Genomic DNA, 56401 nt, shown 5'->3' with positions numbered 1-56401 from the left:
ATTGGTTTCCATCGTGTGGCACCCGGTGCAGAATTCTTCGGTATTGGTCATTTCCATCGACCAGTGAAAACCACCCCAGAACAGGATGCCGGCCAGAAAGCCAACAACCAGCGTAAAGCCGACGCTGAGCACGGCGGTGGGAGTCCAGAACCAGTTCCAGATACGGCGGATTAGGCCCGGGCGTGGTTCCTGTGAGTTTGATTGTGTCATTTTCGTTTTCCTCGCACAGGGATCACGCTGGATCAGTTTGATGCCTGAAAGTCATTTTCCACCAAAGCGGGTGTGTTGGCCTGTGGCACGTGGCACTGATTGCAGAACCAACGGGTGCCTGCGACGGTGTCCAGCTGATTGCCATCCCGGTCAAGATAGTGGGTCATCGACAGGGTCGGCGCACCACGGTCTCCGGCGTTGGACCAGTCGTGACAGGCCAGACATTGGTTGGCGTTCAGGTCAATCTGATAGCCGGTGATCTGGTGCGGCACCAGAGGGGGCTGTTGGCGGTAGTTGCGCACGAACCGTCGTTCTTCCTGACGGGCGTTGTTTTCCAGCGGAACATATTCATCAACCTGCGATCCCCGCAGGCTTTTGACATTGCCTGCCTGCTGGGCAACGGCAATGCCGCTGGTCGCTACAAGGGCCGCTACTGTCAGGGCACTGATGAGGCGTTGTTTTTTCATCTTGCTATCTCCATTGCTCGCTCAGGCGGCTTTGCCGACTTTTGGCGCAGGGTTGGATCGAGTCCGGACACGCCCCGGCGCGGGCGTCTCGTCGAAACGATGGGTGAAGTGGAAAACGTCAACCGCGCATACATCGATGCAACGGCCGCAGTTTGTGCAGTCCGGCGACAAGATCAGCGGGGTATCCGCGTCTTTGCCGCGCAGGGCGGGGGTGATGACGTGCATTTCGGGGCAGACGGCAAAGCAATCCATGCAATCGTCGCAAGCCTCGCGTTTGTCGGCCGTGACCCGCAGAACAGAAGTCTGACCCAACAGGCCATAAAAGGCACCGACCGGGCAAAGATGTCCACACCAGCCACGGCGGGCCAGCAGAAGGTCAAACAGAAAGACGCCAACGACAAAGGCCCAGGCAAAGCCCATGCCAAAGATCAAGCCGCGGTGCAGCATTGAGATCGGATTGACGACTTCCCATGCGATTGTGCCGGTCAGACCGGATACAACAAGCACCATGGCCAGCATGAAATAACGCGTGCCGCGCTTGGGTTGCCAGCCTTTGGGCAGGTCCAGTTTGCGGTGCAGCCAGCTGGCCGCGTCGGTCACAGGGTTGATTGGGCATACCCATGCGCAATAGACGCGTCCGCCAATCAGGGCATAAGCGACGCCGACAATCAACGCACCAATCAGGGCGGTCAGTTCGGGCCAGTGGCCAGCGGCCATAGATTGCAGGGCAATAAAGGGATCGGTCAGCGGCAGGATGTTGAACGTCATCGAGCCGGACAGGTTGCCTTTGACCCACCAGATGCCAAACCACGGACCCAGCAGGAACAGGGACAGGAAGGATAACTGGCTGACCCGACGCAGGATCAGAAAGCGGTTGGCCAGCCACCAGCCTTTGTCACGCACGGCTTCGGCGCCAACGGGGAGATGGGTTTTCACGCTCATTGGCTGACCCCTCCCTGTGGCAGTTTGAAAGTGGGTTCGAACCCGCCGGGCGCGACAAGGTTGTCGGTGCCGGGGCCAGGCAGGCGGTCGGGCAGGTCGATCAGTTCATCCACCAGCGGGTTGTTCTCTTCCCAGCCCAGTTTGTAATGCTCGGCGGCCTCGGCGCGGGCGGTGCGCATTGGCAGAACCTTGATCGCGCTTTCGCCCGGAAGCACACAGGATTTTTCACATTTGCCACAGCCAGTGCATTTGTCGGCATGCACCGTAGGCATAAAGATCGCGTGGTGGCCGGAGCGGGTGTTGGCGCTGCGTTCCAGCGTGATGGCTTCGTCGATGACGGGGCAGACGCGGTAACACACGTCGCACCGCAGACCGAGCGCATTCAGGCAGTTCTCCTGATCGATCAGCACGGCCACGCCCATGTCGGCGTCGTCGATATTGGTCAGGTTCTTGTCCAGCGCGCCTGTGGGGCAGGCCGCGACACAAGGGATGTCGTCACACATCTCGCAGGGAATATCGCGGGCAGTAAAAAACGGCGTTCCTGTGGCGGCGCCATCGGCACCAAGTTCGGCCAGCACCAGCGTGTCATAGGGGCAATCGCGGACACAAAGACCGCAGCGAATGCAGGCAGACAGGAAATCATCTTCGGGCAGCGCGCCCGGAGGACGGATGGCGCGTTCGGGCAGGGCGCGGGCGTCCTGCACAAGCCATGCCAATCCCATGCCCGCCACGGCACAGCCCGCCGCGCCGCGCGCTGCATCCTGAAGGAAGCGGCGGCGTTCGCGGTTTTTTGGCTGTGTCGACAGGGCGGACATGGCTTTATCTTTCGGCTGAAGGGTTGAGCGCGTTAAGCGCGCTCAATCTTGCATGCACATTTCTTGAAGTCGGTCTCTTTGGAGAGCGGGCAGGTCGCGTCCAAAGTCAGCTTGTTGGTCAGCTGGCTTTCGTCAAACCACGGCATGAACACGACCCCTTTGGGCATCTTGTTGCGACCGCGTGTTTCCACCCGGCTGACCACTTCGCCGCGACGGGTCGACAAGGTGATTTCCTGCCCCCGGCGCACGCCACGCTCTTTGGCGTCATCGGGGTGCATATAGACCACTGCCGACGGGAACGCGCGGTGCAGTTCGGGCACACGGCGGGTCATGGACCCGGAGTGCCAGTGCTCCAGCACACGACCTGTGACCAGCCAGAGATTGTAATCCTCATCCGGCTCTTCTGCGGCGGGCTCAAACGGAGCGAAGATGATGTTCGCCTTGCCGTCCGGTTTGCCGTAGAATTTCACGCCTTCGCCCTCTTTTACGTAGGGGTCATAGCCTTCGCGGAAGCGATAGAGCGTTTCCTTGCCATCCACCACGGGCCAGCGCAGGCCGCGCGCCTTGTGATAGACGTCAAAGTCAGCCAGATCGTGCGCATGACCGCGCCCAAACGAGGCGTATTCTTCGAACAGGCCTTTTTGAACGTAGAAGCCGTAATGTTCGGATTCCTGGTTGGCAAACCCTTCGGCGGTTTCGCTGAGCGGGTATTTATCAACCTGACCATTGGCAAACAGCACTTCGAACAGGGTTTTGCCTTTGAATTCCGGATTTGCGTCGAGAATATCAGCGGGCCAGACTTCGTCTGTGTTGAACCGCTTGGAGAACTCCATCAGCTGCCAGAGATCTGATTTGGCCTCGCCCGGCGCGTCGACTTGCTGACGCCAGAACTGAGTACGACGTTCCGCGTTGCCATAGGCGCCCTCTTTTTCGACCCACATTGCGGTGGGCAGGATCAGGTCGCCAGCCAAAGCTGTCACGGTTGGATAGGGATCGGACACGACGATAAAGTTGTCGGGGTTACGATAGCCCGGCCAGCCTTCTTCGTTGATGTTCGGCGCCGCCTGCATGTTGTTGTTACACTGCACCCAATAGGCGTTGATGATGCCGTCCTTGAGTTGGCGGTTCTGCAAGACAGCGTGCGCGCCAACTTTGCCGTTCAGAATGCCTTGTGGAATTTTCCACTTTTCTTCTGAAAAGGTGCGGTGCTCTTCCTTGGCGACGACCAGATCGGCAGGCAGGCGGTGGGCGAATGTGCCCACTTCGCGCGCTGTACCACAGGCCGAAGGCTGGCCAGTCAGCGAGAAAGGCGAGTTGCCGGGCTCGGAGATTTTGCCGGTCAGCAGGTGCACGTTGTACATCAGCGAGTTGACCCAGGAACCACGTGTGTGCTGGTTAAAGCCCATGGTCCAGAGCGACATAATCTTGCGGTTTGGATCGGCATATTGCTGAGCAAGGCGCAGCAGATTGGCTTCCGGGACGCCGGACATTTCGCTGACGCGTTCCAGCGTGTATTCGGACACGTATTCTTTGTAGGCCTCGAAATCGATCTTTTCGAGCTTGCCTGAGTTCGCGTTTTCAGCCGCCTGTTGCAGCGCGTGTTCGTCGCGCAGACCATAACCGATGTCAGTGGCGGTTTTGGTGAAGTTGACGTTCTTGTTCACGAAATCCCAGTTCACCGCGTCATTGTCGATGATGTATTTCGCGATGAAGTTCAGGATCGCCAGATCGGTTTGCGGTGTAAAGATCAGGCCGTTGTCAGCCAGTTCAAACGACCGGTGTTCAAAGGTCGACAGAACGTGCACTTCGCTGCCCGGTTTGGTCAGGCGGGTGTTGGTCAGGCGCGACCACAGGATCGGGTGCATCTCGGCCATGTTCGAGCCCCAGAGCACAAACGTATCTGCGTGCTCAAGATCGTCGTAGCAGCCCATGGGTTCATCGATGCCGAATGTGCGGATGAAGCCGACAACGGCCGATGCCATACAGTGGCGCGCGTTTGGATCGATGTTGTTGGACAGGAAGCCCGCCTTCATCAGTTTGGAAGCCGCGTAGCCCTCCCAGACGGTCCATTGGCCCGAACCGAACATGCCGATGCCTGTTGGGCCTTTTTCCTTGAGCGCGGCTTTGAATTTGACGGCCATGATGTCAAAGGCTTCTTCCCACGAAACGGGTTCGAATTCGCCTTCTTTGTCGTAAACGCCGTTGGTTTTACGCAGCAGCGGCTGGGTCAGGCGGTCCTTGCCGTACATGATCTTGGACAGGAAATAGCCCTTGATGCAATTCAGACCGCGGTTCACCGGCGCTTTGGGGTCACCCTGGGTGGCGACTACCCGCCCGTCTTTGGTGCCCACCAACACCGAACAGCCTGTACCGCAGAAGCGGCAGGCGGCTTTGTCCCAACGGATGTCGGGTGTGCCGACCTGAGCGGCAGCAGTTTGGGGCAGGGTAATTCCGGCGGCCGATGCGGTCGCCGCGGCTGCGGTGGCCTTTAGAAAGGAACGTCGGGAAGTTGGCAATGTCATGGCTGGGCCTCCTCAGAGCGTATGCGCGGCGGCGGCTTCCTGGCCGGGCGCTTCGAAATGGTGATAAGTGAGCGTGACGGTGATCACGCCGGGGATCTGATGCATGTCCATGATCTGATCCGAGGCGCGTTTGTCATCGGTGTCTTCAACGGTCACGACGATGCGGCCCTCTTCGTGGGCATGCACTTCGGCGCCGTCCATCGCATTGATCGCGGCAACGACCTTTTCGATCGTCTCCGGCATGGCGTGGACCAGGCATCCGCAGATATTCAGCATGGCTTATCCTCGCTTTGCTGTTGGGTTTCATGAAAGCTGATCGCACCGGCAGGACAGGCGGCAGCACAAGCGCCGCAGCCGATGCAGAGATCGCTGTCGAAGTTGGGTTCCGAGCGTCCGCCGGTCATCAGGCGAAAGCGGATGGCTTGGGAGTCACACTGGTCTTCGCATGTCCGGCATGTGACGCCTTGAAGAGAGATGCAGGACTGTGTCGGTTTTGCGCGCCAGTTCCAGTCGGAGGCTGGCAGGATGGCTTCGGGTTCGCACACTTGCGAACACACGCCGCAAAAGGTGCACGCACCTTTGGTCAGGTCGACGCGGGGAAAGCCTTCGTCATCGCGAATGATGATTGCCTCAGGGCAGGCGGTAACGCAGGCATCGCATTTCGTGCAGGCGTCAGCAAATTCTTCCGCTACCAGTGCACCGGGTGGGCGCATGGCATTAGGGCGTGTGAACTTGCCCCTTAAGAATGAACGTCTTGCCGGCTCGTGTGACATGGGTGTCCCCGAAAAATTCTGGCCAACAGATAGTGAGTATTCATTTGAAAAAATTTGATCTGTATCATGTGCCACATATTTTTTTCGCACAAGTCATTGCAAACATTCCAAAAAACGAATTTAGGAATTCTGCACTGCGGCAAAAGCGGCCTCAGGTGGAATAGGTGCGTCTTATGTGTATGTTTTACTGAGCTGCGAGAGATGTCCTTGCCATTTTGCACCGGTTCCACAGTTCGGAAAGCGCGTTCAGAAGCGCCTCAACGTCCGATTCGGAGTGCACTGGTGACGGAGTGATTCTCAGCCGCTCGGTGCCTTTGGGCACTGTCGGATAGTTGATCGGCTGGATATAAATCCCGAACTCTTCCATTAAAGTATCCGAGATGAATTTGCATTTGACCGGGTCGCCAACCATCACCGGGATGATGTGGCTGGGGTTGGGTTGGTGCGCGATTCCCATTTTGTCGAGCCCGGCGCGGACCTGAGCGACACGGTCGCGTTGACCCTGCCGTTCGACAGAGGATGCCTTGAGATGGCGCACCGATGCGGCGGCCCCGGCGGCAACGGCTGGTGGCAGCGCTGTGGTAAAGATGAACCCGCTGGCAAAGCTGCGTACAAAGTCACAAAGCTCGCCTGAGGCAGCAATATAGCCCCCGACAACGCCAAACGCTTTGCCCAAGGTGCCCTCAATCACGGTCAGGCGATCCATTAGCCCCTCTTGCTCGGCAATACCGCCGCCGCGAGGGCCATAGAGGCCAACAGCGTGCACTTCGTCGAGATAGGTCATGGCGCCGTATTTGTCGGCCAGATCACAAATCTCGGAAATTGGCGCGATGTCACCATCCATGGAATAGACGGATTCAAAAGCGATCATTTTGGGCGCGTTTGCTGGCGCTGCCGCCAGCCTGGCCTCAAGATCGACAAGGTCGTTATGTTTCCAGATGACCTTTTGCGCGCGCGAATGGCGGATGCCTTCGATCATCGAAGCGTGGTTGAGCGAATCTGAGAATACGATCATGCCGGGAATTTCGCTGGCAAGCGTGCCCAAGGCGGCCCAGTTGGACACATAACCCGAGGTGAACAGCAACGCGGCCTCTTTGCCGTGCAGATCGGCCAGTTCCCGTTCCAACAGAACGTGATCATGTGTGGTGCCGGAAATGTTGCGAGTGCCGCCTGCGCCTGCGCCGCATCGATCCAGCGCATCATGCATCGCATTCACAACGGTTGGATGTTGACCCATGCCCAGATAATCGTTCGAACACCAGATCGTCACATCCTGGCAATTGCCTTTTTCAGCCGTGTGTTCAGCGCGCGGAAACGCACCGCGATAACGGGCAAGATCGGCAAAGACACGATAGTTGCCTTCGTCGTGAAGGGTGGTCAGGCGAGACTGAAAATAGCTTTGGAAGTCCATGGCGTCCTCATTCACGAGTATTTACGTGCCAGAAACCATAATCGCGCGCCGAGTATCTTGACATTCGTCAAGGGATAGGGCCGTGGGTGTGCATAGACCCGCCGTTGTTGTTTTGATAGCTATGGGTTTGGGAAACAGCCGCTTAGCGGCCATTTGGACTAAAGGAAGACGCTTGTGCCGCACGAAATTCACAAGTCGATTGCGCGCAACGCCGTACTCATGAAGGCGCTGCCGGAACAGCATATCGAGACATTGCTGTCGCGGGCGCTCTGGCGTCATTATGACCGTGGCGAGACGTTGTTTCTTCAGGACGAAGAAGCAACGGCGATTCATATTGTTCTGGATGGGTGGGTCAAGCTGTACCGCGTGACACCAAACGGCAACGAGGCGGTAGTGAGTGTCTTTAAACGTGGCGAGAGCTTTGGCGAAGCCGTTGCGTTGAGAAATCTACCCTATCCCGTGTCGGCTGAGGCTGCGACCGGGTGTGAGGTGATGCACATTCCAACCAGCGCGCTGGTCGATCTGATCCGCCATGACAGTGAAGTTGGCCTGACCATTCTGTCGTCGACTTTTAGCCACCTGCAAGGATTGGTGGCACAGCTGGAGCAGTTAAAGGCGCAGACAGGGGCACAGCGGGTTGCAGAATTCCTGTTGGGCTTGTGTGACCGTGAAACCGGCCCCTGCGCGGTCAAGATGCCCTATGACAAAGTGCTGATTGCGGGCAGGTTGGGGATGAAACCCGAAAGCCTGTCACGGTCATTTGCGCGACTCAAGGCGGCCGGTGTCAAAATAGAAAAAGACGTGGCGCGGATTGCCGATGTCGAGACGCTGCGCGACTACGTCGAAGAAGAACACTAAGCCGCCAGATAGAGTCCCAGCAACGTCAGACAAAACAGGGTCAGCGTAAGGGTGAAGCCGCGTTGCCATGGTGGCGCGGATTTCAGGTCAAGATAATCTGACAGGATTATGCGCGCTTTGAGCAGAGCCAGCAGCAGTATTGCGGGCGCGGCCAGCCGGGTGGGCAGGCCCAGAGATACTGCGGCTGCGATCAGTGACAGAGCAACCAGTATGATCCACGCGCGGGTAAGGATATGGGTCGTCATAGTCATTACCCCAACAAGTAGATGACTGGAAACAGCAGAACCCAGACCAGATCAACCATGTGCCAGAACTGGGCACTTGCTTCGATATTATTTGGGTCGTCGCGCCATGCCACCAGCAACAGCAAAGCGATCCCGGCGACTACATGCGCGGCGTGAAATCCTGTCAGAAGGTAATAGAACGTAAAGAACGGGTGCGTATCCCAGGCGATGCCTTGTGCCGCTTTGTCCGCATATTCAGCGCCCTCGATGATCAGAAACACAATGCCCAGCGCGGCGGCGGCGATCAGGGCGAGCCGGGCTTTGGTGCGGGCAAGCGCTTTGCGCCAGATCAGCGCGCGGGCAGCAAGATATCCGCTGGTGACCAGAACGCCGGTGTTCAGTGCGGCACCGGTGCGATGCAGGTGGGATTGGGCCTCGGCAAAGCCTGACGGGTCGGTCAGGCGCACGCCCATAAAGGCCAGTAACCCGGCGCCAAACACCAGAAGCTCTGAGATGATGAGGACCCACATCATCAGCTCACCCGGCGGGGTGCCGGGTGGATTTAAGCTGTGTGTCTGGCTCATCCCGTGACCAGTTGTCGATAGATCTGTGGCAGCGCGTAGATGAGCTTGTCCGGGTCCGGAATGATCGAAAACGCGCCCTGACCAAACATGCGGGCAAACCAGCTTTTGCCGTCCCGGTCCACGGTGACACCATAGACCGAGTGCCCGGCCCGGCGGGCTTCGCGCACGGCCATGGCAGTGTCTTCGATACCGTGGCGGCCTTCGTAATGGTCCAGATCGTTGGGCTTGCCGTCCGTGATGACAAGCAACAGACGACGCTGGCGGGTTTGTTCGGACAAGTCTGCAGACACATGCCGGATGGCCGCGCCTAGACGGGTGTAGAACCCGGGACGCAGCGAGCCGATGCGCTGTTCGACAAGCTGGCTCATCGGTTCGTCAAAGCCTTTGCATTTCTGGATATAGACACGGTCGCGTTTCAGCGACGAAAACGCGTGGATCGCAAAGTCGTCACCACAGGCATTCAATCCCCAGGCGAGCGCATCCAGCGCTTCGCGTTCAATGTCGATCACCGCGCGCCCGCAAACGGCGCTTTCTGTGGATCGGCTGACATCCAACAGGATCGACACCGCCAGATCACGCGCTTCGGGCCGCGATTGCAGCCAGATCCGTTCCGAGCCTTCGCCATCAGCGATCCGGTCGACCTGAGATCGCACAGCCGCATCCATGTCGAGCGCGTCTCCGTCCAGATGCCCGCGTGTAGTAATGCGCCCGGGGCGCAATGCCTCGAACTGACGTTTGACGGCGCGAATACGGCGCGCGGCGACAGGGTCGCGGGCATAGGCGTCGTTTTCTTCCTTGGCCTCAGCGTCGCTGGTCAGGACGCAAACGTGATCCGCCAGATACTGGCCGGTTCGAACATCCCACTCAGGATACATGATCTTGCCTGACAACCGTTCCCGGTCGACATCTTCGGGTGCCAGATCAAGGTGCAGTTTCAGCTTGGTTGGCGGTGCCTTGGAAATCTGGCCAAGTCCGATTTCGTCCTGATCGTCGGCGGCCTTTTTGGCATTGTCAGGGTCATCGTCATCGACACGGCGATTGAGGTTCAGGAATTCCGCCCAGCTGAGGATCGCTTCGAACTTGTGCAGAATAAAGCTGTCATTGCGTTCCGCCTGATCTGATTTACGGCGGCGGGCGCGGTGGGTTTTTTCGTTCGAATCCGCCTCTTCCGGGGTGCCGTCTGTTTCACGGTTTTCAACCTCGTGGCCTTCGGAATACTGCACCGGGCGCAGTTCGGGCCATAGCGGGATTGGGCGGAATGTCTGATAGCCACGCGGGGCGGTGATGTTGTCCAGCGCCTCAGATTCGGTTGCTTGCCACAAGGGCTGCGCGCTTGCCGGGAGTGGGTCGCCCAACAGATGGCGGATAATGTCATCCACCGCGGCCTCGTCTGAGGGCAGGTCTGATTTCAGGCGGTAATGCAGGATGCCCTGACACAACGCTTCGTAAAGCGGGCGCATGCCGGGGGCGTTTTCCAGTGTATCAGAGACCATTTTGCGAGACGCGGCCAACGCGCGTAGGTCTGCGCGCAGCGGATCGGTCTCTTCGACACGGTCGGGGGCGTGTGCTGCCACAGCAGCCAGCCAGACATAAAGCGCGCCGTTGGCTTCGCGTGTTGGCAACACAGCAAGGCGGGACGGCAGGCGCAGGATCTCCCCGTCAAAGCTGGTGCGCGGCATTACCTCGACTTCGGTGCCAAGGCGGCGGCGCCAGCTTAGTCGGTGATGGGAGACTTCGTTAGAGACGGGGCGCAGCTCAACGCTTGGGCTGCCCCCCAATCCCCGGAATAGAACTGCCAGTCGCCCGCCAACCTCAGAAAGGTTAACGGCGGCCTCATCATGCGCCTGGGGCGCATCTAGGCGACTGGCAAAATTGTGCCAAAGTTTCCCGACAGTTTCTTCGGGTTCCCAAGGCTCAAACTCGATCTTAGCCATTACCGGCCTCACCCAAAGACAGCAGTGACAAGATCGAAGAGGCCGCGTTTGATGTCCTCGTCATCAGTCAGCGGTTCGACCATCGCCGCGCGCACGGCGCGATCCACGGTCATTCCCTGCGCGATCAGGGTGGCGGCATAGACCACGAGACGGGTAGAAACCCCCTCTTCGAGATCCTGCCCCTTGAGGGCGCGCAATTTGTTGGCCAGACGCACAAGCGGTTTCACCCGCTCAAGCTCCAGCCCGCTTTCCTCGGCCACGACCTTTTCCTCAAGATGAGGTGCAGGAAAGTCGAATTCGACCGAGATGAAACGCTGTCGCGTCGAAGGCTTCAGCGTCTTGAGGATATTCTGATAGCCCGGGTTGTAAGAGGCCACGAGCATAAAGCCGGGAGCGGCTTCGAGTTCTTCGCCGGTGCGGTCAATCGGCAGGATGCGCCGGTCATCGGTGAGCGGGTGCAGCACCACGGTCACGTCCTTGCGCGCTTCGACCACTTCGTCGAGATAACAGATCGCGCCTTCACGTACGGCACGGGTCAGCGGTCCGTCCACCCAGACGGTTTCGCCGCCTTTCAACAGGTAACGACCGATCAGGTCAGCCGCGGCCAGATCATCGTGGCAGGCGACTGTATAAAGAGGGCGGCCAAGTTTTGCGGCCATGTGGCTCACAAAGCGGGTTTTACCGCAGCCGGTCGGGCCTTTGAGAAGGACCGGCAGATTGTTGGAACTTGCAGCTTCGAACACGTCGCATTCGTCGCTTTGGGCGAGGTAGAAGGGGGCGTCAGCCGCCCCCTTCAGTTCGGGGTTCATTGAACCATCCATTTTCATCACTCCGCAGGTGTTTCAGCTGCACCGGTGTCGATGATTTCTTTGCGTGGAACTGCCATCGCGTAGATGAACAGAATAACGCCAAGAACCACAATCGCACCCGAGCCGAACCGCATCCAGTAGAAGATTTCTACCTGATCCTGAACGTCCATGAAGTATTCGCCCATGACGCGTTGCAGGTGGGTTTGGATCGTACCGGCAAATGTCAGAACGAAAGTCATAAAGACCATACCGCTCGACATGAGCCAGAAGGCTGCCATGTTGAGAACCTGGTTATAGGGGTCACGATTGCGCAGGATTGGCAGCGCGTAGCTGATAACTGCCAGGTTGATGCAAACGTAAGCGCCGTAAAAGGCCAGGTGACCGTGGGCTGCAGTGATCTGTGTACCGTGCGAGTAGTAGTTCACACCGTGCAGAGTATGCAGGAAGCCCCACACGCCTGCTCCGAAGAATGCCAACGTTGCACAGCCGAGCGACCACAGCAGAGCTGCTTTGTTCGGATGATCACGACGACCTTTCCAGACCATGACAAAGGCAAAGGCCATCATTGCAAAGAACGGTACGATTTCCAGTGTAGAGAAGATCGAACCGATCCACTGCCAGTAATCGGGCGTACCGATCCAGTAGTAGTGGTGGCCTGTCCCAAGGATACCCGAGAACAGTGCTGCTGCGACGATGACATAAAGCCATTTCTCGACAACTTCGCGGTCCACACCGGTCAGTTTCAGCATCAGATAGGCCAGAATAGAGGCCATAATCAGTTCCCAGACACCTTCAACCCACAGGTGGACAACGTACCACCAGTACATTTTGTCGAGTGCCAGGTTTTCCGGATTGTAAAAGGCAAACAGGAACAACAGTGCCAGACCCCAAAGACCCAGAAGCAGGATGTTGGTGATCGCGGTTTTCTTACCCTGCAGAACCGTCATGGTGACGTTATAGAGGAAGATCAGCGCGGCAACGACGATGCCTGCCTTGACCCATTTGGGTTGTTCGATGAACTCGCGGCCTTCTTTGCCAAGCAGCCAGTGACCTTCGAACAGGTTGAACGTATAAGTCACAACCACGCCCAGCGTACCAAGCACGAGGATGGCAAGCTGAATGTAAGCGAGTTTTTCGCTGTGAATTTCACGTTCGGATTCTTCCGGAATCAGGAAGTAAGCCGCCCCGAAGAAGCCCAGCAGAAGCCAGACGATCAGCGAGTTGGTGTGCAGCATGCGCACGATGTTGAACGGCAAAAGTTCAGACAGCGTGTTAGGCGATACATAGATCCAGCCAGCCAGAAGACCACCCAGAACCTGCACCGCAAACAGGGCCATTGCGACTGCAAAATAGACCAGCGCGATTTTTTGAGATTTGTATTTCATGGTTCAGATCTCCTTAACCCGCGTCATTCGGCGGCCAGTTCTGCGTGTCGATCGTGTTGATCCACAAGAAGAACTCGGACAGATGACGAATCTCGTCATCACTTAGATTGAACTGGGGCATTTGGCGGCGGCCTTCGATGCCGGTGGGCTGGGATTCCATCCAGCCTTTTAGAACGTCGAATGCGCCTTCTGGGTCGTCATCGACGCCCCAGCGAGTCATTACGTTCACGAGTTCCGGTGCAAAGTATGCGCCTTCGCCCATGAGCGTGTGACAGTTGATGCACGCTTTATCTTCCCAAACCTTTTTACCCAGAGCGACCTCTTCAGAGAGGGTCTCCACGTTGGTTGATGTGGTGACGACATAGCGATGTGAATGGAACGATAGTCCCAGGAAGATGATGATGAAAAACAGTGACCCGCCGTAGAAAATATTTCGGGCCATGCTTTTGGTCATGACTTCGCGCATTGGGCTCTCCTTTGCGCCAGATTGATAGTCTGACGGTTATCGGCAGAAGTCCGCTGAGCTGCCTTAACCAAAGTCAAGTTTTTGGATTCATTGCTGAAGGGGTGTGAAAATTGGGAAAGGGTAGGCCGGTTTATTGGTTGTTTTTCAGGTGCTTGAATGATCTTCGCGAGGTTGTGTCAGGGCGGGCCATAAACACAAAACAAACAGCAAGAATCCAAGTGCCCAAAGCAAGCTGAGACCGGTCATCAGGGGGAAATAGGCTGAGGGACTCAGTATGGCCACCAACCAGCGTGCCAGCGCCGTGATCGCGAGAATCGCATAGGCAACGGTCACGGCACGGGGCGCCACGAGCGGGCGACCAGAGTGCCCCAGCGCGGCGCGGCTCATCACTGCGAGGGTCATACCGCCGATGCCGCCGATACCGATGACATGCAGCGCGGCGATTTCCTGACCCAACCCAAACGCAGCAGCGCCCCAGAGGATAAGCCCCAGCCCAAGCAGGCCAAGCCCAAGGTGCAGCGCAAAGAGAATGGGTTGACGCCACGCCCACCCGGCGCGCCATCTGGTCAGACGGATCAGTTGCACAACACCCAGCAAAATTGCCACAATACCCGGTGCGAATTGCGGTGCATGTGCCACCGTCAGGGCAGGTAACAACAGGCCCAGAACCAATGACGCGCGGTCGGATATTTTGCAGGTCTTTGGCCAGCTTTGTTCTGGCATACCCTCGCGCTTCATCGCGTTGCGGGTAAAGGCGGGGGTGATGCGCCCGCCCAGAACCACGACCATGGCACACAGCGCAAACAGCCCGGCACGCAGACCATTATGAGCGGTATCGGTTGTGATGCCGACCCATTCCAGATGTACCAACAGATTGCCCAGCCAGATCAACGTCAGGATCAGCAGGAACATCATGTTTTGCGGCTTAGGCCGTTTGATCAGCTGAGTCGCGATTTTGAGCGATAGGATCGGCACAAATGCCAGATCCAAAGCCGCCACCCATTCCGGCGACAAAGCGCCCGAAAACCACATCGCCAGCCGACCGGCCAGCCACAACCCTGCGGCCACAGTCAAATAAGAAAGACGCGCAGCGGGTGTGTTGGTCCAGTTTGGAACCGCGGTCAGGAAAAAGCCGCCCATAGCGGCCCCGGCATAGCCAAAGATCATCTCGTGCGCGTGCCACATCTGAGGGTCAGCTGTTTTCAACAGAATGACATCAGCGCCGGATTGGGTCATCAGCCAGATCGCCCAGACGCACCCGACAAAGACGCCATAAAGGCCTGCACACAGAAAGAAGACGCGAAAGCCTTCTCCTAAAATACGTTTGATGGTTATCACCTGTTCGTCTCCATAAACGCAGCTCGATCCCGTTGGGGCCGACTGAGATTTCGCGGCAAATTGGCTGTGGCGAGACGGATTACAGATCGCCGTTTGCTTCTTGAGACAAGAATATGTCTGTCTGCGCCGTGCCACTTAACATTTGTCAATCAGAGGAAAGTTTTCCTTGGGCGTCCTCACGTTTTCGAGAGCGCAGTTAACGAAAGTCAAGGAAGGGAATCGGCAAGACACGGCATATCCAACCTGCCTCACCAGCAAACGGAGAGTGATCATGTCGCTTGGAATCACCTATAAAAAATCTCGACAGGCACTGGGAGTCGGCTTTGCATTGTTGCTCGGCTCGGTTGCTGCGCCTGCCATGGCCGAAGGCCCAACCCTGAGTGAAGAAGCCTTCGAAGCTTCCAAACAACTTTATTTTGAACAATGCGCAGGTTGCCACGGCGTTCTGCGTAAGGGTGCCACAGGTAAGAACCTGCTGCCTCACTGGAAAAAGACCGCCAAAGACGGCACCGTCACCGAAGGTGGCACGCTGAAACTTGGTCAGGAACGTCTTGAGAAAATCATCTCTTGGGGAACCGAAGGCGGGATGAATAACTTTTCGGACATTATGACCGAAGAGCAAATCAAAGACATGGCGACCTACATCCAGATGGAAGCGCCAAAACCACCAGAAATGTCGCTGGCGCAGATGAAAGAGACCCGCAAGGTCTATGTCGAAGAAGCTGACTACCCAACTGAGCCTCTGCATGGCCGTAACTGGGAAAACTTCTTTGTCGTCATCGAACGTGACGCCGGTAAAGTGGCTGTCATCGACGGCGACACAAAAGAAGTTCTGGTTCACATCCCAACCGGGTATGCTGTGCACGTTCTGAAAGCTTCAGAGCACCACAATATCACCGAGCCTGAGAACCCTGGCCGCTTCTGGTACACAATGGGCCGCGACGGCAAGATGACCAAGATCGACCTGTGGCAAACACCGGACAAGATGTTGGTTTCCGAAGTCAAAATCGCATATGACGCACGTGACGTGGCCGTATCCGGCGACGGCAAATACGTCATCGGCGGCGGCTACTGGCCTCCACACTTTGCCATCGTTGATGCGCAGACAATGGAGCCTGTAAAAGTTGTTTCCACACGCGGCGTAAACGTCGACGGTGAGTATGTAGAAGAAGCACGTGTTGCTGCGATCTACACCACACCGAACGAGCCTACATGGATCGTTGCTGTGAAAGAGCTGGGTCAGCTGTGGCAGGTGGATTACACCGACCTCGACAACCTGAAAATCGACAAAATCAACTCGGCCAAGTTCCTGCACGATGGGTTCTTTGATCCGACAGGTCGTTATTTCCAGATCGCCGCAAACGCGTCGAACAAAATGGTTGTTGTCGACACCGAAACCCACAAGCTGGAAGCTATGATCGACGTTGCTGCTCTGCCGCACCCTGGTCCTGGCGCCAACTGGGTTGACCCGAATTGTGGCCCTGTTGCCGGCACGACTCACTTGGGCGTTGGTACTGTGACTGTTTGGGGCAACGACCCTGTTGGTCACCCCGACAATGCCTGGAAAGTCTGCTACGAAACTGAAACTGACGGCGCTGGCCTGTTTGTTCGGACCCACCCGGAATCTGACTATATCTGGGCTGACCAAACCAAGCACCCTGAGCCAGAAGTTCAGCAGTCTGTACAGGTAATCTCGAAAGAGACCGGTGAGATTGTGAAGACAATTCAGGTCACAGATGTTGAAGGCAGCGCGGCTGTTCACTTTGAATTCAACGCGGACGGCACCGAAGTTTGGGTCTCCAAATGGAACCTGTCAGACTCGCTTGAGCCAAATGGTGAGATCGTCATCTATGACTCCAAAACTCTGGAAGAGATCGGTCGCATCAAAGGACTGTACGCGCCAACCGGCAAGTTCAACGTGCACAACCGTTCAAACCACGTCACCTGATGTGATTTGACATTGAAAACCGAAGGGCGGGCCCAGCGCCCGCCCTTCTTTTCTTGCACTGCGGTGCCGGATTGCGACGACCGCGGGGATGCCCGGGCACAGCAAAACAGACCCGGACTTTGCCCCCCGCTCCTTGCAATCCCAGACCAGTTTTCCCGGGAGGCCGGGGCACATATTCAGAGAGATACGGAGCCTGGAGATGACCCAGACCAACGAAACAGAAACCAAAAAGCCCCTTTGGCGGCGTTATGTCCTTTGGGGCATGCCGATCGGGGGCGTCCTTGTGGCCTTTGTCGCAGGGATCATCTTCTGGGGTGGTTTCAACACCGCCATGGAAGCCACTAACACCATGCCTTTCTGTATCTCGTGCCACGAGATGGAAGATAACGTTTACGCAGAATACAAAGGCACAATCCACGACGTGAACCGCTCGGGCGTTGGCGCGGTTTGTTCGGATTGTCACGTGCCCAAAGACTGGACGCACAAGATGATCCGCAAGATCAAAGCCTCCAAAGAAGTCTGGGGTAAGATCACCGGCAAGATCAGCACACCCGAGAAATTCGACAAGCATCGTCTGCAACTGGCGATGAACGAATGGCAGCGGATGAAAAAGACCGACTCGGTGGAATGCCGGAACTGTCACCACTTTGATTCCATGTTGCCCGAGTTTCAGAAACCACGTGCCCGTCAGCAGCACCTGAATGCGATGCAAACCGGTCAGACCTGTATCGACTGTCACAAAGGCATTGCGCACTCGGATTTGCGGGATCGTGCGGATGAGGAATATCTGGAAGCGCTGGAAGCGCCAAACCCGGATTTCGCGCGTGAAGTGCCACAGAAGTACCTCGACAGCCTTGCCAAGATCGAAGCGATCGAAGCGGAACAGGCTGCAACCCGAAAAGCTGACGAAAAAGCCGCGCGTGACGCAGTTCAGGCGCAGATTGCCAGCGCTGTAGAAGCAGCAGTTGCTGAAGAACAAGCCAAAGCGGCGGGTCAGGCAACAGAAGCGGCAGCAGGGGACACTGTTGGTGCCAATGTCGACTGGGACGCTGTTGCAGGCGCCGATCTGACCCTGTTCTTCCCGGGTCAGGCATCGTTTGAATGGGTACAGAACGGCAAGCAACACGGCGGCGCACGTCCGCTGACCAAAGGCGGCGATCAGTGCACAACATGTCACGCAGCCGAACTGGAAACCATCGGTGCCAAAGTTGCCAAAGGTGGTGGTGGCAAGAAAGATGAGCTTGAGCCGTCCGCCATTCCTGGCAAGCGCGGGTTCATCAATGCCAGCGTTCAAACTGCCCATGACGGTGAAAACCTCTATGTGCGGATGCAATGGCCGGATGCGGGTCACAACCCTGCGCCGTTTGTCGAAGGCGGCAAAATGGACCCGGACAACCAGATCAAGGTTGCCATGATGATCACCGGTACTGGTATCGAGATGGGTGAACAGGTCGGATGCTGGGCAACTTGCCACGCAGACAACACCTATATGCCCTTTGATCCAGGTGCCGAGGGTGTTGCTGCGGCCGCTGATATTGCCGCGCAATTGCAGGCAGAAGGCACAATCACCAAATACTTGACTGAAAGCCGGACAAAGGTCGAAGTCGCAGGCCGTCGTGGTAAGGCGCAAGGCGGCTGGGACAAGGTCAAAACTGCAGAAGAGATCGAGCAGCTTTTGACCGAGGGCACCTATATGGACCTTATGCGGGTCTATGCAGATGGCACCGGGTCCAATGGCTATCTGCTTGAGCGTCGCGTTGAAAACGAAGGCGAAATGGCGTCGCAAGCCAGCCTGTCGGGTGGTCTGTGGACTGTCGTCTTCTCGCGGCCTCTGAATTCGGGTGCGCCGGGTGATGTTCCGCTGGAAGCTGGCAAAACCTACACGGTTGGGTTCGCCATCCACGATGACTTTGCCGATGCGCGGTTCCACCATGTCACGCTGAACACCAGCATGGCGCTGGATAACGCAGATGCGCAACTGAACGTGGTTGGTCAGTAAACAAATCGTGGCGGCCGGTGATTTTCCGGCCGCCACGTTTCATGATAGGAGTTGGACCCATGCGTATGACCCGAACTCTCCCCATTATCCTGCTGTCGCTTGCGGCGGCTTTTCCCGTTTTTGCGGGGGATGACAACAAATCTGCAATCTGCGGCGAGGCAGAAGAACGCTATGTCGACCTGTTCGGCGGGCCGTCGTCCGAGGCTGAAGGCGTGGTTGTTGTGACCATGTATAAATACAATTTCTGTCCGGCGGAGATCACCGTGCCAGCAGGCACAACGGTGCGCTGGGTCAATGTCGACAAACGCACCAGCCACAGTGTTCTGGTCAAAGGCTCTGGCATACCGGAATCTGACCGCGCATTTCCCGAGGAAGTGATTGAATTCACCTTTCTTGAACCGGGCCCACAAGACTATCTTTGCGGGCCGCACTGGGAAACGCAAAACATGATAGGCATGGTCACGGTGGAATAATAACCATCTGAAAAGTAATGACTATTTTTAAGGCGCGCCAAAAACGGCGCGCCTTAACTTTTGTCAAGGAAAGCGTCCGCCTAAAAGGCCAGTCTCTGGTGCATGAAACGCCAGGATTCCCGAGCCAGAAACATCCATTCCGGTGCCGATAGCGGCATGGGGTCCGGTCTCTATTCCGACTATAGAACAAGCGAGACTTCCAATGACCGGTAAAGTGTACCTGATCGGCGCCGGCCCCGGCGATCCTGAATTGATGACCCTGCGGGCTGTGCGCATGCTGAAAGACGCAGATGTCGTGGTTTTTGACCGGCTGGTGTCGGATGAGATCATGGCGATGTGCCCCGAAGGCGCCGAACAGATCGCGGTTGGCAAATGCCCCAAGAACCATCTGGTGCCGCAAGAGCGGATCAATGAAATCCTGCACGAGCAAGCCCGGATGGGGCGCAAGGTGGCGCGGCTTAAGGGCGGCGATCCGATGATTTTTGGCCGTGGGTCCGAAGAGGCGGCCTATCTGATGGCGCTGGGCGTCGAGGTTGAATACGCCCCTGGCATTACGGCTGCTCAGGGCGCGTCCTGTTCGACCGGGGTTCCGTTGACGCATCGCGGGCTGGCCACCGGGGTGCAATATGTCACCGGCCATCGTCAGGCCGACAAGGTGCTGGATCTGGACTGGAAACGTCTGGCCGATCCCGACACGACACTGGTTGTTTATATGGGCGTCGCCAATATTGGCCAAATCGCGGTTGGCCTGATGACCGAAGGTTTGTCAGCAAGAACGCCTGTCATGGCAATCTCGCGGGCCACGTCGGCACAAGAAGAGCGCATGGTTTCGACCCTTGGTCGCGTCGCACAGGATTGCCGCGAAGCCGGGCTGAAACCGCCAACATTGTTTGTCATAGGCAAGGTCGTTTCGCTTTATGCCGCCAACCCTCAGGATCTTGCCGTCGAAGCGGTGAGTGCAAATGGATAGGTTTGAACGGGCATATCGAAACCCGGTGCGTCAAGTGCGCCGGCGCCGGTCTGCTTTGACGGGCAACGCCGTATTTACCGGCGCGTTGATGATTGCCACAGCCGCGCTTGCGGCAGACAGCATTGATCCGGATGCCTTGAAACGCCTTGTGCATCAGGATTGCGGATCGTGCCACGGTTTGACGCTTAAGGGCGGGCTTGGCCCCGATTTGCGCGCAGAAACCATCGAACATTATGACGCGGACGTGCTGAAAAGCGTGATTCTGGATGGCATTCCAGACACCGCCATGCCGCCGTGGCGTCCGTTGATCAGCGAAGAAGAGGCTGACTGGGTGGCGCGTTATTTATTGCAGCCGGAGAACATGTAATGAAATCCCTTTTGTGGTCGTTGATTGCAGCGATGAGCTTTTCCTCGGCGATGGCAGAGCCCACCGCCACTGGTGATCTGGGTCTGGTGATCGAGCGGGCCACTGGGTCTGTTCTTTTGGTGGACCAGTCAGATCGCGCGTCGCTGGCGCGGATCGAAGGGCTGGGCGATCTGAGCCATGCGTCGCTGGTTTATTCCCCGGATGAACGTTTTGCCTATGTTTTTGGCCGGGACGGCGGGCTGACCAAGGTCGACATCGTAACCCGAACAATCGCCAACCGCGTTGTGCAGGCGGGCAATGCCATTGGCGGGGCTATTTCGGACGATGGCACGCTGGTGGCCGTATCAAACTATGAACCCGGCGGTGTGCGCATTTTTAATGCCGACACGTTAGAGCTGGTGGCGGATATCCCCACCGACAGCAAAACAATCGGTCTGGTCGATGCGCCGGGGCGCCGGTTTGTGTTTACCATGTGGGACACGGGCGAAACCTGGATTGCCGATCTGTCAGGCGATCTGGAGATCACCAAAATCCCCGACATGGGAGACCGTCCCTATGATGCGCTGATCACAGCCAACGGGCGCACTTATATCACCGGTTTGTTCGGAGAAGACGGCCTGACCGCGCTGGATCTGTGGGCGGATAACCCCGAACCGATCCGGGTATTGCCAAACTATGGCCGCGGACAAAAGGAAATGCCGGTCTACAAGATGCCGCACCTGGAAGGCTGGGCGCATACAGGCGGTGAATTTGTTCTGCCTGCTGTCGGGCATCACGAAGTGCTTTGGATCGACTCGGACACGCTGCAAGAGAGTGGGCGGACCCAGACCTATGGCCAGCCGGTTTTTGCCATGGCGCGGCCTGATGGACGGCATGTCTGGGTGAACTTTGCGCATCCGCTGAACGATACCATTCAGGTGATCGATACCGTGTCCAAACAAGTGATCCACGAATTCAAACCGGGACCGGCGGTGCTGCATATGGAGTTCACGCCGCGTGGCAACGAGGTGTGGATCAGCGTTCGGGATGCCGGAAAGGTCATGATCTATGACACCCACAGTTTTGAGAAATTGAGAGAGATTGAGGCCGACAGCCCGTCTGGCATCTTTTTTACGGCGCGCGCACATAAAACGGGGCTTTGAATCATGAAAATTGTTGCCGACCCGATTGATCGTTTGTTGCTGGATGACTGGCAGCGGGATTTTCCGATTATTTCCCAGCCGTTTGTTGAATTGGCTCAGACGCTGGACATCACCGAAGCCGATGTGTTGGCGCGGTTGGAACGGATGCGCAAAAGCGGCCGCATTACACGTGTCGGGGCGACCTGTGCGCCCAATACGGTGTCAGCCAGCACGCTGGCTGCCGTGGCGGCACCCCCCGAACGGGTGGAAGAGGTGGCCGCGATCATCGGGCAAGAACCGGGTGTAAATCATTCCTATGAACGCGAAGATCGCTGGAATTTGTGGTTCGTGGCAACGGGCCCGGATCGGGACCATGTCAACGCTACGCTGGCCCGGATTGAAACGCGTACCGGGCTGCGGGTGCTTGATTTGCAGCTGGTGCGCCCGTTCAACGTTGATCTAGGGTTTAAGCTAATCGGCGGTGATGGCCTGAAGGGTGCGCCGCCGCGCGCGCGCCCAGTGGATTGTTCGGCCTTGAAGGCGGGCGATCAGGATATTTTGCAGGCGTTGACCAAAGGCATGGCGCTTGTCTCGCGCCCTTACGGTGAACTGGCCCAAGCGCTTGGCCAATCCGAGGCAGGCATTCTGGATCGGGTGCAATGTCTGACCGATGCTGGCATCATTTCGCGACTGGGCGTGATCGTGCGTCATCGCGCATTGGGCTGGCGGGCCAATGCTATGGTGGTGTGGGATATCCCCCATGATCAGATCACGACCGCCGGACCAAAGCTGGCCGCGCAGCAGGGTGTGACCCTGTGTTACGAACGCACACCCGTTGATGGCGTTTGGCCCTACCGTCTTTATTCCATGTTCCACGCCCGCAGTCAGGGCGAGGCGTTGGAAAATCTGAAAAATGCCGCGCAAATTCCGGAACTGGCGGGTGTGCGTCATCAGGCATTGTTTTCGACCCGTTGTTTTAAACAAACCGGCGCCATGATCACGGCCCCGAAAGAGAGTGCGGCATGAGCGAATTGGACCAGATTGATCGTGACCTGATCAACCGGTTGCAGGATGACCTGCCGCTGGATCATCACCCGTTTGCCGGCTTGGCGGATGAATTGGGGTTAAGCGAGGACGCCTTGCTGAGCCGCGTGGCGCGGCTGCGCGAAGAGGGTGTGCTAACCCGTTTTGGGCCGTTTTTTGATGCCGCAGCGATGGGCGGAGATTTCTGTTTGTGCGCCATGGCGGTGCCGGACGCGGAATTTGAAACTGTCCTGACCAAAGTCAATGCCCGCCCCGAGGTTGCGCATAATTATGAGCGCACACATCAGCTGAATATGTGGTTTGTGCTGGCTTGCGAAACGCCGGAAGGGATCACAGAAGCCGCAGATGCGATCGAGAGGGAAACCGGGCATGCCGTGCTGTGTTTTCCCAAACTTCAGGAATTTTATATCGGGTTTCGGGTTGCCGCATGACACTTGACACTACAGACCGCAAAATTGTCGAAGCCTTGCAGGGCGGACTGCCACTGATTGCCGCCCCCTATGCCAAGGTGGCCGCAGATCTGGCCCTTCCTGAACGGGAACTGACCTCACGTCTGCAGGCGATGAAAGACAGCGGTGTTATTCGCCGGATTGCGGCAGCGCCAAATCATTACAAACTGGGCATGACGGCCAATGGCATGACGGTTTGGGATGTGGATGACGCGCAGCTGGCTGCGCTGGGTGCCAGGGTAGGTGCATTGCCGTTTGTGACCCATTGCTATGAACGCCCACGTGCGTTGCCGATGTGGCCCTATAACCTGTTTGCCATGGTGCACGGAAGTTCGCGCGAGGAAGTTGCGGAGAAACGCGCTGTGATCACTGATATTTTGGGGGATGCGCTGAACGGATGCGACATTCTCTATTCCACCCGGATTCTGAAAAAGACCGGGTTACGTCTGAGAAAGCGGGGATAACCCATGTTCCGACTGACTGAATATATGCATCAGCTTGTGAAGCCGAGCCCGGTGCGGGTGCGCAACCCGGACCGCGCGGTCAAACCAGTGGTAATCTGGAACCTGACGCGGCGCTGCAATCTGAAATGCCGGCATTGCTATACCGTGTCGGCAGACGTGAATTTTCCCGGCGAATTGTCCGAACAACAGGCGTTTGAAACGCTGGAAGATCTGGGCCAGTTCAAAGTGCCTGCCATCATTCTGTCGGGTGGCGAACCGCTGGACAGCCCCTATTGGTTGCCACTGGCACAGCGTGCGAGAAAGCTGACCCGGGTTCTGGCCTTGTCGACCAACGGCACCAAAATTCACGGTGACGCTGCAGATCAGGTGGCGGATGTCGGGTTCAACTATGTCGGCATTTCGATTGACGGAATTGGCGAAACAAATGACTGGTTTCGCGGCGTTGACGGAGCGTTTGATGCGGCAGTGCGTGGTGTGCGTGAATTGAAAAAGCGTGGCGTGCGGGTTGGGTTGCGGTTTTGTCTGACCGAGGGTACCCAGCACCATTTGCCGGATCTGTTGAAACTGTGTGACGATGAGGGTGTGGATAAGTTCTATCTGAGCCATCTTGTCTATGCAGGGCGGGGTGACAAGAACCGGGGCGAAGACGCGCATCACCAGATGACCCGCAAGGGTATGGATTTGTTGTTGGAACGCGCCTGGGAATCGGCCTCTGGCGGCCGTGAGCTGGACATTGTCACCGGCAACAACGATGCCGATGCAGGGTATTTCATGCAATGGGCCGCTGAGCGGTTCGATACAGATAAATGCGCCAACCTGCGGGATCATCTTGTGGCGTGGGGTGGTAATTCATCCGGGTTGGGTGTCGCCAATATCGACTTTTTGGGCAAGGTGCATCCCGACACGTATTGGTCGGATTACACAGTTGGCAACGTCAAAACGACACCGTTTTCCGAGCTGTGGACCGGTGATGATCAGATGCTGGCAACGTTGCGCACCCGTCCCCGCCCGCTGAAAGGGCGCTGTGGTGCTTGTGCGATCAAGGATGTCTGCGGTGGCAACACCCGCATCCGGGCCTTGCAGGTCACTGGCGATCCATGGGCCGAAGATCCGGCCTGTTACCTGAGCAATTCCGAGATTGGTGTCGATGAGGCCGAGCGGCTGAGCGTCACCCCTTTCCGAGGTAAGAAACATGACCCGCAACATCAGTTCTTTTGACTCGACCAACGGTGCGCAAGTGGCATCTTCGGGTGCCTCCGGCGGGAGTATTTTTGGCAAAATGAAGATGGCGGGACGGTGTGTTGTTCTGGCGGGCGCGTTTGTGGCCAGTGGAGCCGTTTGGGCCGGGCCGGGTGCGGATTATGCTGAGCATTGCGCCTCGTGCCATGGAGAGGCGCGTTTGGGCGGCACGGGGCCTGCGCTGATTCCGGAGACTTTAAAGCGGATGCGTGGCCCGAAAGTGGCAAATGTTATTCTGAACGGGCGGGTGGCCACGCAAATGCCTGCGTTCCAAGAAGACCTGACGCCCGAAGCGGTGGAAGCGTTGTCGGCGTGGTTGAAAACGCCGCTGGAGCATGTGCCCCCCTGGGGTGAGGCAGAGATTACAGAGAGCCGGGACATGAACCCGGAATATGTGTCAGTTGAGGCGCCTGTTTGGGCATCGGACCCGATGAACATCACGCTGGCTGTGGAAACCGGCGATCATCATGTGAGTGTTCTGGATGGGGATACGTTTGAGGTTCTGGACCGGTTTCCAACGCCTTTCGCCGTACATGGCGGGCCAAAATTTGACCCGACCGGGCGCTATGTTTTTATCATGTCGCGTGATGGCTGGGTGCAGAAATACGATATATATGCGCTAAAGGAAGTCGGCCGCGTGCGCGCCGGGTTGAACAGCCGCAACATTGCCATGAGTGCTGATGGTAAATGGCTGGCGGTGGCGAATTATCTGCCAAATACGCTGACCATTCTGTCGACCGACGATCTGTCTGTGGTGCGGGTGCAAGAGGTTAAAGGCAAAGACGGCACGCCCAGCCGGGTGTCTGCCGTGTATCAGGCACCGCCGCGTGAAAGCTTTGTTCTGGCGCTGAAAGATGTGCCGGAAATCTGGGAGATTTTTTACGGAAAGAACCCGCCCCAGTTTGGCTTTGCGCATGACTGGCGGATGGAGGGCATGGCGCCCAATGACAACCCGTTCCCGGTGCGTAAGATCACCACGCCGGATTATCTGGACGATTTCTTTTTTGACCAGACCTATGAGTACATCATGGGCGCGTCCCGGTCGGGAGAAGGCGGGCAGGTGATTGACCTGGTGATTGGTCATAAGATTGCCGATCTGGAATTGCCGGGCATGCCGCATCTGGGGTCTGGCATTACGTGGAAACGGAACGGAACAACCGTGATGGCGACGCCGCATCTCAAAGACGGTGTCATCTCGGTGATCGACATGACCACGTGGGAGACTGTTGAGCAGATCAAGACCGAAGGGCCGGGATTTTTCATGCGCAGCCATGAGAATACGCCTTATGTCTGGGCGGATGTATTCTTTGGTCCCAATAAGGACAAAATGCATGTGATCGACAAGCAAAGCCTTGAGATCGTTGAAACCTTGCAACCGGTCAAAGGCGCCACAGTGGCGCATGTCGAGTTCACAAAAGACGGGCGTTATGCGTTGGTGTCTGTTTGGGAAGACGACGGGGCAGTGATCATTTATGATGCTGCCACGCTGAAAGAAGTGCGCCGCCTGCCGATGCGCAAACCCTCGGGAAAGTACAATGTCTGGAACAAAATCACATTCTCTGAAGGCACCAGTCACTGAGATTGACACAAACGAGGGGCCGTATTGGTCTGTTCAGCGGCTGTCGATCTGGTTCTTTCCTTTTGCCTGGGGGGCGGTGGCCATCAACCTGTTTCTGATCGGGTTGATGTGGCAGGCGATAGATTTGCCGGTTATCGCGCCCGTGGCCGCGATCCTGCTGTCTTTTCCGCTGGCGTTTCCGGCAACATGGGCCTGTGCGCGCTGGATACGCGGGCTGATGGACGAGGCCGAGGGTTGACATTGGTCGTTTCCTGTCGAACGGCCAAGTCATCCATAGGCGCGGCACAAGTCACTGCGCAGCGCCAGTTTTACTAGGCAGACGCTGCGTCTAGTGCGGAGTCCATCAGGGCCTTGATCTGTTTCTTGGATGTACCAGCGACAATGCGGCCCAGTTCCTGATCCCCTTTGAGCGCCACAAGCGTTGAGCGGCGGGGGATGTTCATTGAGCGCACGAGGTCGGACCCGCGATAATTGTCCCAGTCGACGTTAATGAAAACGATGTTTTTTTCGTAGGCAGGGTTGTCCGATTTGAGCGCATTGATCACCCGTTCCTGCGCGGCGCAGGTTGAACACCAGCTGGCCTTGAAATCAAGGAACACTGTGTCGCCCTCGGCGAGATGCTCTTTGACCAGACCGGGGGTGTAGTTGGCGGCTCTGGCATGTGCGGCCAATGGCAGGGTGGCTGCGGCAGTCAGTATAAGAAATTCGCGACGTTTCATGGGGAGGCTCCTATGAGGTCAGAGAGAAACAGACAGATCGACCAGCCAGTCGGGCATGATGCCAATAAGCCAGGCTTCGATCAGGTGATGTAAGTTGAAAAACAAGGCCAGACCTGTGACGAGAAAGATCACGCCCATGGCAGGGCGGGCGGCAGAGGCAAGGCGGCGCATCAGGACCTGACGGGACTGCAGCGCCGACCGGGCACCGTAGCCCAGAGCTAAGATCAGCGTGGAAACGCCAAGTGCGAATGCCACCATGATCAGCCCAGCCTTGAACAGGCTTTCGCCCTGACTGGCCAGCGAAATCGCGCCGCCCAGTGTGGGCCCAACGCAAGGGCTCCACACCGCGCCAAGCAGCAGGCCGCCGAGGAACTGGCCTTGGACAGAATTGCGCTCGAGTGTGTCCATGCCGCTGTCGGCGCGTGCGGCAATGCCCGCTGTCGCTGTGGAAAAAGCGATTGAAAAACGAGGGATTAGCAGTACCGCACCAAATACGATCATCAAAACGGCCCCGGCCCGCGCGATGGTATAAGGCGTCAGGCCGATGGCGTGGCCAAATGCCGTGACCGCCACACCCAGGACAACAAAAGACAGGCTCATTCCGGCGGCCAGAGCGGCGGGACCATAGCGGCTGGCTTGCAGGGATGTCGCCAGTACAATGGGCAACACCGGCACAACGCAGGGGTTGATCAGGGTCAGCAGGCCAGCGCCATAGGCAAACAATAATTCCATGCTGCATTTGTGCCAATTGCGCGGCCAAAAGTCAGCCTGAGAATGGCTAACGGGTCATCACTTGCGCGTGTTGGAATGCTTGGAAAGCTGCACGGCCAGAATGCCTGCTGCGATGATCACGACGCCAATCACATCCGTCAGACCCAGGGCCTCTCCCAGAATGACGGCGGCGACGGCAACGCCAAAGAAAGGGTTCAGAAAGTGGAAGGTGGCGGCCTTGATAGCCCCGATGCGCTCAACCAGTTTGAACCAGATCCACGTTGCCAATAGACCGGGGCCAAACAGGGTAAATGTAAAGGCCGCGCCCATGCGCAGGTTCCAGTTGAACTCCCATGTTTCCAGCAGCAGCGATGCGACAAACAGAACCGCTGCGCCGACGAACATCTGCAGCCCGACGATCATCATCAGGTTGCCGCCAGACAATGCCCCGCGCACCATCAGCGTGGCGACCGCGAGCGCCGTTGCCCCGATAACGCACAGGATAACGCCAAACATATCAACGCCTTGCCCGATGCGACCGCCCATGATCAGCACAACTCCGGCAAAGCCGAGAACCAGACCAAACGCTGCCAGCGGAGACAGCTTTTCACGCAGCGCTGCCCAGCCCAGAAAGGCCACGATCAGCGGCATTGAGGACGCGATGATTGAGGCCAGCGAAGCCTCGACCGTGGTCATGGCCATAAAGTTCAGGCCCAGATAAAGCGCGTTCTGGCACAGACCAAAGATCAGCGTGGCACGCCATTGGTCGCGGGTCAGATGCCAGTTTTGACCCATCATGCGGGCAATGGCGACACCGATAAGACCAGCCAGCAAAAAGCGGATGGCAGAGATGGCAAACGGCGGGGCGTCGGCAACGATAATCCGGGCAGAGGTGAAGGCTGCGGACCACAGGAATGCAAACAGCAATCCCATTGCAATTGCACGGATGTCCATCGGCAATGCCCCTCACATGTTAACCAATTGCCGCGATGTAACAGCATCGCGGCAGGGGTCGCAACCGCATCAACCGCGACAGGGCAGTCGAATCATGGTTAACGCGCTGGCGCCACGTCGAAATTCGGTTTCGGCACCGCGTCGGCATAACGTCGGTATTGCGGCGGTGCAGTTTGGGTTGATGTGCGGGGTTAAGACTGCGCGCGTTGCGCGGCACGGCCTTTGCGCGTTAATCGTCTGAGCCCGCCACGTTTGCGATCAGAATTTCGTCTCAGCGGGAAAAACGCATCCACAACAAGATAGGCAATCAGAACAAACCCGAGCGCAAAGCCAATTTGCAAAAGCCGGTCCAGCATCTGAACGTCTGCGTCATCGCCAAACGGCGCGACAGAGCCTCCGTAAAGAATGATCAGGGTTGAAAGCGACGATCCGGCAAGCGATGCATCCGCACGATCCGACACGAACCAGCGGGCCAGCGCCAGCGCGACGACGGTCATCACCACCATCGCAACCAGCATCAGCGGCGCAATCACCGTGATTTCATAGGCGATCACCGCAGCGATGCCTCCGATGGCGTTTGCTTTGAGCATGCCCTTGGCCACAACCGGCCCGGCACCTGTGGCCGCGGCGAGTTGCATCGACAACAACGCAACAAAGAACAACGTCACAAGCATGCCACTGCCTGACAGGAAAAACAGCATGGCAAATGGCACGGTCACAAATGACATGCGCAGCACAAGCCGCCCGGGATCAACCTTGCCATCGCCGCCTTTGGCAGCCCCTTGCGGAAGTGGGTCGGGCGGGAAAACATAGAACATGAACACGGTCCAACACCATGCAATCGCCAGATTCGCAGGCACCCAGATCACAAGCATCAGCGCGAGTTCGCGAGATGTAAGTACCAGATTGGGAATCATCAGCGCCGCCATCAGCGCCAGCACAACGGCCAGTGTCCCGGCACCGCGCGTGGCCCAGTAAAAGCTCATTGAGACAGCCATGGCGACGGCCATCAGAAATGGCACCGGATAGACCGCCAGCATAGACGCCAAAAGCCAGGACGTGGACAGAAAGACAAAGCCGGTCTGTACGAGTTTCCAAAGCGCACTTGGCGGCATCGGGGCGGGACCCTGAAGAAACAGCACCACAAACACCGCTGAGAAGTTGGCCATTGGCCAGCCCAGCACAAGAGCAAGCGCAAAGCTGGCGCTGGCACCCAAAGCCAGTCGAAGACCACGTTTGTCAGCCGCAGGCGACAGGACGGGGCGCGCTGTATCGATCAGCTCTGGTTCGGGACCTGTGACCGCCTGCGCGCCGCCCGTGTCAGTAGGCATACGAGAACCATGCCACCACAGTGATATAGGCGCGTCCAATGGTGTTCAGCAGAAAACTGTCGGACGTGTAGACAATCACGTCGGCCTGACCGTTGATGTTGAACTGCACGTCGTCGGTTTCGTCACCGGTATTATAGTCAGGCAGGATGATACGCACCGGAAACGGCTGCGGAGCGCGCAGCCAGCCGCTGGCGCGCGGGATCGAAGCCAGTTGACCGGGACTGGAACTGGTGCCGTCCGAACTGGCATAGCTGAAGCTGGCAACCTCGCCCTTGATGATGCGCCCGGGGTGCATATCCAGCACGACGTCCACAGGATCGCCGATTCTAACCCGGCCAAGATTGTTTTCCGTCAGATATGCTTCGACCCAGACATTCGAGGCGTCCAGAAAGGTCAGAAGATCCTGACCGGCGCGGGCATAACTGCCAGCGCCAAGGTCGAGGTCGGTCAGGACGCCGCGCGCGGGTGCATGCAATGTGGTCCAGCCAAGATTGAGTTCCGCATCAGCCAGCGCCGCCAGCGCTTTCTGGATTTGCGGATTGTCCTGTCCGGTGCTGCCCAGCGAGGTCTGTTCGCTTTCCAGATCGGCCCGGGCGCGTTCAACATCGGCTTCGGCCTCGGACAGGCGACGACGGGATTCGTCGGCCTTGGCGATGGGCACCAGCCCTTTGGCTTCGAGGTCGAACACCCGGCTGGCCTGAAGCTTCTCGGTCTCCAGATCGGCCTGCGCGCGTGACAACGTGGCCTGCGCGCTTTCGACATCTGCTGATCCAGCGCCAACGTCCTGAGTTGCACTGGCCAGTTCGGCCTTGGCCTTGTCGCGCTGGATTTCATAGCTGCGCGGGTCGATAACGGCGAGAATATCGCCAGCTTCAACGAGTTCGCCGTTGCCAACGCGCACTTCGGTCACGTTGCCCGAGATTTGTGGTGTGATCGGTGTGACGATCGCCTTGACCCGTGCGTTGCTGGTAAATGGCGTGATGCGGTCAGCGGCCAGATACCAGCACAGGATGACAATCAGAATCGAAAATGTGGACCAGAATGTGCGCTTCATGTTGCGTCCTCGACTGTCTCCTCGCCCGCAGCTTCGTCAATTTCGACGGCCATCCATGCCATGACCAGTTCATAGAACACTGACAGGATGACCGGGCCGATAAAGATGCCGACAATGCCGCCCGACAGAACGCCGCCAATCACGCCAACGAGGATCACAAGGATCGGGGTTTCCAGACCGCGCGCAATAAAGATCGGACGCAGGAAGTTGTCCATGATCATCACCGGCACCATAATAACGGTGAAAACAAGCGCCATACCGGGGGTCATGGCTGACCATGCCCAGATAATGACCGGAATGATCACCGGGCCGGGGCCGACCTGAATAATTCCCAGAATCAGACAGACAACTGCAAGTGGTCCGGCGGCATCGATGCCAAATATCAGCATCACCAACCCGGCGAGGAACGCCTGAATGGCGGCAACACCCAAAACCCCGCGCGATACGTTGCGCACTGTGGCTGCGGCCAGTTCAACAAACTCTCCGCCCTTGGGGGCAAAGACGCGATTGCCAAAGTTTTGCAGCATATGACCCAGCTGGGGGCCGGGGGACAGCATCATGCCCATAACAATTACCGACAGAGCCATGGCCAGAAGTCCAACGCCAACACCGGCGAGTTTGCCGAGAACAGATGTGCCGAACTCAAGGATAAACGACCCGTAGCGGTCAAGCGCGGCAGCCAGATTATTGTCAAACAACGCCCAGACTTCTTTGATCTTTGGGCCCATAATCTCCCATTCATTGATCCGTTCAGGCAACGGCGGCATGGTCAGCGTGCCACTGGAAATCTCATGGATGAGATCGGCGCTGTATTCCACCAGGCCGGCAATAGATGCGGCCAGCGGGCCAATTGTCAGAAACAGGCCAACCAACACGGTGATTGTAGCCGCCCAACCGCGGCGCCCGCCCAACAGATTGGCAAGCGATTCGAATAGCGGATAGATCGCGACGGCTAAAATGGTCGCCCACAGGACAATGCCGGCCAGCGGCGCAACAATCATCAGGGCGGCGTAAAGAAAGACCGCGAGGAACAATAGACGTATTCCGAGGTCAATAATGCGTTTGTCTTCAATTCCGGTCATGGCAATATCCTTCCAATGTCAGGACTGTTAAGCATAAGCTGACATATATTAAAACCAGCACTTGTCGGCCACTGTGGCACAGCATGTTCAATTCGAGGACTGAAAATTTGAAAGATACACAAAAAAGTAGCAATTTTAAGTCTTTGATGACCACGCATCGCTGGACCATTCTACTGTGTGTGCTCACATTTTTAATCCTTTTGGATGGGTTTGAACGCCACATCGGCTGGCTGGATGAGGCGTCTCTTGTTGCGATGAGCCTGTTGTTTATGGGGGTTGTGGGCGCCACAGAGCGGCGCACTTGGTTGCGCGCGGTGATGGCTGTGCCCGTGGCGACATGGTTTTTGCTGGTGGTCGTGAACGGGTTTTGGCCCAGTGCGTCGGTGAATGTCGGTCTGGTCATTGTTTCGGCGATTTTGTTGTTTGGGTGCATGGTCATCGGATTCCGCCAGCTGTTTGCCCCGGTGCATTCGGAATACGAACGGTTGTCGAGCGGCGTGTTCAGCTATCTGTTGATGGCGATGATCTGGGGGCTGATTTATTGGCGCATAGAATTATTTGACCCCGGTTCGTTTAACCTGCCCGAAAACCTTGGTGACACAAAACGCGGGGCGTTTATGTATTTCAGCATGATCACCATGACCACAGTGGGCTATGGCGAGATTTCTCCAGCGACTGATCTGCCGCGCACATTGACCGGGTTGCAGGCCGTGGCTGGTACGATGTTTGTGGCGATCTTTATTGGGCGCAGCGTCGGGCGGCTGAAATGACCGCGACGGCGGGTCAGATAAGTTGGGTCTATTGCACGAATTTGGCTGAAACAGTGCCGTTTTACCGCGATCTTTTGGGGTTGCGGATTGAGCGGGATGCGGGCGTTGCGATGATCTTTGAGACTGTGCCGGGGGCGTTTATAGGTGTTTGCGAAGCTTTTGGAGACCGCGAGGTAACCCCGTCCGGCGGGATGATCACCATTCTGGTAAATGGCGTGGCGGCGGTTGATGCGTGGTATGATCGTGTGCTGTCGGCCAACACACCAACAAAAGGCGCGCCAGAGCGAATAGAGCGGTTCGGCATTTATAGTTTCTTTTGCATGGACCCGAACGGCTATGTGATCGAGGTGCAGACGTTTCTGGACTAATCAGACCCATGTGGTCGCCGTGCGTCCAGAAACCAAACCAATCCCGCCACAACCACGATCAGAGCGCCCCAGACCATGAAATAGGGTGCGGTGCTGGGCAAACGGACCAGAGTTGGCGAAAAACACATGATCAGCGCCGCGAGGCTAAAGGCCATGTCGATACCCACTTTGGTGCGCCCGATTGTGTCGGTGGTGCTGCGTTCCAGAACGCGGCCATCGATGACAATCCGGCACAACCAAACTGTCATACCCATCGCGCAATGCAAAAGCGCCAGCATCGGCAACGATGTGCAAAGTGACAGCCCGAAGGTTGCGCAACCGACCAGAACCGCAAAGACATATTCCATGTTGTGCGCCGAGACCTTGCGAATCCCAAGGCTGAGCAAACCTGCCGCCAACATCCCACCAACAGGCCACGCTGCATCCACGATGCCAAACGCGCTGCTGCCTTTGCCCAGATCATCCCGGATAAACGAGGACAGTATAGCGTTTGAGAGCTGACCAATCGGCAGGCTGACCGCAGCCAGCAGAGCCAAAAGTCGCAAAGGCCGGCTTTGTCGAAAAATTTCAAGGCCACCGCGCAGATCACCCAGAAAGGCGGGTTTGGTTGATCCGTTTGATGTCGGGGCCGTGTCGGTCACGAACAGCATTGGCACAATCAGCAAGACCGATGCAGCGGCGGAAAACAGAAATCCGGCGGCAGGTGACATTTGTTCGATCACAAACCCGGCCAGAACAGTGCCAAGCGCCGTCGCGCTAAGATGCACACCGCGAAACCGTGCCACGGTGCGCATGATTCTGTTGGCGGGCACAATGGACTGGATCAATCCGTCATGAGCGGTGTTGTGCAACAATCTGAGCGCGCTGGCGGCGGCGATAGCCGCAAATAGGAACGGCAGGCTGGGACTGGGCGCGCTGATCCAGATTGTCCCAAGCAGGCAAAGCAACACTGCGATGGCAAGATGGGCCAGAATAACCAGCCACTTGCGGGTGTGCCTGTCAACAATAGTGCCAATAAACGGCCCCGTCACAATCAGCGTGAGCATGGCAATGATAAACACCTGCCCAACCCGGCTGACGTCATTGGTGACGATCAACGTGGTCCAGCCTACGCAGACAAGAAAGCTGCCGCGCGAAATGCCCGAAAACAGCTCCATCACGAACAACAGAATAAGGTTAGTGGGCAGGCGTGTGGTCATGACGCTAGGTAGACATGCGCGATGTTGGCCCGCAAATCACGAATTGTGAGCGTTGGAAACGGACCCGCAAACAAAAAGGGCCGCCCAATGGGCGACCCTTTGAGTAAATCGTTAAGCCGACTTAGCCGTTCACGCTGTCTTTCAGCGCCTTGGCAATGGTCATTTTGACCACCTTGTCAGCTTCTTTCTTGATCTGTTCGCCGGTGGCTGGGTTGCGCACCATACGCTCGGGGCGTTCGCGGCAATAAATTTTGCCAACACCGGGCAGAGTTACAGCACCGCCGCCTGACACTTCGCGAGTGATCAGAGCGCAAACAGCGTCCAGTGCTGCGCCTGCGGATTTCTTGTCAGAGCCCATTTCTTCGGCCAGAGCGGCAACGAGTTGGGTCTTGGTCATCGGTTTTGCCATTTCAGGTCTCCTTGTTTGCCCGACTACTTGGGCCTCATGGCGGGCATTTAACGGGATATGGTATGCGAACACAATCAGTAGTGTAGTCAAAAACTATGTTTTTTAGGGGTTTCTGGCCAGTTTTCGCCGGGTCACAGGAAGGCGGTCTCATCAAACGAGCGCAATTTCCGTGAATGGAGCCGTTCAAGAGGCATTTCGCGCAAAGCCTCCATGGCCCTTATGCCGATTAAAAGATGGCGTGCAACCTGCGTTTGGTAGAATTCGGATGCCATGCCGGGCAGCTTAAGTTCGCCATGCAGTGGCTTGTCGCTGACGCATAGAAGCGTGCCATAGGGGACGCGAAACCGATACCCATTGGCGGCGATGGTCGCGCTTTCCATGTCCAGCGCAATGGACCGCGACTGGCTGAGCCGCTGAACCGGGCCGGTGTGCTCCCTGAGTTCCCAGTTGCGATTGTCGATTGTGGCCACGGTGCCGGTGCGCATCACCCGTTTCAGGTCATAGCCGCGCAGTTCGGTGACATCCGCCACGGCCTGTTCTAATGCGATCTGCACTTCGGCCAGTGCGGGGATTGGAATCCAGACCGGCAGATCATCATCCAGCACGTGATCTTCGCGCAGATAGGCGTGGGCCAGTACAAAATCACCCAGCGACTGCGAATTGCGCAATCCGGCGCAATGGCCAACCATAACCCAGGCATGCGGGCGCAGAACGGCGATGTGGTCGGTGGCAGTTTTGGCGTTGGACGGGCCGACGCCAATATTGACCAGCGTGATGCCCGACCCGTCGGCGCGTTTCAGGTGATAGGTCGGCATCTGTGGTTGCTTGTCGACCGGCGGAATTGGCGCGTCGGCGCTGGTGATCTCGGTATTCCCGGTGCTGACAAAGCTGGTATAGCCGCTGTCCGGGTCTGCCATCACCTTGCGCGCATAGGCTTCAAACTCGGTCACATAGAATTGGTAGTTGGTGAACAGCACGTGATTCTGAAAATGCTCGGGGTCAGTGGCGGTATAATGGCTGAGCCGCGCCAGAGAATAGTCAACGCGCTGGGCAGTAAAGGGGGCCAGCGGGCCAACGCCATTTTCATCATGGCTGTGCATGCCATTGACGATGTCGTCATTGGTGGTCGACAAGTCGGGCACATCAAAGATGTCGCGTAGGGTAAAATCGGTGGCTCCGGCCTGAGGTACGCTCAGATCCGTTTCAGAGGTCACGGCAAAATGCACCGGGATTGGCGTTTCTGAAGCGCGCACCGTGACAGCGACATTGTGATTGCAGAGCAGCAGGTCGATCTGTTGTTCCAGATAGTTGCGAAACAAATCGGGGCGGGTGATGGTGGCCGCATGCACCCCCGGTTCTGCAACATGGCCAAAAGACAGGCGGCTGTCGATCTTGGCAAAGCTGGTCGTGGTGATGCGAATCTCAGGGTAGAACGCGCGGATGCGGTGTCCCTCGGGACCATTGCGCAGCGTGTTGCGGAACTGTTCACACAGAAAGGAAACGGCCGTTTGATAAAGCTCTTCCAGCCGGGTGACAGCATCGGCGGCGCTGGTGAAGGCCTCGGGGGCCGGGACATCAGGGGTCAGTACAGAAGTGTGTTGCGGTGTCATTCAGTGGCCTTAATCACGTCGGTGAGTTCAAATTTAGTGACATCGACAAGGCCGAGGTCAGAAATACGCAGGTCGGGGATCACGACAAGCGCCAGCAGGGAATGCTGCATATAAGCGTTGTTCAGCGTGCAGCCGCATTGCTCCATTGCGTCAACCATGGCCTGCGCGCTTGCGGCGACATCAATTGCCGGGCTGTCTGACATCAGACCGGCGATGGGCAGTTCCACCAGCGCAATCTCCTCGCCGTCTTTAAAGACAGTGACACCGCCGCCAACGGCACCAAGCCGATTGGCCGCCAGCGCCATGTTGGCTTTGTCTGTGCCCACCACAATCATATGGTGGCTGTCATGCGCCACGGTCGAGGCCATCGCCATATTGCCGGTATATCCAAAGCCCGAAACAAAACCGTTGGTCGTGGCCCCGGTGGCGCGGTGGCGTTCGACCAGCGCAATTTGGGCAATATCAGTCTCTGTATCGCCCTGAACGATACCATTTTGAACCGACAGCGCGGCCGTCAACGCCTTGGTCGGGGCCTGATTTTCAACCACGCCAATCACGTTGGCGGTGACAGATGTGGCGCCCTCAGGTGCGGGGATGTCAAAGTCTGGCGCGGTCCGGTCGCGGCCCAGGTTCACAGTTTGGCGGGCATGGTCGGGCCAGTCATAATGCGGGCAGTCGACGGCAATCACACCATCGCGCGCCACGGTCTGTCCGCGCGCAATCACGTGCTCAATGGGCAGGGTTGTCAGATCGCTGGTCAGGATCACGTCGGCACGTCTTCCGGGTGCAATAGAGCCTAATTCACGTTCCAGGCCAAAATGCGTGGCCGTGTTAATCGTGGCCATTTGCAAGGCAATCACCGGGTCGCATCCACAGGCAATTGCATGGCGCACAACGCGGTTCATATGACCGTCATTCACCAGCGTGCCAGAATGGCAATCATCCGTGCACAGGATAAAGCTGCGCGGATCCAGACCCTTTTCTGTGACGGCGGTGATCTGAGTTTCCACATCATACCACGCGCTGCCCAGTCGCATCATCGACCGCATGCCCTGACGTACACGGGCAATGGCGTCGGCCTCGCAGGTGCCTTCGTGATCATCCGCCGGGCCGCCCGCCGCATAGGCATGAAAGGCCGGGCCAAGATCAGGGCTGGCGTAGTGCCCGCCGACGGTTTTACCGGCGTTCTGGGTGGCGGCGATTTCGGCCAGCATTTGCTGAGAGCCGTTGACCACGCCGGGAAAGTTCATCATTTCGCCCAGCCCGATAATACCCGGCCAGCTCATCGCGGCGCTTACGTCATCGGGGCCAATTTCGAACCCTGTGGTTTCCAGCCCCGGTGCGCTGGGCGCGCAGGACGGCATTTGCGTAAAGATGTTGACGGGTTGCATCAGCGCCTCGTCATGCATCATGCGCACGCCCTCAAGGCCAAGCACATTGGCGATCTCGTGCGGGTCGGTGAACATGGACGTGGTGCCATGCGGGATCACGGCGCGGGCAAATTCGGCCGGGGTCAGCATACCGGACTCGATATGCATATGCGCATCACACAGCCCCGGGATCATAAACCGGCCATTGGCCTCGATGATCTCGGTATCGGGGCCAATGCAATGGCTGGCATCGGGGCCGACATATGCGATGCGGCCTTCGGCCATCGCAATATCGTGTTCTGGCAAAACCTCTCGGGTGTGTACATTCACCCAGCGGCCATTGCGGATGACCGTGTCTGCGGCGTCACGTCCGGCGGCTACGGCAACAAGGCGGGGGGCCACATCGGCCCATGATCTGAAAAGTGTTCGCTCCATGGCGCACGTTGACACGGGCTGCGGCAGTGATCAAGCTCGCCGCATGTGAAGCTTTTGCGAAAGGTCCTTGTGGTGGATTTTGAAACAGTTGGAGCCGGGGATTTCGGGCGCTCTCTGCGTGGTGTTGGGCTGAACCTTGTGGTGCGGGATGTGACCGCACTTTGCGGTGTACTAGAGACTGTATTTGCCATGAAATCCCATCAGGTCACGGCAGATTTTGCCATCGTCACCTATGGCGAGGATGTGTTTCAGCTGCACAGCGACGGAACCTATCATTCCAATCCTTTGCTTGGGCTTCTGCCAGAGGCAGGCGCGCGGGGGGCCGGGTTGGAAATCCGGCTTTATGACACAGACCCGGACATCGCCGCCAAAGTGGGGCAAGCGGCGGGCATGCATCTGTTGCAGGCGCCAACCGACAAGCCCCACGGGCTGCGGGAATGCTATTTGCTGTGCGAAAACGGATATGCGTGGGTGCCCAGCCGACCGTTGGAGTAGGTGCGGGCACGGGACAACGCGATTTTTGTTGGCAATGTCGCCGATGCATGTGCAGGCTTTGGCGTGGCATCGGAGGATACGTAGATGAGCATCACAGAACTGCGCCCCAATATGGAGCATTGGCAGGAACGCGTTGACATGGCGGCGGCGTTCCGCTGGACCGCGCGGCTGAACATGCATGAAGGCGTGGCCAATCATTTCAGCCTGTCGATAAATGACGATGGCACGCGGTTCCTGATGAACCCGAACCAAATGCATTTCAGCCGTATTCGCGCCAGCGATTTGCTGGTGGTGGATGCCAATGACCCCGAAACGCTGACCGGGCCAGATGCACCGGACCCAACGGCGTGGGGGTTGCATGGCGGGATGCATCGCCATTGCCCGCACGCCCGGTGTGCCATGCATGTGCATTCGATCCATGCCACGGTTCTGGCCAGCCTTGCAGACAGCAGGTTGCCACCGATCGATCAGAACTGTGCCACGTTCTTTAACCGCTATGTGATCGACGAGTCCTATGGCGGGTTGGCGTTTGAAGATGAGGGCGCGCGCTGTGCCGGGTTGATGCGCGATCCTAAGCAAAAGGTGCTGATCATGGGCAATCATGGTGTGATGGTCATTGGTGACAGCGTTGCCGACACATTCAACCGACTGTTCTATTTCGAACGGGCTGCTGAAACCTATATCCGGGCCTTGCAAACCGGTCAGCCGCTGCGTGTGCTGCCCGATGACATTGCGGAAAAGACCGCGCGCGAGCTGGAGGAATACCCGGAGCAAGATGTGCGCCATCTGGCAGAGCTAAAGGCCATTTTGGACAGTGAGAAATCAGACTACGCGACCTGAGATGTGATTGAGGCGCGCAGCGCGCGTGGCGTGGCGCCAAATTCGGTGCCAAAGGCGCGGGTCATGGCCGCTGGGTTGGCGTATCCGCTGCGCAGCGCAATTTCGGCAATCCCGAGATCGCTGTCGACCACCAGCTTGCGCGCCAGATTAAGGCGCAGGCGACGGTAGACCGTTGTCGGTGTGGTTCCCAGTTCGGCGCGCACTCTGAGTTCCAGCGCCTTTTGTGTGCTGCCCACCCGGCGCGCGATTTCGCCAATCCTAAGCGGGTGTTCCAGATGATCCTGCATCAAGGCCAGCGCGCGGTTCACGACACGTCCTGCCGGGCTGGCCCCGCCGCTGTGAGAGCGGGCAGAGTCGCGTGTCATGAACAAATGCGCGACCTCCAAAGCCAGGGCCTGACCGTGGTCGCGCCCGATCATGTGCAGCACCAGATCAAAGGCAGCCATGGCCCCGGAACACGTGACCCGGTTGCGATCTATGACAAAGCGTTCGCGCCGGGCGTCGATCTCGGGGAATCGTTCGGCAAAGGCAGAGAGTTCTTCCCAGTGAATGGTGGCGGTGTGTCCCTCTAACAATCCGGCCTCTGCCAAAAGCCAGCTTCCGGTGTCCATGCCCAACAGCGTTTGAAACCGATGCGACGCGGCGCGCAGCCCAGATTGCGTGGACCATCTGGCGTGATCGCGAAATCCGTAGGATGGCATCACAACCAGCGCGTCTCCGGTTGCCGCGCTCAGCTGCCCGTGCGGCACCACGGGCAGGCCGCTGGAACTGCGCACAGGGCCTGCGCCCAGCGCCAAAAAGCTCCAGTCATAAAGCGCGCGATTTGACAGCATATTGGCCGCGCGCATCGGTTCGATCGTGTTGGCGAGGCAATGATTGGAAAAGCCCTCGAACAGCAAAACGCCGAAATGCTGCGACGCGGCGGGTGATTTTGTCCAGCTCTGCATGAAAAAACACTAATCCTGCATGAATGATTTCCGCAAGCGGTTTCAAATATTGCGGCAACAAAGGATCAGCGCGATGCAATATGGGTTGAACGAAGAGCAGGAAATGATTGCCGCAACGGTGCGCAGTTTCGTGGAAAACGAAATCTACCCACACGAGGACATGGTCGAGCGAACCGGAGCGGTGCCCGAGGACATTGCTGCCGGGATCAAACAAAAGACGCTGGATCTTGGGTTTTATGCCTGCAATTTCCCCGAAGAGGTCGGTGGTGCCGGGTTAAACCATCTGGAATTTGCTCTGGTCGAACGGGAATTGGGGCGCGGTTCGATGGCGCTGACGCATTTCTTTGGCCGCCCTCAGAATATTTTGATGGCCTGTGAGAGCGAACAGCGAGACCGGTATCTGTTGCCTGCGGTGCGCGGTGAACGGATGGATGCGCTGGCCATGACCGAGCCGGGCGCCGGGTCGGATGTGCGCGGCATGAAATGCGCGGCGGTGCGCGATGGCGCGGATTGGGTGCTGAACGGCACCAAGCATTTCATTTCCGGCGCAGAACATGCGGATTTCGTGATTGTATTTGTCGCTACCGGCGAAGACATGACCCCGAAAGGCCCCAAAAAGCGCATCACCACGTTTCTGGTGGATCGCGGCACGCCGGGGTTCACAATCCGCGATGGGTACGCGTCGGTCAGCCATCGCGGCTACAAGAATATGGTGCTGGACTTTGATGATTGCCGCCTGCCTGCCGCTCAGGTGCTGGGCGAGGTGGATGGCGGCTTTGCAGTAATGAATGAATGGCTTTATGCGACCCGCCTGACGGTGGCGGCGTTTTGTGTGGGACGTGCCCGTCGGGCGTTTGACTTTGCGCTGAACTATGCCGCGCAACGGGAACAGTTCGGCCAGCCGATTGGCAAATTTCAGGGGGTTGGCTTTCAGATTGCCGACATGATCACCGAAATTGACGCGGCGGATTTGCTGACTTTGGCGGCGGCGGACCGACTGGACAAGGGGTTGCCTGCCAACCGGGAAATCGCGTCGGCCAAGCTCTATGCCTCGGAAATGCTGGCGCGGGTCACGGATGCCGCGATTCAGGTGCATGGTGGTATGGGTTTGATGGATGACTATCCGTTGGAACGATTCTGGCGCGACGCCCGGGTGGAACGTATCTGGGACGGCACCAGCGAAATTCAGCGTCATATTATCAGTCGCGATTTACTGCGCCCATTAGGGGCGTGAGGCGCGTGCAGACCGACCTTTCCAGATTGTTTTGTCCGACCAGTGTCGCGGTGATTGGCGGTGGGGTGTGGTGCCGCGAAGTGATTGTGCAATTGCGCAAGCTGGGCTTTGCGGGCGACATCTGGCCCGTGCATCCCACAGCGCAGCATATTGCAGGTGAAGCGGTGTTTGCGCGGCTTGAGGATTTGCCGCGCGCGCCGGATGCGGCCTTTGTCGGGATCAATCGCCACGCTTGTATCGAGGCCGTCGCGGTGCTGGCACAAATGCGGGCCGGGGGGGCGATCTGTTTTGCCTCTGGCTTTGCCGAGGCTGCGGTTGAAGACGTCGCCGGGACCGATCTTCAGTCCCGGTTGGTGAAGGCGGCGGGTAATATGCCGATTCTGGGGCCAAATTGCTATGGGATGATCAATGCCATGGACGGCGTGGCGATTTGGCCGGATCAGCATGGGTGCGATGTGGTGTCAGGCGGGGTGGCCATTCTGACGCAAAGCTCAAACATCGCCATCAACCTGACCAATCAGCGCCGCGCCTTGCCAATTGCCTTTGTCGCGACCTGTGGGAACATGGCGCAGCTTAGTCAGGCGGCGATTGCGTTGGCCTTGCTGGAGGATCCGCGCATCACCGCCATTGGCCTGCACGTCGAAGGCTTTGCCGATCTGCGTGGTTGGGAACGTTTGGCGCAAAAGGCCCATGAACGTGGCGTGCCGGTTGTTGTGCTTAAGGTTGGCGCGTCGGAACTGGCGCAGGCGGCAACCGTGTCGCATACGGCGTCATTGGCTGGCAGCGATGCGGGGGCGCAGGCGTTGATTGACCGGCTGGGGTTCGCCCGCGTGCATGATCTTTCTGTGTTTCTGGAAACGCTGAAACTGTTGCATATGACCGGGCCCCTGGCATCGTCGCAGATTGCTTCGATCAGTTGTTCGGGCGGCGAAGCCAGTTTGATTGCGGATACGGCGCAGGCTGTCGGGCTGACCTTTCCGCCACTTGGTGAACATCAGAAACGCGCCTTGGCCGAGGTGCTGGGACCGATGGTGGCTCTGGCCAATCCGTTGGATTACCACACATATATCTGGCGCGATGTGGATGCCATGGCACGGGCGTGGGCGGCGATGATGGACTCGGGTGTTGGGTTGACGGTTTCCATCGTCGATTACCCGCATGAGAACCGGCAGGATTGGGAATGCGCGACGCAAGCGGCAATTCGGGCATGTGCCGCGACCGGGCGTCCGATGGCTGTGGTCGCCAGCCTGCCGGAACTGATGCCTGCGGATGTCGCGCAGGCATTGGCCGCTGGTGATGTCATGCCGTTGTTCGGGTTGCGTGATGCGGTTGCGGCTGTTGCGGCCGCGGCGTCGATCAGGGCACCTGATGCGCGCGCGTTGGTTTTGCCGGGGGGTGCGCGGTCGTGTGAAGTGCTGGAAGAGGATGTCGCCAAATCCCATCTTGCGGCATTTGGCGTAGATGTTCCGCGTGGGGTTACGGTGCAGGCCGCGGACGATTTTCTGTCGCTCACGGCAAGCTTGCGCGGGCCCTTGGCTCTCAAAGGTCTTGGACTGGCACACAAGACGGATGCGGGGGCGGTTCGGCTTGGATTGCAGCACGCAGACCTGACGGAAGCCACCCGGCAAATGCCTTGCGACCGGTTTCTGATCGAGGAAATGGTACAGGACGGAGTTTGCGAGCTGTTGATTGGTGTGACCCGGGACGCGGCACATGGGTTTGTGCTGACGCTTGGGGCTGGCGGCGTGTTCACCGAAGTGTTGGAAGACTGTGTTTCGGTTCTGGTGCCAACGGACCGGTACGGTGCGAAACAGGCACTATTCCAGCTGAAAACAGCCCCAATTCTGAATGGATACCGTGGAAAACCAGCTGCGAGACTCGGTGCCATTCTGGATGCCATTGAGGCGGTGCAAAACTATGTGCTTGCCAATGCAGACACGCTTGAAGAAGTTGAGATTAACCCGCTGATCTGCACGCCCGAACGGGCAGTGGCAGTGGATGCGCTGATACGAAAGGGAACAGCATGAGCGACGGACCTGTGAAGACGCGGAGCGAAGGCTCGATTCTGGAAGTGACGCTGGACAGGCCCAAAGCCAACGCCATTGATCTGGTGACAAGCCGGATGATGGGCGAGGTGTTTCGCGCCTTTCGCGATGATCCCGAGTTGCGCGTTGCGATCCTGACCGGTGGCGGGGACAAGTTTTTCTGTCCCGGCTGGGATTTGAAAGCGGCGGCTGATGGTGATGCGGTGGACGGTGATTATGGCGTCGGTGGGTTTGGCGGCTTGCAGGAATTGCGAGACATGAACAAGCCGGTGATTTCCGCGATCAACGGGATTGCCTGTGGTGGTGGGTTAGAGCTGGCGTTGTCGGGTGACATTTTGCTTGCGGCGGATCATGCCAGCTTTGCCTTGCCTGAAATACGGTCCGGCACCGTGGCGGATGCGGCCAGTGTTAAGTTGCCCAAGCGAATCCCGTATCACATTGCCATGGAACTGTTGTTGACCGGGCGTTGGTTTGATGCTGACGAGGCGCACCGCTGGGGGCTGGTGAATGAAATTGTTCCGGCTGATCAGCTGATGACCCGCGCTTGGGAGCTGGCGCGGCTTTTGGCCAGCGGACCGCCCCTGGTTTATGCGGCGATCAAAGAGATTGTGCGCGACGCCGAGGATTCGAAGTTTCAGGATGCCATGAACCACATCACCCAGCGCCAGTTGCGCAGCGTGGATGTGCTTTATGCAAGCGAAGACCAGATGGAAGGCGCGCGTGCCTTTGCCGAAAAGCGCGATCCGGTGTGGCAGGGCAAATGAACGACCAGGGTGTAAACTGGCCTTGATAGAGCGCCGGACGTCTCTGGCGGGAGTATTCTGGAACAATGAAAAACGGCGCCAATTGGCGCGAGGGCGCATATTGTGACCACGCAACACGTACATGGCGTGCGCGAAGTTTGGGCGCATCGTCGCAGTGGGGGCAAACACACCCATTAAATCGGACGCTGACCTTGTGTCCCGGGCGGTGCAAAGGCAATTTGCGGACATGACACAGACTTTGCTTTCTCTGGGGCATGGCTACACCGCCCGTGCGCTTGCCCGTCGTTTGGTGCCCCAAGGCTGGACCGTTATTGGCACCGTGCGCAACGCGGATCAGGTTGAAATTATTCAGGCCGAAGGCGCGCGCGCATTGCTTTGGCCAACAGATCTGACAAAAGCGCTGGCGGGAGTTACCCATGTGCTGACATCGATCCGGCCGGACAAGGCGGGCGATCCGGTGTTGCGGGTCGGGCGCGACGCGCTGGCGGCGGCGCCAGATTTGCAATGGGTTGGATATCTTTCGACCACCGGCGTTTATGGCGACATGGATGGCGGTTGGGTGGACGAAGACACGCCGCTTGATCCCGGAGGCGCGCGTGGCAAAATGCGGGTGCTGGCCGAGGCGGAATGGCGCGATATCCAAGGCTTACCGCTGCATATCTTTCGTCTGGCGGGCATTTATGGCCCCGGTCGCGGACCATTTGCAAAGTTGCGCAATGGCACGGCACGCCGGATCATCAAGAAAAATCAGGTGTTTTCGCGCGCGCATGTCGATGACATAGCGCAGGTGCTGGAGGCGTCGATGAAAACGCCCAATCCGGGGCGGATTTACAACGTGTGTGACGACACGCCCGCGCCGCCGCAGGACATTCTGGCATATGCCGCCGAATTGCTGGGCATGGACCCGCCGCCCGAAGTGCCGTTTGAGACTGCAGACATGACACCCATGGCGCGCAGTTTTTACAGCGATAGCAAAAAAGTGCGTAATGACCGCATCAAGGACGAATTGGGCGTTGTTTTGAAATACCCGAATTATCGCGATGCGCTAAGATCGATGCTGGCTGAGGAGCAAAGCGCGGACCGCTAGGCGCGCTTTGTCGTCCGGGTTGGTCCGTTTTAGAGTTCGCACTTTTGTTGTGCGCCGTCTGTTACGGAGTGCTCACAACCAGATACCTGTCGGTGTTCGTGAAAAAGCCCGGAGCATTGACCCGGGCTTTCCTATCCAGTTTCAAGCGTAGTTTTAGTGCACCACGGCATCATCCGGTTTGGGTTTGTCGGTGGTGCCCACGCGATCCCCTATGATCAACCCGTCGGCGCCGACGCTGACCGGAACCGTGTCGCGGTCTTTGATGTCGCCGGCCAGCAACGCCTCGGCCAATGGGTTTTGCAAGGCACGCTGGATCACGCGTTTCAGGGGGCGCGCACCAAACACCGGATCGTATCCTTCGTCCGCCAGCCACGTCTTGGCGGCATCGTCCAGCGCGATGGTGATCTTGCGACCGGCCAGCCGTTTGCGCAGCAGACCCAGCTGAATGTCGACAATGCCATCCATATCCGCGCGGGCCAGACGGTCAAAGATGATCGTCTCGTCCAGACGGTTCAGGAATTCGGGCCGGAAATGGGCGCGCACGGCGTCCATCACATCGCGACGTGCATCCGATGCATCCGCCCCTTCGGGCAACTGGCTGAGCGCCTGCGCACCAAGGTTCGACGTCAGGATGATCAGCGTTTGCTTAAAGTCCACGGTGCGGCCCTGACCATCGGTCAGCATGCCGTCATCCAGCACCTGCAGCAGCACATTGAACACATCCGGGTGCGCCTTTTCGACCTCGTCAAACAGCACAACCTGATAGGGTCGGCGCCGCACGGCTTCGGTCAGAACACCGCCTTCGTCATAGCCAACATAGCCCGGAGGCGCACCGATCAGGCGGGCCACCGAATGTTTCTCCATGAATTCTGACATATCGACGCGCACCATGGCGCTGTCATCGTCAAACAGGAATTCGGCCACGGCTTTGGTCAGCTCTGTTTTACCCACGCCGGTTGGCCCAAGGAACAGGAAGCTGCCCAATGGGCGGTTCTCGTCGTTCAGACCGGCACGCGCACGGCGTACGGCGTTGGCGACAGACGTGACCGCCGCATGCTGGCCGATCACCCGGCGATGCAGGTCATCCTCCATGCGCAGCAGCTTTTCACGTTCGCCTTCCAGCATTTTCGAGGTCGGAATACCTGTCCAGCGCTCGACAACCAAAGCGATCTGTTCCGGGCGCACGGCTTCTTCGACCACCATGTCCGCCCCGGCGGCTTCGGCGTCTTCCAGCTGTTTTTCCAGACCGGGGATCACACCATAGCTGAGCTCGCCCGCCTTGCCGAGGTTGCCCTCGCGCTTGGCGATTTCCAGTTCGGCGCGGGCGTGGTCCAGCAACTCTTTCAGATCACGGGCCGAGGCCAGTTTATCCCGTCCGGCCTGCCATTGCGCGGTCATCTCGGACGAGCGGTCCTGAAGGTTGGCGAGATCTTTCTGCAGGGTTTCCAGACGGTCCTTGGAGGCCTGATCATCCTCAAGCTTCAGGGCCTCTTCTTCGATCTGCAACTGCAGGATCTGGCGATCCAGCGCGTCCAGCTCCTCGGGTTTGCTGTCTACTTCCATGCGCAGCCGCGATGCGGCCTCGTCGACAAGGTCAATCGCCTTGTCGGGCAGGAAACGGTCGGTGATATAGCGCTGCGACAGGGTCGACGCCGCCACCAAAGCTGAATCAGCGATGCGCACACCGTGGTGCAGCTCGTATTTTTCCTTGATGCCGCGCAGGATTGAGATTGTGTCTTCGACGGTGGGTTCTTCGATCAGTACCGGCTGAAATCGCCGGGCCAGTGCCGCGTCTTTTTCCACGTATTTGCGATATTCGTCCAGCGTGGTCGCACCAATGCAATGCAGCTCACCGCGCGCCAGTGCCGGTTTGATCAGATTGGCCGCATCCATTGCGCCATCCGCCTTACCAGCGCCAACCAGCGTGTGCATCTCGTCGATGAACAGAATGATTTCACCGGCTGCTTCGGTGACTTCGGTCAGCACGGCCTTGAGCCGCTCTTCGAATTCACCACGGTATTTTGCGCCCGCGATCAGCGCGCCCATGTCCAGCGCCAACAGCTTTTTGTTGCGCAGGGATTCAGGCACATCGCCATTGATGATGCGCAGCGCCATGCCTTCGGCAATCGCGGTTTTACCCACGCCCGGTTCCCCGATCAGCACCGGGTTGTTCTTGGTCCGACGGCTGAGCACCTGCATGGCGCGGCGAATTTCGTCGTCGCGGCCAATAATCGGGTCAATCTTGCCCTCGGCCGCGGCATCGGTCAGGTCGCGCGCGTATTTCTTAAGCGCGTCATAGCCTTCTTCGGCAGACGCGCTGTCGGCGGTGCGGCCTTTGCGGATGTCGTTGATTGCCGAATTCAGTGCCTGCGCGGTTACGGCGCCTGCTTCCAGGGCGTCTTTGGCTTTGGATTTCACCATCACCAGCGCCATCAGGATGCGCTCGACCGGTACAAAGCTGTCGCCCGCCTTTTTGGCAATCTTTTCAGCCTCGCCAAGCACCTTGGCGGTGGCATTGTCCAGATAGGGCTGACCAGTGTCGCCGCTGACCTGTGGGATTTTGCCCATGGCGGTGTCAATGGCGTCGCGCACGCGATCCGGCGCGCCGCCAGCACGGCCAATCAGGTTGGCGGCAAGCCCCTGGTCATCATCCATCAATGCTTTCAAAAGATGTTCGGGCACCATGCGCTGATGGTTTTCCCGCATCGCAATGGTCTGTGCAGCCTGAATAAAGCCGCGCGACCGCTCCGTGAACTTGCTCAAGTCCATCGTCACTCTCCTTTTATAAGCGCCCCTTTGAAAAAAACGCCCGCTGTGCGGCACGTCCCGGTATGGGCCTCAATCCCAATGTGGGGCGTGTTTGCCCCGCGTTCAAGAGAGTGTGAGGGGGAATCAGGAAAGATAGCGATAACAGCGCGCTGAGCCACGGAAAGGATAGGAAATCGCCCAATGGCCTGACCAATTTCGCCGCATTCTGAACCGATGATGGGCGGCACGAGCAGTAAAAAATAAAAAGTGAGGACGCCATGCACGTCACTGATATTCAGATTTCCAACCCAACCTATCGCCAGTCTCTTGGTGAACTCAGCGCCGTTGTTTCGCTGAGCGCCGACGCACGCGACGTACGCGTCCTGTGCAACGTCGAGAGCCAGCCCGAAGAAGAGCCAACCAAGGGACGACTGGCCTTGATCCGGGACGCATTGCGCCAATTGCGGCGGATGCCGGAATTGCGCGCTGGTCGCGAAGAACTGTCGTTTGCCCCCGGCGTTTACCCGTCAGAGCTCTGAGCAGGACTTGACGTCGCCCGAAAGGGCGGCAACAAGGGCGCATCCCAAATTCAGGAGCGCCCCACGTGACCAGTCCGTCCGACGACCGTTTGATCGTAGCCCTTGACGTGCCCAACGCACTTCAGGGGCTGAAGCTTGCCGAAACTATTGGCGAGTCCGTGTCTTTTTATAAGATCGGGCTGGGCATGTTGACGGGTGGCGGCCTGGCTTTGGCCAATGAGCTGAAGCAGGAACATGGCAAGCGCATCTTTCTGGACATGAAGCTGTTTGATATCAGCAATACGGTGGAAAACGCTGTGCGCGGGCTGGCCCAGTTTGATCTGGACTTTCTGACCGTTCACGGTGATCCGCATGTGGTGCGCGCCGCCAAAGAAGGTGCGGCCGGAACCAATCTGAAAATTCTCGGTGTGACCATTCTGACGTCACTGGATCGCGGTGATCTGGACGCAAGCCTGATCAAACCGGGTGACGTTCAGGAGCTTGTGGTCGAACGCGCCGCGCGGGCGCTTGATGCCGGTGCGGACGGTGTGATCGCAAGCCCGCAAGAGGCCGCGCTGATCCGTGCCTTGCCCGAAGCCAGTGGCCGCCTGATCGTGACCCCCGGAGTGCGCCCGACCGGTACGGCGCTTGGGGATCAGAAGCGCGTTGCCACACCGGCAAGCGCAATTTCGGATGGGGCCGATCATATCGTTGTCGGGCGTCCGGTCTATGCCTCGGACAACCCGCGCGCCGCGGTAGAGGCGATCGTGGCTGAACTGGCTGCAATCTGATTTCTGACGGCTTGCCGAAATCTTACGCGGCAATATCGCGGCCCGAAACCGGGCCGCGTTCTGATCAGTGACCGCCACCTAACAGTCCAACACCCAACAGGATTGACCCGAAAACCTTCAGGCGCAATCCGGCAGCTTTGACCATGCCGGTGGCGCCGATGATATGGCCCGCCGTGCCTTCGAGGTTGGCCGTATAAGCCTGAACAATGCAGCCGGAGCCATCCAGGAGCATTTCTTCATGCTCTTTATGCTTCAGTTCCAGAAACACCAGAACCGTGCCACGTTGCGTCGCCTTGCCCATATCCAGCAACTGAGAGTCAGGTGACACCTGCCCGGTGGCAATGGCGGGTTGCACCGAACTCACATGCGCTGGCATCACCGAATTGCGGAACATCAGATTTGCATTGCTGTCGCAGGCGATTTCGGCGGGCATGCCTTCATAAATTGTTTCCAGTGCGACCTGAGAAAATCCAGCCGTTATACGCGTTGGAATATCGGTCGGCCGATCCGGGATAATGATCATCGCCGGGCGCAGAACAAGCGTCGTGGCCGGGCTGCCGATTGCCAGAGAAAGCTGGGTCACTTCTCCACCAGTCAGGCTGTGCACTTCGGTGAACGCCAGCGCGGTCTTTGCCGATTCAATTGCAGCTTCTGCGGCCTTGCGTTGTGCAGGCAACGAATCTGCAACGTCGATCTGCGCGAGATCCAGCTGCGCTTCGGCGGCTTTGATTTCGGCCTCGGTTGCCGCGACCGATGTTTCAAGTGACAACACCCGGTCCGCGCGGCCAACACCGCGTTCCACAAGTGTTCTGGCATCTTTCAGGTCATCCACGAATTTGGCGAGCTGTGCCTGAGCTTCGTCAACTGCGGATTGGGCGACGATCACTGTGTCTTTGGCCTTGGCTTCGGTCGCAGTCAGCAGATCCAATTGTGCTTCGGCCTCGGCAAGTGCAGCTTTTTGCGCGCTGTTTTCGATGCGAAACAACAGATCGCCTTCTTCGACACGTTGTCCGTTGACGACCGCGATTTCAGTGACCGGACCAGATGTCTGGGCCACAACCGAGACGGTGCGGAATGGCACAACACCGGCATAGGTTTTGGGGTGGAAATAGAAGATGGTCAGGAACAGGCAGAACGCCAGCGCCGCCCACAAGAAAACCGCTGTTTTCATGTTCCAGACGGTCATGGCCTCGCCACGTCGTTTCAGTTGGTAATAGCGAAAGATTGCGGGGAAGGATGTAAACAGGAGTTCAAACATCTGAATTCTCCTCCTGCTCTGTTTTCTGGGCAACGGCGTCCGCTGCTGATTCCGCGACATGTACCGAATCTGCGTCGAATATGTTCTCGCCCGCTCTTATTCTGAGATGAAAGCGCGCCCAATCGGCCATTAACGCAATCAGAATGGCGCTCAGCGGCAACAGGATGTGAAAGTGATTGAGCGGGAACAGTTCATACAGCAAAGCAATGGCCAGCAATGTCGGGATGGTTTTGGCCAACGGCGTGCCTTGTGCCTGATGTTCGGCCCAACGGTCAAAGGCAGCATAAAGATACACCAGCCCATATAGTCCGGCGACCAGTATGACCATCGCCACCACCGCGAAAAAATCAGCTTCTCCCGGTGGCACAAACCAACTTGGTTCGGCATGACCGCCTGCTTGTTCAGTGCTCATAAATTCAACCCGTTCCGTCAGATGGCCACCTGAAAAACATGGCAGCCGTAGTCAACATTATCAGGCAAGGCTTAGTCGATCATCATAAATTAGTCTACTGAGGTGGGGCTTCAGAAAACGCTGCCTGTCGACGGCTTGGCCAATGTACGTCAGTGTTTTGACCTGTTTCTTTCTGAACTCTTCGTGATCGTGATTTGCAGCCGGGAAATTCGCTGTACACTCTCATAAAATTCGCAAAGCAGCTTTGACACGCATCAACACGAAAGAACCACTATGAATGTTTCAATGGAACAAGCCTTCGACGTTGTCGAATTCCTTGGCCTACTCTTTGTCCTGATTGTCGCCATTATGGTGGTTGCGGCGGCGGTTATGTTTGTCATCGACCGATCCCAGACCGGGGATGCCATTCGGCGCAACTATCCGGTGATCGGACGGTTCCGGCATGTGTTTAGCGAATTGGGCGAATTCTTCCGTCAGTATTTCTTTGCCATGGACCGGGAAGAGTTGCCGTTTAACCGTGCGCAGCGGGAATGGGTGGCGCGATCCGGGTCCGGCGCGGGCAACACCATTGCGTTTGGATCGACGCGCAACCTGAATGTTGCGGGCACGCCGATCTTTGTGAATGATCCGTTTCCACATTTGGACGACGAATACACCAGTTGCGAACCGCTTTTGGTTGGCCCCACCGCCCGCACGCCATTTCTTGCGCCGTCGATCTTTAATATTTCGGGCATGAGCTATGGTGCGATCTCAAAGCCAGCGGTGCAGGCGCTGAGCCGGGGTGCGAAGGAAGCGGGCGTCTGGATGAATACCGGCGAAGGCGGGGTCTCTCCGTTTCACCTCGAAGGCGGGGCCGATCTTGTCTATCAGATCGGTACTGCGAAATTTGGCGTGCGCGATGAAACCGGTGGGCTGTGCGACGACAAGCTGCGCGAGGTCGCATCGCATGAATGTATCCGCATGTTCGAGATCAAGATGGCGCAGGGGGCCAAGCCCGGCAAAGGTGGCATTTTGCCCGGCGCAAAGGTCACCGAGGAAATTGCGAAAATTCGTGGCCTGAAAGTGGGGCAGGACGGCATCTCTCCCAATCGGCACCGCGAGATCGACAATTTTGACCACCTGCTGGATATGATCACCCATGTAAGAGAGGTCACTGGCAAACCGGTTGGGATCAAAACCGTGGTAGGCGCCGAAGAAGCGTTCCGCGATCTGTTTGAAACCATCGCCCGACGCGGACCCGAGGCGGCGCCCGATTTCATTACCATTGATGGCGGCGAAGGTGGCACCGGTGCTGCGCCCATGCCGCTGATTGACCTTGTTGGTATGCCCGTGCGCGAGGCGCTGCCGTTGGTGGTTAATCTGCGCGATGAACACGGGCTTCGTGACCGTGTCCGCATTGTTGCCAGTGGCAAGCTGGTCAACCCCGGCGACATCGCATGGGCGCTTGCGGCGGGGGCTGACTTTGTCACCTCGGCGCGTGGGTTTATGTTTGCGCTGGGCTGTATTCAGGCGCTCAAATGCAACAAGAACACCTGCCCGACCGGAATCACCACGCACGACCCGCGTTTTCAAAAGGGGCTTGTGGTCGAAAGCAAATACAAACGCGTCGCCAACTATGCCAAGGGCATCATCAAAGAGGTGGAAACTATCTCGCATTCGGTTGGCGTTTCAGATCCGCGTAAACTGGGCCGTCGCCATGTGCGCATCGTTCAACCCAATGGCCGGTCAGAGCCGATGAACAAGATCTATCCAAGTTACAGTGCGACCACGTCATCGTGAGATGACGTGTCTGGTGCCCGCGGGCCCACATATAGTACAGCCAAACAAACTGAATGACGGAGAACCTGATGGCCAAACGCTGGACGAACGACCTGACACATGCCGATGTGACCCCCGAGGGGGCCTTTCTGAACCGACGTCAGATCATGGCCGGCCTTGCGGGGATTGGCATGGCAGGTCTGGCCGCCCCGGCGCGCGCCAACACTGACCTTGAGCCAACCGATTGGGATGTCATCACCCAGTACAATAACTTTTACGAGTTCGGCACAGGCAAAGACGACCCGGCGGCAAATGCCCATACCCTGACCACCAGCCCGTGGACCATCAAGATTGACGGGATGGTCGACAAGCCCGGCGACTATGCGCTGGACGATATCATGTCCAAAATGACCATCGAGGAACGCATCTATCGTTTCCGCTGTGTCGAGGCGTGGTCGATGGTTGTTCCGTGGAACGGGTTCGAGCTTAAGGATTTGCTGGATATGGCCGGGGTCAAACCCGAGGCCAAATACGTGGCCATGGAAACGCTTTTCCGCCCCGAGGAAATGCCTGGTCAGAATGTGCCGTTTATTGAATGGCCCTATGTCGAAGGGCTGCGGCTGGACGAGGCGATGAATCCGCTGACCATTATGGCGAGCGGCATCTATGGCAAGGACATCCCCAATCAGAACGGAGCGCCGTTGCGATTGGTTGTGCCATGGAAATACGGGTACAAGTCGATCAAATCGGTGGTGCGCATCACGCTGACCGACAAAGAACCGCCGACCAGCTGGAACAAGGCGATCCCAAACGAATACAAGTTCTACAGCAACGTGAACCCCGAAGTGGATCATCCACGTTGGAGTCAGGAGACGGAACGGCCAATTGGTGGTGGGATTTTTGCCAAGCGCAAGCCAACCCTGATGTTCAACGGGTATGAGAAAGAAGTTGCGTCGCTTTATGAAGGCATGGACCTGAGGAAGTATTTTTGAGGGTCGAAACCCACTCTCTTTTGACATGCCCGTCCTGCGGGCATGAACAAGTGTTCGTAATGCCAACGGACTCGTGCCAGTATTTTCTGGAATGCCCTGCCTGTGAGATGCTTATCAAACCCGAGGACGGAGATTGTTGTGTCTTTTGTTCTTATGGAACGGTTCCTTGCCCGCCTATTCAAGAAGGCAAGGAATGTTCTTCCTGAGGGCATGGACGGATCAGACGCCCAGCCGCTGGCGCAGAAGCGGCATTGGAACAATCATGCCGTTGTTGACGTTCGCATGTGCGATTTCCTGCATTTCATCGATGAACATGTCACGGTGAGACAGGGATTTGGGGATATACAGCGGCTTTTGATCAGAGAACGTCAAAACCAGCGCCGGACGCGTCGCATGCGGGCGAATTTCAAGCAGGTCATCCATGGCCCGGACCTGACGTTTCATGTCTACGCCATAGGTGGCTATCAGCCCCTGACCCCAGACCACGCGCTGCTGAGACAACACCATAAACCAGCAATAGCCGAAACCCAGATAAATGCCGCCAAGGATCATCCGCTGCGCGGACGCAGAGCTGATGCCAATCGAACCAAGCATAGACGCGACATCCGACACCATCAAAAGCGCCAGCGCCGCCAGCGGCGCAATCAGGCGCATGGCCAGAGATGCACGCAGTTCGTGCAGCCCGTTGCCCAGATCAACGGGACTCTGACGGAACACTGTCGACAGGCTGGCGGCACCGGTTTCTTCAAGGCTGCCGTTTTTTGCATGGATCGATGTGACGTCCCGGTTGCGCACCCAACGCGTCACGCCAAAGGTGACCAACCACGATGTGGCAAGGCAAAGAATAAGAAGAATACTGTTCTGGTCAAAACTCATAAAAACAAACCCTGTGGGAAAGTGGAAATTTTCGCACCGCAAATGACTCGCGGCATGGATCTAAGATCACTGCGCAATGGGACTGAAATTGGGCGGGGATGCGAAGAAGTGCAGACTTCTGTGCCGGGTCTCTGCCATGATGGTTAACAAGAGGTTAGTTTTGATCGACGCGCTCAACCAGTCATTGCGCCGGTTTCCGGTGTGGACGCTTTATATGCTGTCCGTGATCTATCCGGTCTGGCTGTTCTATCGGGCTGTAAACGGCGGGCTGGGCGTAGACCCGGTCAAGGTCATGGAGCACGATATGGGCCTTAAGAGCCTGCAGCTCATGATCCTTGGTCTCAGCATCACACCGCTGCGCCGGTTTGTCGGTCTGAACCTGATGCGGTTCCGGCGGGCGATCGGTCTGATCGCTTTCCTGTATATATGTCTCCACATGTTGATCTGGTTGGTGCTGGATGTTCAGATCCTGTCCCAGATCTGGGCCGACATTCTAAAGCGTCCTTATATCACCATCGGTATGACCGGCTTTGCTGTCTTGGTGCCGCTGGCTGTGACGTCCAACAACTGGTCAGTGCGCAAGCTGGGGCGTCGTTGGAACAAGCTGCACAAACTGGTCTATCTGGCGGGGCTATTGGGGGGCGTGCACTTCTTTATGTTGTCGCGTGGATTTCAGTATGAACCACTGATCTATCTTGGGGTGGTTGTCCTGCTCGTGGGGCTGCGCGCCATTCCCCGGCGCCGTGCGGCGCGCGCCTGACGCGATTCTGCGCAATGAGACCGTCGTGATACCGACATAATACCGACGGGATGCCGAAAGCGTCCTGTTTGACCCGAGTCGCCGCCGTTGCGACTCGCGAGTCGGGCCTGTCCTGTGATTTGCGGCGCGATTCCTGTCGAAATGAGCCCTGGAATGCAGGCGTATATAAGAAAGGCTGTGGATAAGTGCAGGTGCAGCATTAACGACGTATCAAGGGGCGTAATTTTGTTGCGTTTGAGAGCGTGTTTTTGAAATCGACCTTGGGTAAGGTATTCATTTTACAGGGAAAATAGGAAAAAACAGAAAAAGATGAAGTTTTTGAGAAAAAGGGGTTGCGGCCATGGCGATCAAACCGTAGAACCCCCCTCACCGGCGGCGCAGAGATGCACCAACGGGGCGCCAGACGGAGCGGCGGACGGGATCGAGAGAGACAGTTCGGAAGCGAAGCGCGGCGGAAAATTTTGAGGTTTATG

The 56401-nt window shown here is 57.6% G+C and carries 58 protein-coding genes (1 of these 58 cut by a window edge); 27 read left to right on the top strand and 31 right to left on the bottom strand.

Annotated elements, in window-relative coordinates; all coding sequences use genetic code 11:
* The 8 genes from ABJI08_RS08425 to hemA all read right to left on the bottom strand — a co-directional run.
* Positions 1-210, bottom strand: partial view of a NapC/NirT family cytochrome c gene (locus ABJI08_RS08425; protein WP_348401380.1) — the 5' end (the start) only. The gene continues 516 nt to the left of window position 1, outside the view; the window shows 210 of its 726 coding nt (coding positions 1-210); it begins with the start codon at positions 208-210; its stop codon lies beyond the left edge, outside the window.
* A 32-nt stretch (positions 211-242) separates the two neighbouring features.
* Positions 243-677: a nitrate reductase cytochrome c-type subunit gene (locus ABJI08_RS08420; RefSeq protein WP_348401379.1), complete on the bottom strand. Its 435-nt coding sequence runs from the start codon at positions 675-677 to the stop codon at positions 243-245.
* A 21-nt stretch (positions 678-698) separates the two neighbouring features.
* Positions 699-1619 (bottom strand): quinol dehydrogenase ferredoxin subunit NapH, encoded by a 921-nt coding sequence (gene napH, locus ABJI08_RS08415; protein WP_348401378.1) that lies wholly within the window; start codon positions 1617-1619, stop codon positions 699-701.
* A complete protein-coding gene (gene napG, locus ABJI08_RS08410) occupies positions 1616-2434 on the bottom strand; it encodes a ferredoxin-type protein NapG (protein WP_348401377.1) in 819 nt (272 codons plus the stop codon). Before napG ends, napH begins: the two co-directional genes overlap by 4 nt.
* A gap of 32 nt (positions 2435-2466) precedes the next feature.
* The gene (napA, locus tag ABJI08_RS08405) at positions 2467-4956 is read right to left on the bottom strand and encodes a nitrate reductase catalytic subunit NapA (protein ID WP_348401376.1); all 2490 of its coding nucleotides are present in this window, start codon (positions 4954-4956) and stop codon (positions 2467-2469) included.
* A gap of 12 nt (positions 4957-4968) precedes the next feature.
* Positions 4969-5232, bottom strand: a complete 264-nt coding sequence (locus ABJI08_RS08400) for a chaperone NapD (protein WP_348401375.1) — start codon at positions 5230-5232, stop codon at positions 4969-4971.
* Positions 5226-5729: a ferredoxin-type protein NapF gene (napF, locus tag ABJI08_RS08395; protein WP_348401374.1), complete on the bottom strand. Its 504-nt coding sequence runs from the start codon at positions 5727-5729 to the stop codon at positions 5226-5228. The genes ABJI08_RS08400 and napF overlap by 7 nt, the downstream gene beginning before the upstream one ends.
* Positions 5730-5913: 184 nt before the next feature.
* Positions 5914-7140, bottom strand: coding sequence for a 5-aminolevulinate synthase (hemA, locus tag ABJI08_RS08390; protein ID WP_348401373.1), 1227 nt, complete (start codon positions 7138-7140; stop codon positions 5914-5916).
* A gap of 174 nt (positions 7141-7314) precedes the next feature.
* Between hemA and ABJI08_RS08385 the strand changes: the two genes are divergently transcribed.
* Entirely contained in the window at positions 7315-7998 is a 684-nt protein-coding gene (locus tag ABJI08_RS08385) for a Crp/Fnr family transcriptional regulator (protein ID WP_348401372.1), read from the top strand.
* Here the strand turns inward: ABJI08_RS08385 and ABJI08_RS08380 are convergent.
* From ABJI08_RS08380 to ABJI08_RS08350, 7 genes are all read right to left on the bottom strand, one after another.
* Positions 7995-8243: a cytochrome C oxidase subunit IV family protein gene (locus ABJI08_RS08380; protein ID WP_348401371.1), complete on the bottom strand. Its 249-nt coding sequence runs from the start codon at positions 8241-8243 to the stop codon at positions 7995-7997. The genes ABJI08_RS08385 and ABJI08_RS08380 overlap by 4 nt on opposite strands.
* A 5-nt stretch (positions 8244-8248) precedes the next feature.
* Positions 8249-8806, bottom strand: a complete 558-nt coding sequence (locus ABJI08_RS08375; protein ID WP_348401370.1) for a cytochrome c oxidase subunit 3 — start codon at positions 8804-8806, stop codon at positions 8249-8251.
* A complete protein-coding gene (locus tag ABJI08_RS08370; RefSeq protein ID WP_348401369.1) occupies positions 8803-10740 on the bottom strand; it encodes a VWA domain-containing protein in 1938 nt (645 codons plus the stop codon). Before ABJI08_RS08370 ends, ABJI08_RS08375 begins: the two co-directional genes overlap by 4 nt.
* Positions 10741-10748: 8 nt before the next feature.
* On the bottom strand, positions 10749-11567 hold the full coding sequence (locus ABJI08_RS08365) for a CbbQ/NirQ/NorQ/GpvN family protein (RefSeq protein WP_348401368.1): 819 nt from the start codon (positions 11565-11567) through the stop codon (positions 10749-10751).
* Positions 11567-12934 (bottom strand): cbb3-type cytochrome c oxidase subunit I, encoded by a 1368-nt coding sequence (locus ABJI08_RS08360; protein WP_348401367.1) that lies wholly within the window; start codon positions 12932-12934, stop codon positions 11567-11569. The genes ABJI08_RS08365 and ABJI08_RS08360 overlap by 1 nt, the downstream gene beginning before the upstream one ends.
* A gap of 13 nt (positions 12935-12947) precedes the next feature.
* Positions 12948-13400, bottom strand: coding sequence for a cytochrome c (locus tag ABJI08_RS08355; RefSeq protein WP_348401366.1), 453 nt, complete (start codon positions 13398-13400; stop codon positions 12948-12950).
* Positions 13401-13544: 144 nt separating this feature from the next.
* Positions 13545-14738 (bottom strand): NnrS family protein, encoded by a 1194-nt coding sequence (locus ABJI08_RS08350; RefSeq protein ID WP_348401365.1) that lies wholly within the window; start codon positions 14736-14738, stop codon positions 13545-13547.
* Between the two features lie 271 nt (positions 14739-15009).
* On the opposite strand from ABJI08_RS08350, the gene ABJI08_RS08345 reads away from it, so the two are divergent.
* The 12 genes from ABJI08_RS08345 (at position 15010) to ABJI08_RS08290 (ending at position 26629) form a co-directional block, all read left to right on the top strand.
* A complete protein-coding gene (locus tag ABJI08_RS08345) occupies positions 15010-16686 on the top strand; it encodes a cytochrome D1 domain-containing protein (RefSeq protein WP_348401364.1) in 1677 nt (558 codons plus the stop codon).
* A gap of 199 nt (positions 16687-16885) precedes the next feature.
* Positions 16886-18685, top strand: a complete 1800-nt coding sequence (locus tag ABJI08_RS08340) for a NapC/NirT family cytochrome c (protein WP_348401363.1) — start codon at positions 16886-16888, stop codon at positions 18683-18685.
* A 65-nt stretch (positions 18686-18750) separates the two neighbouring features.
* Entirely contained in the window at positions 18751-19158 is a 408-nt protein-coding gene (locus tag ABJI08_RS08335; protein WP_348401362.1) for a plastocyanin/azurin family copper-binding protein, read from the top strand.
* Between the two features lie 202 nt (positions 19159-19360).
* A complete protein-coding gene (gene cobA / locus ABJI08_RS08330) occupies positions 19361-20128 on the top strand; it encodes a uroporphyrinogen-III C-methyltransferase (RefSeq protein WP_348401361.1) in 768 nt (255 codons plus the stop codon).
* Positions 20121-20495 carry a cytochrome c gene (locus ABJI08_RS08325; RefSeq protein ID WP_348401360.1) on the top strand — a complete coding sequence of 125 codons (375 nt, stop codon included), beginning with the start codon at positions 20121-20123 and terminating at the stop codon, positions 20493-20495. The genes cobA and ABJI08_RS08325 overlap by 8 nt, the downstream gene beginning before the upstream one ends.
* Positions 20495-21637: a cytochrome D1 domain-containing protein gene (locus tag ABJI08_RS08320; protein WP_348401359.1), complete on the top strand. Its 1143-nt coding sequence runs from the start codon at positions 20495-20497 to the stop codon at positions 21635-21637. Before ABJI08_RS08325 ends, ABJI08_RS08320 begins: the two co-directional genes overlap by 1 nt.
* Before the next feature lie 3 nt (positions 21638-21640).
* Positions 21641-22642, top strand: a complete 1002-nt coding sequence (locus tag ABJI08_RS08315) for an Lrp/AsnC family transcriptional regulator (protein ID WP_348401358.1) — start codon at positions 21641-21643, stop codon at positions 22640-22642.
* Positions 22639-23091 (top strand): Lrp/AsnC family transcriptional regulator, encoded by a 453-nt coding sequence (locus ABJI08_RS08310; protein WP_348401357.1) that lies wholly within the window; start codon positions 22639-22641, stop codon positions 23089-23091. Before ABJI08_RS08315 ends, ABJI08_RS08310 begins: the two co-directional genes overlap by 4 nt.
* Positions 23088-23573 (top strand): Lrp/AsnC family transcriptional regulator, encoded by a 486-nt coding sequence (locus ABJI08_RS08305; protein ID WP_348401356.1) that lies wholly within the window; start codon positions 23088-23090, stop codon positions 23571-23573. Before ABJI08_RS08310 ends, ABJI08_RS08305 begins: the two co-directional genes overlap by 4 nt.
* 3 nt (positions 23574-23576) lie before the next feature.
* Complete coding sequence (gene nirJ, locus ABJI08_RS08300; protein ID WP_348401355.1) at positions 23577-24791, top strand: heme d1 biosynthesis radical SAM protein NirJ; 1215 nt, start codon at positions 23577-23579, stop codon at positions 24789-24791.
* Positions 24766-26391 (top strand): cytochrome D1 domain-containing protein, encoded by a 1626-nt coding sequence (locus tag ABJI08_RS08295; RefSeq protein WP_348401354.1) that lies wholly within the window; start codon positions 24766-24768, stop codon positions 26389-26391. Before nirJ ends, ABJI08_RS08295 begins: the two co-directional genes overlap by 26 nt.
* Positions 26348-26629 (top strand): hypothetical protein, encoded by a 282-nt coding sequence (locus tag ABJI08_RS08290; protein ID WP_348401353.1) that lies wholly within the window; start codon positions 26348-26350, stop codon positions 26627-26629. The genes ABJI08_RS08295 and ABJI08_RS08290 overlap by 44 nt, the downstream gene beginning before the upstream one ends.
* 73 nt (positions 26630-26702) lie before the next feature.
* Here ABJI08_RS08290 and ABJI08_RS08285 read toward each other — a convergent pair whose 3' ends face one another.
* The 6 genes from ABJI08_RS08285 to ABJI08_RS08260 form a co-directional block, all read right to left on the bottom strand.
* Positions 26703-27110 carry a thioredoxin family protein gene (locus tag ABJI08_RS08285; protein WP_348401352.1) on the bottom strand — a complete coding sequence of 136 codons (408 nt, stop codon included), beginning with the start codon at positions 27108-27110 and terminating at the stop codon, positions 26703-26705.
* An 18-nt stretch (positions 27111-27128) separates the two neighbouring features.
* Positions 27129-27842, bottom strand: a complete 714-nt coding sequence (locus tag ABJI08_RS08280) for a cytochrome c biogenesis CcdA family protein (protein WP_348401351.1) — start codon at positions 27840-27842, stop codon at positions 27129-27131.
* Between the two features lie 57 nt (positions 27843-27899).
* Positions 27900-28775 carry a DMT family transporter gene (locus tag ABJI08_RS08275; protein ID WP_348401350.1) on the bottom strand — a complete coding sequence of 292 codons (876 nt, stop codon included), beginning with the start codon at positions 28773-28775 and terminating at the stop codon, positions 27900-27902.
* A 191-nt stretch (positions 28776-28966) separates the two neighbouring features.
* Entirely contained in the window at positions 28967-30106 is a 1140-nt protein-coding gene (locus tag ABJI08_RS08270) for a DUF2955 domain-containing protein (protein WP_348401349.1), read from the bottom strand.
* Positions 30096-31160, bottom strand: a complete 1065-nt coding sequence (locus ABJI08_RS08265) for an HlyD family secretion protein (RefSeq protein ID WP_348401348.1) — start codon at positions 31158-31160, stop codon at positions 30096-30098. The genes ABJI08_RS08270 and ABJI08_RS08265 overlap by 11 nt, the downstream gene beginning before the upstream one ends.
* On the bottom strand, positions 31157-32242 hold the full coding sequence (locus ABJI08_RS08260) for an AI-2E family transporter (RefSeq protein ID WP_348401347.1): 1086 nt from the start codon (positions 32240-32242) through the stop codon (positions 31157-31159). Before ABJI08_RS08260 ends, ABJI08_RS08265 begins: the two co-directional genes overlap by 4 nt.
* A gap of 146 nt (positions 32243-32388) precedes the next feature.
* Here ABJI08_RS08260 and ABJI08_RS08255 point away from each other — a divergent pair, with 146 nt between their 5' ends.
* Together ABJI08_RS08255 and ABJI08_RS08250 are read left to right on the top strand one after the other, a co-directional pair.
* The gene (locus ABJI08_RS08255; RefSeq protein ID WP_348401346.1) at positions 32389-33012 is read left to right on the top strand and encodes a potassium channel family protein; all 624 of its coding nucleotides are present in this window, start codon (positions 32389-32391) and stop codon (positions 33010-33012) included.
* Positions 33009-33380 carry a VOC family protein gene (locus ABJI08_RS08250; RefSeq protein ID WP_348401345.1) on the top strand — a complete coding sequence of 124 codons (372 nt, stop codon included), beginning with the start codon at positions 33009-33011 and terminating at the stop codon, positions 33378-33380. Before ABJI08_RS08255 ends, ABJI08_RS08250 begins: the two co-directional genes overlap by 4 nt.
* On the opposite strand, the gene ABJI08_RS08245 is transcribed toward ABJI08_RS08250, so the two are convergent.
* The 4 genes from ABJI08_RS08245 to ade form a co-directional block, all read right to left on the bottom strand.
* Positions 33377-34579, bottom strand: coding sequence for an MFS transporter (locus ABJI08_RS08245; protein WP_348401344.1), 1203 nt, complete (start codon positions 34577-34579; stop codon positions 33377-33379). The two genes, ABJI08_RS08250 and ABJI08_RS08245, sit on opposite strands and share 4 nt — an antisense overlap.
* A gap of 121 nt (positions 34580-34700) precedes the next feature.
* Positions 34701-34988, bottom strand: a complete 288-nt coding sequence (locus ABJI08_RS08240) for an HU family DNA-binding protein (protein ID WP_209357665.1) — start codon at positions 34986-34988, stop codon at positions 34701-34703.
* 131 nt (positions 34989-35119) lie between these two features.
* A complete protein-coding gene (locus ABJI08_RS08235; protein WP_348401343.1) occupies positions 35120-36598 on the bottom strand; it encodes an AMP nucleosidase in 1479 nt (492 codons plus the stop codon).
* Positions 36595-38403 carry an adenine deaminase gene (gene ade / locus ABJI08_RS08230; RefSeq protein WP_348401342.1) on the bottom strand — a complete coding sequence of 603 codons (1809 nt, stop codon included), beginning with the start codon at positions 38401-38403 and terminating at the stop codon, positions 36595-36597. Before ade ends, ABJI08_RS08235 begins: the two co-directional genes overlap by 4 nt.
* Before the next feature lie 72 nt (positions 38404-38475).
* On the opposite strand from ade, the gene ABJI08_RS08225 reads away from it, so the two are divergent.
* On the top strand, positions 38476-38898 hold the full coding sequence (locus ABJI08_RS08225; RefSeq protein ID WP_348401341.1) for a glyoxalase: 423 nt from the start codon (positions 38476-38478) through the stop codon (positions 38896-38898).
* A gap of 84 nt (positions 38899-38982) precedes the next feature.
* Positions 38983-39738 (top strand): class II aldolase and adducin N-terminal domain-containing protein, encoded by a 756-nt coding sequence (locus tag ABJI08_RS08220; protein WP_348401340.1) that lies wholly within the window; start codon positions 38983-38985, stop codon positions 39736-39738.
* Here the strand turns inward: ABJI08_RS08220 and ABJI08_RS08215 are convergent.
* Positions 39726-40685: a GlxA family transcriptional regulator gene (locus ABJI08_RS08215; protein ID WP_348401339.1), complete on the bottom strand. Its 960-nt coding sequence runs from the start codon at positions 40683-40685 to the stop codon at positions 39726-39728. The two genes, ABJI08_RS08220 and ABJI08_RS08215, sit on opposite strands and share 13 nt — an antisense overlap.
* Before the next feature lie 73 nt (positions 40686-40758).
* On the opposite strand from ABJI08_RS08215, the gene ABJI08_RS08210 reads away from it, so the two are divergent.
* The 4 genes from ABJI08_RS08210 to ABJI08_RS08195 all read left to right on the top strand — a co-directional run bounded on the left by ABJI08_RS08210 (position 40759) and on the right by ABJI08_RS08195 (position 45815).
* Entirely contained in the window at positions 40759-41919 is a 1161-nt protein-coding gene (locus ABJI08_RS08210; protein WP_348401338.1) for an acyl-CoA dehydrogenase family protein, read from the top strand.
* Between the two features lie 5 nt (positions 41920-41924).
* Entirely contained in the window at positions 41925-43946 is a 2022-nt protein-coding gene (locus tag ABJI08_RS08205) for an acetate--CoA ligase family protein (RefSeq protein ID WP_348401337.1), read from the top strand.
* On the top strand, positions 43943-44728 hold the full coding sequence (locus ABJI08_RS08200; protein ID WP_348401336.1) for a carnitinyl-CoA dehydratase: 786 nt from the start codon (positions 43943-43945) through the stop codon (positions 44726-44728). Before ABJI08_RS08205 ends, ABJI08_RS08200 begins: the two co-directional genes overlap by 4 nt.
* A 226-nt stretch (positions 44729-44954) precedes the next feature.
* Positions 44955-45815, top strand: a complete 861-nt coding sequence (locus ABJI08_RS08195; RefSeq protein WP_348401335.1) for an SDR family oxidoreductase — start codon at positions 44955-44957, stop codon at positions 45813-45815.
* 153 nt (positions 45816-45968) lie between these two features.
* Here the strand turns inward: ABJI08_RS08195 and clpB are convergent, their stop codons facing one another.
* The gene (clpB, locus tag ABJI08_RS08190) at positions 45969-48584 is read right to left on the bottom strand and encodes an ATP-dependent chaperone ClpB (RefSeq protein WP_348401334.1); all 2616 of its coding nucleotides are present in this window, start codon (positions 48582-48584) and stop codon (positions 45969-45971) included.
* Between the two features lie 257 nt (positions 48585-48841).
* Here clpB and ABJI08_RS08185 point away from each other — a divergent pair, with 257 nt between their 5' ends.
* Positions 48842-49102 (top strand): hypothetical protein, encoded by a 261-nt coding sequence (locus ABJI08_RS08185; RefSeq protein WP_348401333.1) that lies wholly within the window; start codon positions 48842-48844, stop codon positions 49100-49102.
* Between the two features lie 65 nt (positions 49103-49167).
* Positions 49168-49872: an orotidine-5'-phosphate decarboxylase gene (gene pyrF, locus ABJI08_RS08180; protein ID WP_348401332.1), complete on the top strand. Its 705-nt coding sequence runs from the start codon at positions 49168-49170 to the stop codon at positions 49870-49872.
* Positions 49873-49936: 64 nt separating this feature from the next.
* Here pyrF and ABJI08_RS08175 read toward each other — a convergent pair whose 3' ends face one another.
* Together ABJI08_RS08175 and ABJI08_RS08170 are read right to left on the bottom strand one after the other, a co-directional pair.
* Complete coding sequence (locus ABJI08_RS08175; protein WP_348401331.1) at positions 49937-51130, bottom strand: biotin/lipoyl-binding protein; 1194 nt, start codon at positions 51128-51130, stop codon at positions 49937-49939.
* The gene (locus ABJI08_RS08170) at positions 51123-51542 is read right to left on the bottom strand and encodes a hypothetical protein (protein WP_348401330.1); all 420 of its coding nucleotides are present in this window, start codon (positions 51540-51542) and stop codon (positions 51123-51125) included. The genes ABJI08_RS08175 and ABJI08_RS08170 overlap by 8 nt, the downstream gene beginning before the upstream one ends.
* Before the next feature lie 285 nt (positions 51543-51827).
* Here ABJI08_RS08170 and ABJI08_RS08165 point away from each other — a divergent pair, with 285 nt between their 5' ends.
* The 3 genes from ABJI08_RS08165 (at position 51828) to ABJI08_RS08155 (ending at position 54498) form a co-directional block, all read left to right on the top strand.
* The gene (locus ABJI08_RS08165; protein ID WP_348401566.1) at positions 51828-53321 is read left to right on the top strand and encodes an FMN-binding glutamate synthase family protein; all 1494 of its coding nucleotides are present in this window, start codon (positions 51828-51830) and stop codon (positions 53319-53321) included.
* Positions 53322-53389: 68 nt separating this feature from the next.
* Positions 53390-54292, top strand: coding sequence for a protein-methionine-sulfoxide reductase catalytic subunit MsrP (gene msrP, locus ABJI08_RS08160; protein WP_348401329.1), 903 nt, complete (start codon positions 53390-53392; stop codon positions 54290-54292).
* On the top strand, positions 54289-54498 hold the full coding sequence (locus tag ABJI08_RS08155; protein ID WP_348401328.1) for a GDCCVxC domain-containing (seleno)protein: 210 nt from the start codon (positions 54289-54291) through the stop codon (positions 54496-54498). Before msrP ends, ABJI08_RS08155 begins: the two co-directional genes overlap by 4 nt.
* 13 nt (positions 54499-54511) lie before the next feature.
* On the opposite strand, the gene ABJI08_RS08150 is transcribed toward ABJI08_RS08155, so the two are convergent.
* Positions 54512-55168, bottom strand: coding sequence for a hypothetical protein (locus ABJI08_RS08150; protein WP_348401327.1), 657 nt, complete (start codon positions 55166-55168; stop codon positions 54512-54514).
* A 163-nt stretch (positions 55169-55331) separates the two neighbouring features.
* Between ABJI08_RS08150 and msrQ the strand changes: the two genes are divergently transcribed.
* Positions 55332-55928, top strand: a complete 597-nt coding sequence (msrQ, locus tag ABJI08_RS08145) for a protein-methionine-sulfoxide reductase heme-binding subunit MsrQ (protein WP_348401565.1) — start codon at positions 55332-55334, stop codon at positions 55926-55928.
* A gap of 199 nt (positions 55929-56127) precedes the next feature.
* Here the strand turns inward: msrQ and ABJI08_RS08140 are convergent.
* On the bottom strand, positions 56128-56401 hold a 274-nt coding region (locus ABJI08_RS08140; RefSeq protein WP_348401326.1), incomplete at its 5' end, for a hypothetical protein.

Origin of the sequence: Shimia sp. (genome assembly GCF_039969785.1) — a bacterium.
In the GTDB taxonomy this organism is placed as follows: domain Bacteria; phylum Pseudomonadota; class Alphaproteobacteria; order Rhodobacterales; family Rhodobacteraceae; genus Shimia.
The sequence above is the reverse complement of the archived record's forward strand: the minus strand, read 5'-3'. Positions and strand labels throughout refer to the sequence as shown.

Coding starts and splice junctions, on each gene's coding strand:
- ABJI08_RS08245 (WP_348401344.1), bottom strand. CDS start 34,579: ATGACCACACGCCTGCCCACTAACCTTATTCTGTTGTTCGTGATGGAG.
- napH (WP_348401378.1), bottom strand. CDS start 1,619: ATGAGCGTGAAAACCCATCTCCCCGTTGGCGCCGAAGCCGTGCGTGAC.
- hemA (WP_348401373.1), bottom strand. CDS start 7,140: ATGGACTTCCAAAGCTATTTTCAGTCTCGCCTGACCACCCTTCACGAC.
- ABJI08_RS08200 (WP_348401336.1), top strand. CDS start 43,943: ATGAGCGACGGACCTGTGAAGACGCGGAGCGAAGGCTCGATTCTGGAA.
- ABJI08_RS08295 (WP_348401354.1), top strand. CDS start 24,766: ATGACCCGCAACATCAGTTCTTTTGACTCGACCAACGGTGCGCAAGTG.
- ABJI08_RS08310 (WP_348401357.1), top strand. CDS start 22,639: ATGAGCGAATTGGACCAGATTGATCGTGACCTGATCAACCGGTTGCAG.
- ABJI08_RS08290 (WP_348401353.1), top strand. CDS start 26,348: ATGTCTGGAACAAAATCACATTCTCTGAAGGCACCAGTCACTGAGATT.
- ABJI08_RS08375 (WP_348401370.1), bottom strand. CDS start 8,806: ATGAGCCAGACACACAGCTTAAATCCACCCGGCACCCCGCCGGGTGAG.
- ABJI08_RS08335 (WP_348401362.1), top strand. CDS start 18,751: ATGACCCGAACTCTCCCCATTATCCTGCTGTCGCTTGCGGCGGCTTTT.
- ABJI08_RS08270 (WP_348401349.1), bottom strand. CDS start 30,106: ATGCCTACTGACACGGGCGGCGCGCAGGCGGTCACAGGTCCCGAACCA.
- ABJI08_RS08170 (WP_348401330.1), bottom strand. CDS start 51,542: ATGAGCACTGAACAAGCAGGCGGTCATGCCGAACCAAGTTGGTTTGTG.
- ABJI08_RS08320 (WP_348401359.1), top strand. CDS start 20,495: ATGAAATCCCTTTTGTGGTCGTTGATTGCAGCGATGAGCTTTTCCTCG.
- ABJI08_RS08220 (WP_348401340.1), top strand. CDS start 38,983: ATGAGCATCACAGAACTGCGCCCCAATATGGAGCATTGGCAGGAACGC.
- ABJI08_RS08370 (WP_348401369.1), bottom strand. CDS start 10,740: ATGGCTAAGATCGAGTTTGAGCCTTGGGAACCCGAAGAAACTGTCGGG.
- napG (WP_348401377.1), bottom strand. CDS start 2,434: ATGTCCGCCCTGTCGACACAGCCAAAAAACCGCGAACGCCGCCGCTTC.
- ABJI08_RS08285 (WP_348401352.1), bottom strand. CDS start 27,110: ATGAAACGTCGCGAATTTCTTATACTGACTGCCGCAGCCACCCTGCCA.
- ABJI08_RS08175 (WP_348401331.1), bottom strand. CDS start 51,130: ATGTTTGAACTCCTGTTTACATCCTTCCCCGCAATCTTTCGCTATTAC.
- napA (WP_348401376.1), bottom strand. CDS start 4,956: ATGACATTGCCAACTTCCCGACGTTCCTTTCTAAAGGCCACCGCAGCC.
- nirJ (WP_348401355.1), top strand. CDS start 23,577: ATGTTCCGACTGACTGAATATATGCATCAGCTTGTGAAGCCGAGCCCG.
- cobA (WP_348401361.1), top strand. CDS start 19,361: ATGACCGGTAAAGTGTACCTGATCGGCGCCGGCCCCGGCGATCCTGAA.
- ABJI08_RS08340 (WP_348401363.1), top strand. CDS start 16,886: ATGACCCAGACCAACGAAACAGAAACCAAAAAGCCCCTTTGGCGGCGT.
- ABJI08_RS08275 (WP_348401350.1), bottom strand. CDS start 28,775: ATGGACATCCGTGCAATTGCAATGGGATTGCTGTTTGCATTCCTGTGG.
- ABJI08_RS08215 (WP_348401339.1), bottom strand. CDS start 40,685: ATGCAGAGCTGGACAAAATCACCCGCCGCGTCGCAGCATTTCGGCGTT.
- ABJI08_RS08165 (WP_348401566.1), top strand. CDS start 51,828: ATGGAACAAGCCTTCGACGTTGTCGAATTCCTTGGCCTACTCTTTGTC.
- ABJI08_RS08325 (WP_348401360.1), top strand. CDS start 20,121: ATGGATAGGTTTGAACGGGCATATCGAAACCCGGTGCGTCAAGTGCGC.
- ABJI08_RS08360 (WP_348401367.1), bottom strand. CDS start 12,934: ATGAAATACAAATCTCAAAAAATCGCGCTGGTCTATTTTGCAGTCGCA.
- ABJI08_RS08255 (WP_348401346.1), top strand. CDS start 32,389: ATGACCACGCATCGCTGGACCATTCTACTGTGTGTGCTCACATTTTTA.
- ABJI08_RS08315 (WP_348401358.1), top strand. CDS start 21,641: ATGAAAATTGTTGCCGACCCGATTGATCGTTTGTTGCTGGATGACTGG.
- ABJI08_RS08355 (WP_348401366.1), bottom strand. CDS start 13,400: ATGCGCGAAGTCATGACCAAAAGCATGGCCCGAAATATTTTCTACGGC.
- ABJI08_RS08195 (WP_348401335.1), top strand. CDS start 44,955: ATGACACAGACTTTGCTTTCTCTGGGGCATGGCTACACCGCCCGTGCG.
- ABJI08_RS08345 (WP_348401364.1), top strand. CDS start 15,010: ATGTCGCTTGGAATCACCTATAAAAAATCTCGACAGGCACTGGGAGTC.
- ABJI08_RS08250 (WP_348401345.1), top strand. CDS start 33,009: ATGACCGCGACGGCGGGTCAGATAAGTTGGGTCTATTGCACGAATTTG.
- ABJI08_RS08420 (WP_348401379.1), bottom strand. CDS start 677: ATGAAAAAACAACGCCTCATCAGTGCCCTGACAGTAGCGGCCCTTGTA.
- msrP (WP_348401329.1), top strand. CDS start 53,390: ATGGCCAAACGCTGGACGAACGACCTGACACATGCCGATGTGACCCCC.
- ABJI08_RS08380 (WP_348401371.1), bottom strand. CDS start 8,243: ATGACGACCCATATCCTTACCCGCGCGTGGATCATACTGGTTGCTCTG.
- ABJI08_RS08240 (WP_209357665.1), bottom strand. CDS start 34,988: ATGGCAAAACCGATGACCAAGACCCAACTCGTTGCCGCTCTGGCCGAA.
- ABJI08_RS08305 (WP_348401356.1), top strand. CDS start 23,088: ATGACACTTGACACTACAGACCGCAAAATTGTCGAAGCCTTGCAGGGC.
- ABJI08_RS08365 (WP_348401368.1), bottom strand. CDS start 11,567: ATGAAAATGGATGGTTCAATGAACCCCGAACTGAAGGGGGCGGCTGAC.
- ABJI08_RS08150 (WP_348401327.1), bottom strand. CDS start 55,168: ATGAGTTTTGACCAGAACAGTATTCTTCTTATTCTTTGCCTTGCCACA.
- ABJI08_RS08265 (WP_348401348.1), bottom strand. CDS start 31,160: ATGAAGCGCACATTCTGGTCCACATTTTCGATTCTGATTGTCATCCTG.
- napF (WP_348401374.1), bottom strand. CDS start 5,729: ATGTCACACGAGCCGGCAAGACGTTCATTCTTAAGGGGCAAGTTCACA.
- ABJI08_RS08210 (WP_348401338.1), top strand. CDS start 40,759: ATGCAATATGGGTTGAACGAAGAGCAGGAAATGATTGCCGCAACGGTG.
- clpB (WP_348401334.1), bottom strand. CDS start 48,584: ATGGACTTGAGCAAGTTCACGGAGCGGTCGCGCGGCTTTATTCAGGCT.
- ABJI08_RS08235 (WP_348401343.1), bottom strand. CDS start 36,598: ATGACACCGCAACACACTTCTGTACTGACCCCTGATGTCCCGGCCCCC.
- ABJI08_RS08280 (WP_348401351.1), bottom strand. CDS start 27,842: ATGGAATTATTGTTTGCCTATGGCGCTGGCCTGCTGACCCTGATCAAC.
- ade (WP_348401342.1), bottom strand. CDS start 38,403: ATGGAGCGAACACTTTTCAGATCATGGGCCGATGTGGCCCCCCGCCTT.
- ABJI08_RS08185 (WP_348401333.1), top strand. CDS start 48,842: ATGCACGTCACTGATATTCAGATTTCCAACCCAACCTATCGCCAGTCT.
- ABJI08_RS08400 (WP_348401375.1), bottom strand. CDS start 5,232: ATGCTGAATATCTGCGGATGCCTGGTCCACGCCATGCCGGAGACGATC.
- ABJI08_RS08260 (WP_348401347.1), bottom strand. CDS start 32,242: ATGACCGGAATTGAAGACAAACGCATTATTGACCTCGGAATACGTCTA.